A 55641-nucleotide genomic window follows, 5' to 3' on the forward strand; every position below is an offset into this window, starting at 1 on the left:
CGAGCCGTTGGGGTTCACGTCCAGGTAGCGGAAGGCCACCCGCCCCTCGGCCTCCAGCTCGTCGAGGACGCGCTCGTCGGCGACGTACCGGCCGTCCATGTTCTTGAGCGGGACCTCGATCTCCTGACCCTCGACGTAGTCGTTGGTCCAGGCGGTCTCCGCGTTCTCCACCCGCAGCTTCTGGTCGCGGCAGATGAAGTGGAGGTGGTTGTTGCGCAGCATCGCGCCCGGCAGCAGGTGGGCCTCGGTGAGGATCTGGAAGCCGTTGCAGATGCCGAGGACCGGCATGCCGGCCCTCGCCTGCTCGATGATGGTCTCCATCACCGGCGAGAAGCGGGAGATGGCGCCCGCGCGCAGGTAGTCGCCGTAGGAGAAACCGCCGGCGAGGACCACGGCGTCGACCTGCTTGAGGTCCTTGTCGCGGTGCCACAGCGAGACAGGCTCGGCGCCCGCGAGGCGGGCGGCGCGCAGCGCGTCCTGGTCGTCGAGCGTGCCGGGGAAGGTGACGACGCCGATGCGAGCGGTCACGACTCGACCTTCACGACGAAGTCTTCGATCACGGTGTTGGCGAGGAAGGTTTCGGCCATCTCATGGATGCGGGCGAGGGCGGCGTCGTCGACCGGTCCCTCCACCTCCAGCTCGAAGCGCTTCCCCTGACGGACGTCGGCGATTCCGGCGAACCCGAGGCGGGGCAGTGCACGCTGCACCGCCTGTCCCTGCGGGTCGAGGATCTCCGGCTTGAGCATGACGTCGACTACGACGCGTGCCACTGGCACTCCCGGTGGTGTGTTGCGTGGGCGGTTCCCTCAGCGTACCTGCCTCCAAATTCTACGCGGGTAGAGATCTGAAGGATCCTACAAATGCCCAGGCCGGAAGCAGCCCCGCGAGTGATCCACTCCAAACCCCCCGGCACCCCGCCGCACATGAAATGCGAGTGAAATATTGCGGCCCGGATTGCCCCGGGACACGCTGAGACAATTGACAGGGCTTCACAATGCGACGCCCATCGCTGTACAAAGGAATCCGATAGAGAACAACATTGTCCCCGGGCAGCCGGCGGCCTGGTGTCACCGCACGTCAGAGGCACACCCACAGCCCTGGACAGGTGGCGGGCCACAGGAAAGGACCGATATCCGTGGCGCAGCGAGTGGTGGTCACCCTCTCCGACGACATCGACGGCGGAGAAGCGGCGGAAACGGTCGCGTTCGGTCTCGACGGGAAGATGTACGAGATCGACCTGAATGCTGCCAATGCAAAGAAACTCCGCAAGGCCCTCGCGCCCTACCTCGCGGCCGGACGCAAGCAGACGGGCAAGGCGGCGGCCGGAGTGACCGGAACCACCGCGGCGTTCAAGCACACCGCCCTCGCCCCCGACCCGGCGGCGGTCCGCGCCTGGGCCCAGTCCAACAAGATGGACGTGCCGGCCAGGGGCCGCATCCCCAAGCGGGTCTACGAGGCCTTCCGCGAGGCGAGCTGACGGCCTTCGGCGAGCCGGCGGCGCGACGGGCGACGGGCGCCGGGAGACGACCTCCGGCGGCGGGCGGCGCGACGGGCGCCGGGAGCGGATTTGCATTCCACCCCCCATGATCCGCTAGAGTCTGGAACACGCCGAGGGGCAAGGCCGCAAAGCCGAACCTCACGCAGCGTGCGGGTGTAGTTCAGTAGTAGAACGTCCCCCTTCCAGGGGGAAGGCGCAGTGTGCGATCCCTGTCACCCGCTCTGCATCACGGTTACCGACCACTCCGGTGGATCAGGTACAGTGGTGCTCGCACCGCCCGGTGAAAGCCGGTCGGCAGCAATGCGGACGTGGCTCAGTTGGTAGAGCATCACCTTGCCAAGGTGAGGGTCGCGAGTTCGAATCTCGTCGTCCGCTCAGGGTTGAAGGCCCCGGTTCATCGAACCGGGGCCTTCGTCGTTATCCCTCTTTCCGCCCCGCCGCCCATGACATTTGTCAGGCGGAGGCGCTGACAGCACGCACTGTCCTTCCCCCTCCACGGGCGGGAGGCTGGAGCCATGACAGCTGAAGCACCCACCCCGGCCATCGAGGCGACCGACTTGAGCCGCACCTACGACGGCGGCTTCCAGGCGGTGCGCGGCATCTCCCTCACCGTGCCCCGGGGCGAGATCTTCGCCCTCCTCGGCACCAACGGCGCCGGGAAGACCTCCACCGTCGAACTCCTGGAGGGCCTCGCCGCCCCGACCGGCGGCACCGCCCGCGTCCTCGGCCACGACCCGTACCGGGAACGCTCCGCCGTCCGACCGCGCATCGGCGTCATGCTCCAGGAGGGCGGCTTCCCCTCCGACCTCACCGTCGCCGAGACCGTCCGCATGTGGGCCGGCGTCACCAGCGGCGCCCGGCCCGCCGGCGAGGCCCTCGCCGCCGTCGGCCTCACCGGCCGCGAGAAGGTGCGGATCAAGCAGCTGTCCGGCGGCGAGCGCCGCCGCCTCGACCTCGCCTGCGCCCTCCTCGGGCGCCCCGAGGTCCTCTTCCTCGACGAGCCCACCACCGGCCTCGACGCCGAGGGTCGCCGCGACACCTGGGAGCTCGTCCGCTCCCTGCGCGCCGAGGGCACCACCGTCCTCCTCACCACGCACTACCTGGAGGAGGCCGAGTCGCTCGCCGACCGGCTCGCGATCATGCACGCCGGCCGGATCGTCCTCTCCGGCACCCCCGCCGAGGTCACCGCCGCCCAGCCCGCCCGGATCCGCTTCACGCTCCCCGCCGACGTGCCCGCCGGCCGGCTGCCGCTCGGACTGAAGGCCGCCGCCGACGGCGACCGGATCGAGATCCGCACCCACTCGCTCCAGGACGACCTCACCGAACTCCTCGGCTGGGCCCGCGACCAGGGCGTCCGGCTCGACGGGCTCGACGCCCGCTCCGCCTCCCTCGAAGAGGCCTTCCTCGACATCGCCTCCCGCACGGAGGACACCCCCGCCGGCCCGAAGGAGACCGTGACCCGATGAGCGCCACCACCCCCACCACCGGGCGGCCGACCACCACCCTCACTCGGCTCGCCGCCCTCGGCCGCGCCGAACTCACCCTCCTCGGCCGCAACCGCAACAACCTCTTCATCGCCGCCGCCATGCCGCTGCTGATGATCTTCCTGCTGCGGTCCTCGCTCAAGGGCGTCGACGAAGCCACCCTCGGCATCTCGCTCGGCGCCGCCACCCTCATCGGCGGCACCGGCATGGTCCTGCTGCTCGTCGTCTACATGAGCCTCACGTCCAGCCTCGTCGCCCGCCGCGAGGAACTCGTCCTCAAGCGGCTGCGGACCGGCGAAGCCACCGACACCGAGATCCTCACCGGCGCCGCGCTGCCCGCCACCGCCATCGCGCTCCTCCAGTGCGCGATCCTCACCGTCGGCGGCTTCACCCTCCTCGACGCCGCCGCGCCCGCCCGCCCCGACCTGCTCGTCCTCGGCCTCGCCGCCATGATCGCGCTGCTCGGCGGGCTCGCCGCCCTCACCACCACCATCACCCGCACCGTCGAGAGCGCCGGCCTCACCACCCTGCCGCTCTTCCTCGTCTCCTCCTTCGGCTCCGGACTCTTCGTCCCCCGCGACGCCCTCCCCGGCATGGCCGCCGACCTCGCCCAGCTCCTCCCGCTCAGCGGCGTCATGGAGTTCGTCCGGGCCGGCTGGCTCGGCACGGCCCACTCGGGCAGCCTGCTCACCGCCGCGCTCAATACAGTGGCGTGGGGCGTCCTGACGGCATGGGCGGTCCGCCGCTGGTTCCGCTGGGAGCCCCGGCGTTAGCGGGACCGGAGGGAGACGGATCGGATGCCCACGATGACGGGATGGTGGTCACGGCGCAGCGTCGCCGGGAAGGTCGAGCTGTACACCCGCTGGACCTTCCACCTCATGGCTCCGGTCGAACTCGTCGCGCTCGGCGGCCTCCCGCTCAGCCGCGACGAGGACAGCGGGCTCGGCACGGCCGGAGTGATCGGGCTCCTGCTGTGGATCCTGGTCCACTGCGGACTCTGCGTGACGCTCGCCTCCCGGGCCTTCGACCACACCAGCGGCACCCGGCCGCGGCCGGTCCGGCTCGCCGTCGTCCTCGCCGCCGCCACCGTCGTCGCCGACTTCGCGATCATCGGGTTGTGGACGGCCGGCACGCTGCCCGACGCCTCGGTGAACGCCGGCGTCATCGTCGTCACCTCGATCTTCACCGCCGGCGCGCTCGTCCTCTGCCTGGACCGGGTACGGGAGATGGCGGGCGCGGTCCTCGCCACCGCCGTCGCCGCCGCGCTGCCCGTCGCCGTCTTCGGCCACGGCCTGCCCGTCGCCCTGGCCACCCTCCTCGGCATCCTCGTCGGCGGCGGGGGCTACGCCGCCGCCTGCGGCTTCTCCTCCTGGCTGCTCGGCGTCGTCCAGGAGCTGGAGCGCTCCCGCGACCTCAAGGCCCGGCTCGCCGTCGCCGAGGAACGCCTCCGCTTCGGCCGTGACCTGCACGACGTCATGGGCCGCAACCTCTCGGTGATCGCGCTCAAGAGCGAGCTCGCCGTCCAGCTCGCCCGGCGCGGCCGGCCCGAGAGCGTCGACCAGATGGTCGAGGTCCAGCGGATCGCCCAGGAGTCCCAGCGGGAGGTCCGGGAGGTCGTCCGCGGCTACCGGGAGGCCGACCTCCGGGTCGAGCTGGAGGGCGCCCGCGGTGTCCTCGACGCCGCCGGCATCGAGTGCGCCGTCGACGCCCCCGCCCTCGACCTGCCCGCCCGGGTGCAGTCCGCGCTCGGCTGGGTCGTCCGCGAGACCACCACCAACGTGCTGCGCCACGGCGACGCCCGCCGCTGCGCGATCACCCTGCGGCGGACACCGGACGCGGTGCTGCTGACCGTCGAGAACGACGGGGCGGCGGTACGGGACGGGGCCGGCGCCCCCGGACGTACCGGCTCCGGCCTCACCGGACTGCGCGAGCGGCTCGGAGCGGTGGGCGGCACCCTGGAGGCCGGCTTCGCGGATCCGGAGTCCTTCCGCGTCACCGCCCGGGTGCCCCTGGCCGTGCCGGAGCCCGCCGGCACCCGACAGCAGAAGGAGACGGTCGCGTGACCGAGCCCGTACGCGTCCTGCTCGCCGACGACGAGCACCTGATCCGGGGCGCGCTCGCCGCGCTGCTCGCCCTGGAGGACGATCTGATCGTCGTCGCCGAGGCAGCGACCGGACCCGAGGCGCTCGCCATGGCCCGCGCCCACCGGCCCGACGTCGCCGTCCTCGACCTCCAGATGCCGGGGGCGGACGGTGTGACGGTGGCCACATCGATTCGGGACGAACTCCCGGACTGCCGCACGATGATCGTGACCAGCCACGGCCGCCCCGGCCACCTCAAGCGGGCCCTCGCGGCGGGCGTGCGCGGCTTCGCGCCGAAGACCGTGAGCGCCCAGAGGCTGGCCGAGCTGATCCGTACCGTGCACGCGGGAAACCGTTATGTGGACCCGGAGTTGGCGGCCGACGCGATCGCCGCGGGGGACTCCCCGCTGACCGCGCGCGAGGCCGAGGTGCTCGAACTCGCCGCCGACGGCGCCCCCGTCGCGGAGATCGCCCGGCGGGCCGCGCTCTCCCCCGGCACGGTCCGCAACTACCTCTCCTCCGCCGCGGCGAAGCTCGGTGCGGAGAACCGTCACGCGGCCGTGCGTCTCGCCCGGTCGAAAGGTTGGGTATAGTTAGCAGCGCGCTACGGCGCATGCGGACGTGGCTCAGTTGGTAGAGCATCACCTTGCCAAGGTGAGGGTCGCGAGTTCGAATCTCGTCGTCCGCTCAGAAGTCGAAGGCCCCGGTTCATCGAACCGGGGCCTTCGTCGTGTTCCGGGGAGGCGATTTACCGGAGACGGTCGGCGCCGCCGTACGGGCCCCGGTCGGGGGACCCGTACGGGAGGGAGCCGCGCGGCTAGAAGCTGTCGGACCAGGACATGCCGGTCAGCAGCTCGTACGCCTCCAGGTACTTGGCGCGGGTGGCGTCCACGATCTCCCGCGGGAGCGCCGGCGGCGGCTGCTCGCTCCTGCGGTCCCAGCCCGAGGCCGGGGAGGTCAGCCAGTCCCGGACGAACTGCTTGTCGTACGAGGGCTGGGCGCGGCCCGGCTGCCACTGGTCCGCCGGCCAGAAGCGGGAGGAGTCCGGGGTCAGCACCTCGTCGGCGAGGACCAGCGTCCCGCCCTCGAAGCCGAACTCGAACTTGGTGTCGGCGAGGATGATGCCCCGCTCGCGGGCGATGTCCCGGGCCCGGGCGTAGACGGCGAGGGTGGCCTGACGCAGCTGGGCGGCGGTCTCGGCGCCGACCTGGCGGGCCACCTCCTCGTACGAGACGTTCTCGTCGTGGTCGCCGACGGCGGCCTTCGTCGCCGGGGTGAAGATCGGCGCGGGCAGCTCGGAGCCGTCGGTGAGCCCCTCGGGGAGCGCGAGGCCGCAGACCGTGCGGGACGCGTCGTACTCGACCAGGCCGGAGCCGGTGAGGTAGCCGCGGGCCACGCACTCGACCGGGACCATGTCGAGGGACTTGCAGATCAGGGTGCGGCCGGCCCAGTCGGCGGGGGCGCCGGCCGGCAGCTCGGTGGAGAGGACGTGGTTCGGGGCCAGGTCGGAGAGCTGGTCGAACCACCACAGGGAGAGCTGGGTGAGGACGCGGCCCTTGTCCGGGATCTCGGTGGGCAGGACCCAGTCGTACGCGGACATGCGGTCGCTCGCCACCATCACGAGCTCCCCGGCCCCGTTCCGGTACAGGTCGCGCACCTTGCCCGTGTGCAGGTGGGTCAGGCCCGGGACCTCGACGGGCTCGGGCTTTTCTACGAATCCGGACACGGTTCCTCCGCGTAGGTTGATCCAGGAACGGTCCGATTCTCTCGCACGCGCGACCGGGCCCGCCGACCGGGGCGGCGCGCCCGGTCAGTCCCTCTTACAGATGCGGTCGAGGAGGTTCGCGGTGGCGCGCTGCACACGGGAGTCGACATGGCCCGGCCGGTCCAGCGCCGGCGACCAGGCGAAGGTGCCGGAGGCGAAGACCCAGGCCCCCGAGGGCGCCCGGTAGAGGCTGGTCTCCTGATGGCGCAGCACGCCGTCGCCGTCCCGGTAGGGCGAGTGGGTGAGCAGGATGCGGCTCTCGTGCTCGGGGAGCGCGGTGCGGGGGAAGTAACGGTCCGCCTCGCCGGCGACGAGGCCGGGGAGTTCGTCGCCGTCGCCGGCGCCGGTCGCCTCCCAGAGCCAGTGCTCGGCGTTCCGCACGACCAGCGGATGCGGTTCGGGCACCCGGCCCGCGTACTGGATGCCGAGGAGCTGCTGCTCGGGACGGTCCACCTCGCGCCAGAGCGCGGGCCGGCCGGGTCCGCGGCGCTTGCGGCAGGTGAGCAGCCGGTCCGGCACGCCGGACGGCGAGGGGCCCAGGTCCACGTGCCAGTACATGGTGTTGGCGGAGAGGAAGACGAGCGAGGTGCCCTGGTCGCGGGCGCGCTCGGCGGCCTTGCGCATCGGGGCCGACCAGTACTCGTCGTGGCCGGGGAAGACCAGGCCCCGGTAGCGGGTCGGGTCGATCCGGCCGGCGTGCAGGTCGCGGGTCTCGGCGTAGGCGAGGTCGTAGCCGTACCGCTCCGCCCAGCGGATGAAGTCGTAGGCGTGGCCGACGTGCAGGGGCAGCCCCGCGCCCGCGTACGGCCGGTCGAAGGAGACGGTGAGGGCCGCGTCCTCCTCGCCGAGCAGCCGGCCCTCCTCATCCCAGGCGTGGTAGAGGCTGGCGCCGGTGCGGCCGTCCTCCGGGTAGAGGTTGTACGCCTGCCAGGTCACGTCCGGGAGGACGAGGAGGAGGTCCGCCGGGTGGGAGTCGCGGACGGTGAAGGGGATGTGGGAGCGGTAGCCGTCGGCGGTCGTGAGGACGGCGACGTACGCGCCGATCGACCAGTAGCTCGGCACCTGGAGCCGCCAGGACTGCCACCAGTGGTGGCAGGAGACCGTGCGGTCGGCGGTGAGCGGGGGCGGCTGGACGATCCCGGAGAGCCGGGGGCTCGTGGTGATCTTCGCGGCGCCGTCGCCGCCGTAGTGGCCGATCCGGTAGACGTCGACCGAGAACGGCTGCGGAGGGTCCACGGTGATGTGGAAGTCGATCGACTCGCCGGGCGCCACCGCGCCGCCGGAGGCGAAGCCCTTGATCTGCCGGCGCACGTCGTCGGCGGTGCGGGGACCGCCGGCGCCGCCGCGGGCCAGGGTCTCGTCGGCGTACCAGGGGACCATCTGCCCCGTGTCGTCGAAGTAGTTCTCCGAACCGCGCAGCCAGGGCAGCGGGCCCTGGCCGAAGGGATCGGAGACCGCGTGCGCGAGCGCGCCCGACTCCCAGCGCCTGATCTGTTCCGCCCCCATGACGCGCCCCTCCTCGACTCCCCCGGTCAGTACCGCCGGCGCCTGCCCGCGGATGGTGCCCCTGTGCGGTGCCGCCGCGCGGTGCCGGTGTGCGGTGCCCCGGTGCGGTGCCTCCGCCCGGTGCCCGTGTGCGGTGCCTCCGCCCGGTGCCCTTGCGCGGTGCTTCTGTCAGTGCCGGTCTCCAGCACATCACATAACGCACGCGCTCCGTCACCGTTCGTCGTGAAATCGATGAAGGTGGAACACGACCCTCCGGTAGCGGTGGCACGGTGCCCCGTCGGCCGGAGGGCGTCAGACGAGACGCACGGGCTTCTCGGGGCGTACGCCGGTGGCGCTGAGCCAGGCGCGCAGGGGGGCCGGGTCGCCCTCCTCGACCAGGGCGGACACGCGCGGCCCGAGGTCGGCCGCCCGCTCCCCGTCGACGAGCAGCGCGGGCCCGTCGAGCCAGTCCAGGCCGGGCGCGGCACCGGTGGTGTCGACGGCGGCGCAGCAGACCAGCGCGGTCACGTGGTCGGCGAGCAGGTCCCGGCCGGTACGCGGCGGAAGCAGCGGAGCGAGCGGCCAGGGTCCGTCGGGGCCGGTGAACCCGGCGAGTGCGCCGCCGGCCGGGGTGAGGGCGGCGACGCGGGCCTCCCGCTCGGCCTCCTCGCGCGCCACCTGGGCGCTGAGCGCGGCGGCGAGCACGTCGGCGGCGGGATTGCCGGTCTCGTACCCGTCCTCGTCCTCGCCCTCCGCCGGGTGTCCGGCCTCCTCCAGGCCGGGCGGTACGACGGGCCGGTCGTCGTCCTCCCACGGGTCGCCGGGCTCCGGCGGGCGGCCGGGGAGCGACGCGGCCGTGAGGTGGCCGAGGAGGCGGGTCAGGGTCGGGCCCTCGGGGGTCCGGGGGGCGGTACGCGCCGCCAGCCGGTCGAGGACGTCGTGGAGGCGGGCCGCGTCCGCGCGCCACTTCCGGTCGACGACCTCCTCCGGGTACCGGCTCCACTCGACCGGGGCCCAGTCCTGGCCGGGCTCGGCGGGGGCGCCGTGGAAGAGCCGGGCGGCGAGCAGCGAGGCGGCCTCGTCGACGACGCCCGGCTCCTCCAGCAGGTCGCATGCCGGGCGCTCGCCGAGCCGGGACGAGAAGCCCTCGGCGAGGCGGTCGCGGTTCGACAGCTCGGTCAGGGCGGAGACCACACCCGCGTCGAGGCGGGACGGCCAGCGGCCCATCCGCCAGGCGGGCAGCGCGACCCGGGTGAGGAGCCGGTCCCAGCCCGCGTAGGCGAGGCCGACCTGCTCCTGGGCGACGATCCGGGCCCCGTGGTCCACGGCCTGGGCCCGCTCGGATCCGGCGGCGGCGACCCCGCGCTCCATCTCGGCCGCGTGGGTGCCGCAGGCCCTCAGCAGCAGCCGGGCGACGTGGGCGACGCCCCGCGCGCCCCACCGGCGCACCGGGCCGAGGCCGGGCTCTCCGGGGACGGCGACGGCCGCGTCGAGCCCGCGGACGAAGCGGCGGGCGGCGGCTATGTCGGGGTCGGCGGCCGGGCCCGTGCCGGCGACGACCGGGGCGAGGACCGCGCGCAGCTCGCCGACGCGCATCCACCACAGGAAGGGGGAGCCTATGACGAGGACGGGGGCACCGCTCGCGCCTGTGCCCCGGCCCGCTCCGGGCGACCGGCCGGCCCCGGTCGCCGCCGACGCCCCGGCCCGGGCGTGGGCCGGGTGGGAGCGGTCCTCCAGCCAGCTGTCGCAGTCCGGGGTGAGGGCTATCGCGGAGGGCGCGGGCACGCCGAGCCGCTCGGCCAGGTCCCGTACGAGGCGGTGCAGGTCGGGGGCGGCGGTCTCGGTGAGCTCCACCGTCGGCGTGACGGCCGGGCGGGCGCGGGCGACGACGAGGGCGACGGCCGCGGCGGCGAGGAGGACGAGGACCGCGAGGACGGTGACGATCCAGCGGGCGGTGGTCCAGCCCGTGCCCGTGAAGTGGTCGGTGGCCTCGCCCGCGTACAGCACGACGGCGACGGCCGCGGGGAGGATGGCGGCGCCGAGCGCACGCCCCCGGACGCGGAGGACGGCGAGGGCGCGGGAGCGCGCGGCCCGCACGCCCCACTCCTCGCCGAGGCCGCTCTCGCTGCCGCCGTTTCCGAAGCCGCTGCCGGACACGCCGTACCTCACCCCCTCTGCCTGTCCTCGACGGGACTACCCGTGGTGGTGTTGCTCACTCCCCCACTGTGGCACCCGGCACCGACACCGCAATGCCGGTGGGCCAAGTGCCGGAACGCCTGCGCCGCACCCTAGTTGGGGCGTCGGCGGCAGTCATCCAGATGGGCGAGTCGTCACCCGAACGAATGGCTTTGGGTAAAGGTGGCGCCGATGGCGCGGCCGTGCGCTTGACTGCGCGGCCGCGCCCGTACTCCCGCTCCGGGTCAGGCCCCGGCGGCCTTGAGCGCGATGTCCTTGCGGTGCTGGGACCCGTCAAGGCGGATGCGGCCGACTGCCGCGTAGGCGCGCTCGCGGGCCTGGGCCAGGTCCGAACCGGTGGCGGTGACGGAGAGCACCCGGCCGCCGGCGCTGACGACCGCGTCGCCGTCCCGCTTCGTGCCCGCGTGGAGCACGTACGCGTGCGGGGCGTCCTGCTCCGCGACCTCGGCGAGGCCCTCGATCGGGTCGCCGGTGCGCGGGGTGTCCGGGTAGTTGTGCGAGGCGACGACCACGGTGACGGCGGCGTCGTCGCGCCAGGCCAGCGGGGCCTGGTCGGCGAGGGTGCCTTCGGCCGAGTGCAGCAGGACGCCCGCGAGCGGGGTCTTCAGGCGGGCCAGGACGACCTGCGTCTCGGGGTCGCCGAAGCGGGCGTTGAACTCGATCACCCGCACTCCGCGGCCGGTGATCGCCAGACCGGCGTACAGCAGGCCGGAGAAGGGGGTGCCGCGGCGGCGCAGCTCGTCGACGGTCGGCTGGAGGACGGTCTCCAGGACCTCGACGACCAGCTTCGGGTCGGCCCACGGCAGCGGCGAGTAGGCGCCCATGCCGCCGGTGTTGGGGCCCTCGTCGCCGTCGAGCGCGCGCTTGAAGTCCTGCGCGGGCTGGAGGGGGAGGACGGTGGTGCCGTCGGTGATCGCGAAGAGGGAGACCTCGGGGCCGTCCAGGTACTCCTCGATGACCACGCGGTCGCAGGCGAGCGCGTGGGCGCGGGCCGCCTCGACGTCGTCGGTGACGACGACGCCCTTGCCGGCCGCCAGACCGTCGTCCTTCACGACGTACGGGGCGCCGAAGGCGTCGAGGGCCTCGTCGATCTCGGCGGGGGTGGTGCAGACGTAGCTGCGGGCGGTGGGCACCCCGGCGCCGGCCATCACGTCCTTGGCGAAGGCCTTGGAGCCTTCGAGCTGCGCCGCCTCCCGGGAGGGGCCGAAGACCGGGATCCCGGCCGCGCGGACGGCGTCGGCGACACCGGCGACCAGCGGGGCCTCCGGGCCGACGACGACCAGATCGGCGCCGAGGCCGGTGGCGAGCGCGGTGACCGCGCCGCCGTCCAGCTGGTCGACGGGGTGCACCTCCGCCACCTCCGCGATTCCGGCGTTGCCGGGCGCGCAGTGCAGAGCGGTGACGTCGGGATCGAGGGAGAGAGAGCGGCACAGGGCGTGTTCGCGGGCGCCGCCGCCGATGACGAGGACCTTCACGCCAGCCAGGGTAGCCCGCCGGCCGGGAGCGGCCTTGTGCGGGCCACCGAGCGAGACGGCCCTAGTCGTTCGTGTATTCCTCCACAACGGTCGCGCCGAGCTCGCGCACGATCAGCTCCCGCCCGGAGAGCGCCGACTCCACGAGGTCCGGGTCGTCCTCCTCCGGCACGTCGTCCTCGGGCGCCACCGGCTGCGGCCGCGGCTGTGCCTGCGGTACGGGGGCGGGCGCCGGGGCCGGCGCGGGCGCGGCGGCCTGCGGGGCGGGCGCGGAAGGCGCGGAGGCGGGCGCGGGCGCCGCCGGGGAGGGGGCGGGCGGGGGCGTGGACGGACGGCCGAAGCCGCCTCCGCCGCCGCTTCCGCTTCCGCCGGAGAAGCCTCCGCCTCCGGAGAAGCCCCCCGCGCCACCGCCTCCCCCGCCGGAGAAGCCCCCGGCGCCGGGCGGGGGCGCGGAGCCGCCCGACGGGTCGACGATCGCCTCGACCTTCCAGTGCACGTTGAACTGCTCGGCGAGCGCGGCCTTGAGGACGTCCTCGCTCCCGCTGCTCGCGAAGTTGTCCCGCGCGCCGGCGTTGAGGAAGCCGAGCTGGAGAGTGGTGCCGTCGAAGCCGGCCACCTGCGCGTTCTGGCTCAGCAGGATCCAGGTGAAACGGCGCCGGTTCTTGACCGCTTCGAGGATGGACGGCCACATGTTCCGCACCTGGGCGGCACCGGCGGCCATGTCCCCGGAGGGCGCGCCGGCCTGCGGCTGCTGCGGCTGGGCCTGCGCCTGTACGGGAGCGGGCGCGGGCGCGGCGGGCTGGGGCGCGGCGGTCGGCCAGCCGCCGGGCCGCGCGGCCCCGGGCCAGGCCCCCGGGCGCGCGGCGTCGGACGGCGCCTGCGCGGGCGCCGGGGCGGGCGCGGCAGCCGGAGTGGGCGCGGGGGCGGACTGCTGCGGGGGCGGCGGCGGGGCCATCGGCGTATGGGCGTCGGGCCCGGGGACGTACCCGAGCGGCGGTCCCGCGGGCGGGGCCGGCGTGAAGACGGGCGCGGCGGCCGGCGGCGCGGCGGCGGCCCCGCGCTCCAGCCGGTCGAGGCGGGCGAGCAGCGACCGCTCGTCGTCGAAGGCGGCGGGCAGCAGCACGCGCGCGCAGATCAGCTCCAGCTGGAGGCGCGGCGAGGTGGCTCCGCGCATCTCGGTCAGCCCGTCGTTCACGAGGTCGGCGGCGCGGCTGAGCTCGGCGGCGCCGAACACGGACGCCTGGGCCTGCATCCGCTCCACCACGTCGGCGGGCGCGTCGATGAGCCCCTTCTCCCCGGCGTCGGGCACGGCGGCCAGGATGACGAGGTCCCGCAGCCGCTCCAGCAGGTCGGCGACGAACCTCCGGGGGTCGTTCCCGCCCTCGATGACCCGGTCGACGACCTCGAAGGCCGCCGCGCCGTCACCCGAGGCGAAGGCGTCCACGACGGAGTCGAGCAGCGACCCGTCCGTATAACCGAGCAGCGAGGTCGCCATGGCATACGTCACACCCTCCTCGCCGGCACCGGCGAGGAGCTGGTCCATCACGGACATCGAGTCACGCACGGACCCGGCACCGGCGCGCACGACGAGCGGCAGCACCCCGTCCTCGACGGGGATCCCCTCCCGCCCGCACACCTCGCCGAGGTACTCGCGGAGCGTCCCCGGCGGCACCAGCCGGAAGGGATAGTGGTGGGTCCGCGACCGGATGGTCCCGATGACCTTCTCGGGCTCGGTCGTGGCGAAGATGAACTTGAGGTGCTCCGGCGGCTCCTCGACCACCTTCAGCAGGGCGTTGAACCCCGCCGAGGTGACCATGTGGGCCTCGTCGATGATGTAGATCTTGTACCGGCTGGACGCGGGCCCGAAGAACGCCTTCTCCCGCAGGTCACGAGCGTCGTCCACACCACCGTGCGACGCGGCGTCGATCTCGATGACGTCGATCGACCCCGGCCCGTTGCGCGCGAGGTCCCGACAGGACTGGCACTCCCCGCAGGGCGTCGGCGTGGGCCCCTGCTCACAGTTCAGACACCGCGCCAGGATCCGCGCGCTGGTCGTCTTGCCACACCCGCGCGGCCCGCTGAACAGGTACGCGTGATTGACCCGGTTGTTCCGCAGGGCCTGCTGCAACGGGTCGGTGACATGCTCCTGCCCGATGACCTCGGCGAAGGACTCGGGGCGGTAGCGGCGGTACAGCGCGAGAGACGACACGTATACGAGGTTATAGGCGCCCGCCGACAACCCGGGAAAGGCGGGAGGGGGCGGGGCGGGAGCGGTGCGGCGCGGGCGGGGCGGAGTGCGGTCGCCGTGCGGGCGGGGGCGGCGTACGGCGGCGGGGGCCATGGCAGGGGCGGCTCCGCATCCCCCGCGCTCCGGGAACGCAAGCGCCCCCCACGCACCCGCCAGAGCCGACCTACCCTTGCTGCCTTCCGGCCCTGGGGGAGTTCAGTCAGATAGCGCCGCGTGAGGGGCTCCGCCCAGCGTACCCGATCCGCGCCCCTCTCCCGACCCCCTCCCCCGCACTCCTCCCCGGCCCCTCCCCACCTCACCGATCACGCGTCGACCGCTCGGCGATCACGTTCGCGAGCACCCTCCGCGGTCATGTAATGTTCTCCACGGAGGATTCGCCTAGAGGCCTAGGGCGCACGCTTGGAAAGCGTGTTGGGGGCAACCCCTCACGAGTTCGAATCTCGTATCCTCCGCCAGTGCCTCACCGGGCACGTTGTCGATGGGCCCCACCGTTCGCGGTGGGGCCCTTCGACGTTCCCCAGCCTCCGTTGTCCTGGTCTTTGTCCACAACGGTCTTTTCCTGGGCCCCAGATCGCCGCACCGATCTTCCGGGCCACTTCCTTCAGGAGATGGCCGGGGACGTGAAGGTACCGCGCGCGCATCCTTGCCCGGTCGAGCGGCTCGCCTTCAGGGGTGAACCCTCACGTACGCCACCTGCGGCGGCCAGGATTGCACCATCCTTGATCCGCGCACGGGCCGAATCCGGTCCGCTCGTGCGATCCCGATCTCGCGAGGTGTTCCCTGTGACGTCCCGGTCCGCGCTGACGGCCTGGTTGGCCGGCCTCGAGGCCCCGCAGCTGGTGCGTGCGCTCACCCTGCGGAAAGACGCCTCGGCTCCCCCCGAGCCGCGCTCGCTGGACGAACTGGCGGAACGTCTTCTGCGGCCGGGCTCGGTGGCACTCGCCCTGCCACAGCTCCCACTGCCGTGCCTCCAGGTGGCCGAGACCCTGGCCGCCTTGGGGACGCCCATGTCGCGCGGCGCTCTGGCGAAGGCGCTGGGAGCGACGGCACCCACCGCCGCTCGGGAACTCGACGCCGTGCTGGAAACTCTGGCCGATCATGCGCTGGTCTGGCCCGATGGCGACGGAAGGCTCCGCATGGCCACGCCCTTGCGACAAGCCTGGGAAGCGCCCTTGGGTCTTGACGCTCCGTTGGAGGAGCTCCTGGAGGGTCTGATCTCCGAGGAGCTGCGCGGCATGCTCGTCGCGCTGGGCGTCAAGCCGCCCGGCACCAGGCAGCAGCGCACAGCCGCCGTCCTGCACCACCATGGCGATCCGGAACGCATCGCCTCCGTGGTCGCGAAGGCTCCTTCCTCCGCCCGCAAGCTGCTCGAACACCGAGCGAGGTCCGCACCGCGGCACACGGAGTTCATCGTGTTCGGGGCTCCCGAGCCCGATTCCCGGCCGGGCGAGCGATGGGCCCTCGACCGGGGCCTGCTGATCCGGAACCGCCACGGATACGGGCCCGCCCGCATGCCCGTCGAAGTGGCGCTCGCACTCCGCGGCCCCGACTGGCATGCCCCGTTCGAGCCTGTACCGCCTGCCGCAGAGATGGTGTCCGTAGCCGCGGCCGAGGTGGAACGGGAGTCAGCGGCAGCGGCTACGGGCTTCGCGGCCCACGCCGCCGCGGTCCTGTCGGTCTGCTCGTCGACTCCCCCGGCCCGGCTGAAGTCCGGTGGAGTAGGGGCACGTGAACTGGGCCGGATCAGCAAGGCCGCACAGGCCGATGACGCCGTGGTGCGCATCGTCCTGGAGGCCGCGTACTCGGTCGGGCTCATGGCCGCGGACGGCCCCCGCGTCGCGCCCACCGAGAAGTACGACGCCTGGGCGGCGCAGGAACCCGCGACGCAGTTCGCCGTACTGCTTCAGGCATGGTGGAACCTGGCGCTCACGCCATCCCAGTCCCGCGATGAGGACGACAGGGCACTCCCCGCCCTGGCCGGAGCGCCTCCCTGCGACGGCTGCCTGCAGGCACGCAGGGGACTCCTCACCGCTGCGGCACGGCTCCCGGAGGGGCTGGGCGCGCGGGTCGCCACGGATCTGGGCCCGCTCGTGGCCTGGCATCGTCCGCTCGCTCACCTGTCATTCCAGGATGAGGCGCCCTTCACCACCGCGGTCCGCGAGGCCGAGCTGCTGGGTGTCATCGCCCGGGGCTCCCTCTCCCCGCTCGGTGCGGCTCTGCCGGCCGGCAACGCCGAGGTTCTGGCCACCGAGTGCCGACGGCTGCTGCCGAAGGCCACCGGCACAGCCCGGCTCGGCAGCGATCTCACGGCCGTCGTCAGCGGCACGCCCGCGGCGAGCCTCGCCGAGCTCCTGGACGCGACCGCGGACCGGGAGACCCGCGGGACGGCCTCGGTATGGCGGTTCAGCGCCGGCAGCATCCGACGGGCCCTGGACGCCGGCCGCGCTCCGGACGAGGTCTCCGCCGAGCTGGCCGTCATCGCCGAGGGGCCTCTGCCACAGCCCCTGTCCTACCTCATCGCCGATGCCGCACGCCGTCACGGCCGTGTGCGCGTCGCCCCCGCCGCCTGCGTCATCCACGGCGACGAGCCGTCCCTCCTGGCCGAACTCGCCGCCCACCGAGGGCTCTCGCCACTCGGGCTGCGGCAGCTCGCCCCGACGGTGCTCGTCGGCACCGGCACACCTGACCAGACCCTCGCCGCGCTCCGGGACCAGGGTTATGCCCCCGTCGCCGAGGCCCCGGACGGGACCGTACGCGTCGAGAGGGTCCCGCCCCGGCGGGCCACCGCCGTTCCGGCCCCACGGAAGCCGTCCGTGAAGACCGGCGGCCGACTCGCGACGCACAAGGCAGCGGAGGTGTCGGGGGGCATCGACTCACACGCTGTGGCATCCCGACTGCTGGCGGCCCCGCCCTCCCTCCCGGACCCCGATCCCTTCGGCGCCGGAGGCCCCTTCGGAACGGACACCGAGGAGATCGTCGCCTGGTACGCGAAGCAGCTGACGTACGCCGACGTACGCCAGCTCGGCCACGCCCTCGACGCCGGCACCGCCATCGCGATCGCATACGTCTCCGCCTCGGGCAGCCGCACCGTGCGCACCCTCAGCCGCCTCGAACTCGACCCGCCCTACCTCGAAGCCTGGTGCCACCTGCGTGAAGCCGAACGAGTCTTCACTCTGTCCCGCGTCCACAGCGTCATGCCGACGGACATGCCTGAGGCACGGAGCGAGTGGTGACCGGTGGGAGCGTCACTGTTCGCGCGAGGTGCTGGAGAACCGGCCGGAGGCTGCGTGCGGGCACGTCGGTGACCATGCGGAAGAACCCGGCCCCGTTGACCCCCGACCCTCGCCCGCACGCCACTGACCTGGGCTTTTACCTCGTCGCACGCCCCGAGACCGTCTCCGAGGAGATGCATTCTCGACGTTCCGTTCACCGGATCGGGCGGTCATCCGATGGAGGCACGTTCCTGCGTCCCGCCCCCGTAGTGGAGCCGATACTTTCTGTGACGACCAGTCGGCTCTGTACGCAATCAGGGGCAACTCATGGGGAAGTTGCGGAAGTCGGTCACCGCGGCGGTCGTCGCCGGGCTGTTCTTCGGTGGGGCGGGGGTGGCGGTGGCGGACTCGTGGAGGGGGCTGCACATGACCTCGCGGGGCGTCGCGTTCGCCGGCGAGTACACGTGGGAGGCGAAGTTCGTGCACCGGGGTGGTTTCCATGTCAGGGGCGACCTGAACGACACCGACCACGGCGACGGCCACAACGTCTGCCTGCGGGCGAAGGTGGAGGCGTACGACTGGACGCGGGTCAAGGGCGTCCAGAAGAAGTCGGTGCACGTCGACCACGTCTTCTTCGACGGTGCGGTGCTCGAGACCCAGGACGCGCAGATCCAGGCATGCCGCGACCGCGGCTCTTTGCGACCGGACAACCGCTCACACCTTCGGGAGTTCCGCCGCCGCTGATCGTCCGACGCCTTGGGGGGCCGCGGGCGCGGCCCCCTTCCTTGCGGGAAGGAACCCTGACGATGGATGTCATCCTCCGTGCCGAAGGCGTGGAGTTCTTCTACGGCGAGCAGCGCGCCCTGTGCGGTGTCGACTTCGCGCTCGCCCGCGGTGAAGTGGCTGCGATCACGGGCAGCAGCGGATCAGGGAAGTCGTCGCTGCTGTACTGCCTCGCCGGCGTCCTGCCTCCTGCCGGCGGCTCGGTGGTCTTCGACGGAATCACGCTCTCCTCGCTTCCCGACGCCGAGCTGAGCGCCTTACGCAGGGAACGGATCGGGTTCGTCTTCCAGTACGGCGAGTTGCTCGCCGAGCTGACCGCCGAGGAGAACGCCGCGCTCCCCCTTCGCCTGGCCGGAGTCCCCAAGGACCGGGCGCACGCCGCCGGCGCACGGGTCCTGGGGCGTCTGGGCATGGGCGACTTCCTGCGGCGGAGGGCATCCGGCCTGTCGGGCGGCCAGGCACAGCGGGTGGCCGTGGCACGGGCCCTCGTCCATCAGCCGGACGTGGTCTTCGCGGACGAACCGACCGGGGCGCTCGACAGTGCCAACTCCTCCGCCGTACTGGAAGAGTTCCTGGTCCTGGCACGAAGCCAGCAGACGGCCGTCGTCATCGTCACGCACGACCCAGGGGTCGCCGCCCGCGCCGACACCCGGTACACGATGACGGACGGAGCCATCACTCAGCGGGTGGCTGTGTGAACCCGTTCCTGCTCGGCCTGCGCCTCGTATGGCGTGGCGGGCGCCGAGGACGGGCCCGCTTCCTCCTCATGACCTGCGGATCCGCAGTGGGGGTGGTCTGCCTCGCCGCCGTCCTGACGACTCCCACGTGGCTCGCCGAGTCGAGCTATCTGATCACCGGGGGCGGGGCCGTGCACTAAGACTGGGAGGGGTTGCCGCTGCTGGTGGGGAGTGCGGTCGGGGTCCTCGTCGTCGCCGGCGTCGCCTCCGTACCGATGGTTCGGCGGCATGTGGATCCCGAGCACATCCGGCGCGATTAGTTTGGGCGGGCGGCGCAGTCTTGTCTGTCGTCGATGTCGTCGTGCTGCTTTTCGGAGGTCGTCGTGTCCGTTTCCCCCAAGGGTCCTGCCAGCTACTTCCCCTCGATCGAGGAGAAGTACGGGCGGCCCGTGTCCGAGTGGTTCGAGGTCATCCGGTCCTCGCCGCTCACCAAGCACATGGAGCTCGTGGGCTGGCTGAAGAGCGAGTACGGGCTCGGGCACGGGCACGCCAACGCGCTCGTGGCCGCCGTGCGGGCGGAGCAGAAGTAGCGCGTCAGGCGAACTGGCCCGGGACGTAGTCGCCGGCCGGCTGCTGGGTCATGACGTTGATGCGGTTGAAGGCGTTGATCAGGGCGATCAGGGAGACCAGGGCGGCGAGCTGCTCCTCGTCGTAGTGCTTCGCCGCGTTCTCCCAGGCCGCGTCGGTGACGCCGGTGTGCTGGTCGGCGAGGCGGGTGCCCTGCTCGGTCAGTTCGAGGGCCGCGCGCTCGGCCTCCGTGTACACCTTGGCCTCGCGCCAGGCGGCGACCATGTGCAGGCGGAGGGCGGTCTCGCCGGCCGCGGCGGCGTCCTTGGTGTGCATGTCGAGGCAGAAGCCGCAGCCGTTGATCTGGCTCGCGCGGATCTTCACGAGTTCCTGGGTGCTGTGCGGGAGCACGGCGTCCGGGATGCCGAAGCCGGCCGAGGCGAGGTGCTTGACGACCTTGGCGGCGATCGGGCTGGCGAAGAGGTTGAGGCGGGCGTCCATGGGGTTCCTCCGTGGGGTGGGGTGTTCGTTTCTCCGTGGGCCTTCACAGGAATGACGGAGCGGGTCGCGCGGATGTGACAGGGAGAGGCCGAGGTGGAAGTGAGCTACGTCACTCGGGAGTTCGTGCGTGGGGGTGCGCGGCTGTCGCTGCGCGACTGGGGCGGGGACGGGGATGGGGACGGGGACGGGGGCGGAAAGGGTGAGGGGGAGGGGGGCCGGAGTGGGGGCGGGGTCGTGGTGCTGCTGCACGGGCTCGCCGGGCACTGCGGGGAGTGGGACGGGCTCGCGGCGCGGCTGAGCGCCGACGGGTACCGGGTCGTCGCGCTGGACCAGCGCGGGCACGGGGCCGGCGAGCGGCGGCCCGGCGACGTCTCCCGCGCCGCCTACGCGGAGGACGTACTGGGGGTCGTCGAGGAGTACGGCGCCGGCGGGCGGCGTCCGGCCGTGCTCGTCGGGCAGTCGTACGGCGGCCTGGCCGCGCTGCTCGCCGCCGCGCGTCGGCATCCCGGCGTCGCCGGGGCCGTACTGATCGAGGCCGGGCCCGACCGGTCGTCGCCCGAGGCGGTGGCCGGGGTCGTCGAGTGGCTGGAGGGGTGGCCGGTGCCGTTCCCCGGCCGGGAGGCGGCCGTCGCGTACTTCGGGGGCGGGGGAGTCGGGGAGGGGTGGGCCGGAGGGCTGGAGGAGCGGGACGGCGGGTGGTGGCCCCGGTTCGACGCCGACGTCCTGGCCGCCTCGCTCCGCGAGAACGCCGTCCGCGCCTGGTGGGAGGAGTGGGACGCCATCGACGTGCCCCTGCTCGGCGTCCTCGGGGAGAAGGGGATCATCCGCGCGGAACTGTGGGACGGGATGGCGCGGCGGCAGTCCGGGCTGCGCGGGGTGTCCCTGCCGGGCGCCGGGCACGACGTGCACCTGGAGCGGCCGGAGGAGGTGTACGGGGCGGTGGCGGCGTTCCTCCGGGAGGTCCTCGGCCGGGACGCGCGGCCAACACACGGGGGTTGCCCTGGAGTTGACTCCAGGGCCTAGGGTGCGGCGCATGCGCTATCGGGTACTTGGTGGGACCGGGTTCGAGGTCAGTGCTTACTGCCTGGGGACCATGATGTTCGGGTCGGTCGGGAATCCCGACCACGGGGATGCCGTACGGATCATCCATTCCGCCCTCGACAGGGGGATCAACTTCGTCGACACCGCTGACATGTACTCGGCGGGCGAGTCCGAGGAGATCGTCGGGAAGGCGCTGCGCGATCCGCGGCGGCGGGACGAGACCGTGCTCGCTACCAAGGTGTACTTCCCCGTCGGCGGGGACGGACCCGGGCGGGGCGGGCTGTCGCGACGGTGGATCGTACGGGCCGTGGAGGCCAGCCTGGCGCGGCTCGGGACGGACCGCATCGACCTGTACCAGGTGCACCGGCCCGATCACCGGACCGACGTCGAGGAGACCCTGGACGTCCTGGGGGACCTGGTCTCGCAGGGCAAGATCCGGGCCTTCGGGTGCTCGACCTTCCCGGCCGAGCGGATCGTGGAGGCGCACGCGGTCGCCGAGCGGCGCGGGCTGCGGCGGTTCCGGACCGAGCAGCCGCCGTACTCGCTGCTCGCGCGCGGGGTGGAGACCGCGGTGCTGCCGCTGGCGCAGCGGTACGGGATGGGCGTGCTGACCTGGGCGCCGCTCGCCTCCGGGTATCTGTCGGGGGCGTACCGGAAGGGGCGGGGGGTCGATCTCTCGCGCGGACGGGCGGCGATCACCCCGCACCGCTTCGACCCCGCCCTCCCGGAGAACGTGGCGAAGCTCGACGCCGTCGAGCAACTGGCTTTGCTCGCCGAGGAGATCGGCTGCTCGCTGCCCGAGCTCGCGGTCGCCTTCGCCGCCGCGCACCCGGCCGTGACCTCGGTGATCCTCGGGCCGCGGACCGGGGAGCAGCTCGACGGGCTGCTGAAGGGCGCCGCGCTCGTCCTCGACGACGACGTGCTCGACCGGATCGACGCGATCGTGCCGCCCGGGACCGACCTCTACCGGGCCGACGGCGTCTGGCGGCCCCCCTCGCTCACCGAACCGGGCCTGCGGCGGCGGCCTTTGGGGGAGCGGGCCGCGTCCGACGCGTGAGAGGGGCGGGAGGGATCGAGGAAGGAAGCGGGTGGCCCGGCGGTACAGGTGGCCGTCGTACAGATGGCCGTCGGCGCAGTCGGACCGGGCGGGGTCGGTCCCGGGTGTCCGAGCGGGTGGGCGTCACGGTGTGAACTGGTCCGTGCCCACCACCGCGAGCAGCGCCAGCCGGTCGGCCGTGTCCGTGCCCGGGGGCGGGGTGAAGAAGACCAGGCGCTGCTCGCCCTCCGGGGCGAGCAGGACCTGGCAGTCCAGGTCGACCTGGCCGACCAGCGGGTGCGCGACGCGCATCCGGCTGTGCCGGCGGACCGCCACCTCGTGTTCGGCCCAGAGGGTCGCGAACTCCTCGCTGGCGGCGCGGAGTCGTTCCACCAGGCGGGTCGAGGCCGGGTCGCCGCCGCGCCGGCCGTACGCGGCGCGCAGGTCGGCGACGTGGAGCCGGCTGTAGTACGCGTGCTCCTCCGGCGGGTACGCCGTACGGGCGAGGGGGTCGGCGAACCAGCGCCAGACGACGTTCCGGCCGTGTTCCGACACCGTGCAGACGCCGCCCAGGAGGGCGCGGGCGGGGGCGTTCTGGGCGAGGACGTCACCGAGGTCGCCGAGGATCTGCGCGGGGATCGTCGGGAGCTGGTCCAGAAGGTGCAGGAGGCCGGGGGCGACGTGGTCGCCTGCGACCGGACCGGCCGGGGGGCGGTGGCCGGCGAGGAGGTGGAGGTGGTCGCGCTCGTCCGCGTCCAGCCGCAGCGCGCGGGCGAGCGCGGCGAGCATCGGAGGCGAGGGCTGTGGGCCGCGGGCCTGTTCCAGGCGGATGTAGTAGTCGGCCGACATGCCCGCGAGCTGGGCGACCTCCTCGCGGCGCAGGCCCGGGGTGCGGCGGCGCGGGCCGGCCGGCAGGCCCACGTCCTTGGGGGTGACCCGCTCTCGGCGGCGGCGCAGGAAGTCGGCGAGTTCGCGCCGGTCGATCGTCGTGGCCATGACGATCATCCTGCCGGAGCGGCGGAGGCCGAACCAGGGACCGGGGATCCCAGGGTGAGGAGGGCTCTCCCGGGGGCTTCCGTTCGGCGGCATCGTCCTCGGTGTCAGCCACCCGCCGCCCCCGAGGAGTACGTGTCACCATGGCCACCGTCACCGTCGGCACCGCCCGCGTCCACTACGACGTCCACGCTTCCGAGCGCGCTACGACCGTGGAGAATCCCGCGGTCACCGCGGCCACCGCGGTCACCGCTCACCCCCCGCACCTCGCGCACCCCGAAGCCACCACGCACCCCGTGGCCATCACGCACCCGGCGGTCACCGCGCACCCCGCGAACTCCGTGCCCGCCCTGCTGCTCGTGCACGGGACCGGGTCGGGTGGGGCCGTCGTCAACTGGGGGCGGACCGCGCCCCTTCTCACCTCCTCCCGGACCGTCATCACCCCCGACCTCTCCGGTGCGGACCGGACCGTCGACGACGGCGGCGAACTGAGCGTCGAGGGGCTGGCGGCGCAGGTGATCGCCGTCATCGAGGACGCCGGGCGCGGACCGGTGGACCTGCTCGGGTTCTCGATGGGCGCCCCGGTGTCGGCGGCCGTGGCCGCGCTCCGCCCGGACCTCGTCAACCGGCTGATCCTGGTGGCCGGGTGGGCGTACACCGATGCCGACGAGTACCTGCGGAACCTGTTCACGCTGTGGGAGCGGCTGGGCGAGCACGACCCGGCGGGGTTCGGGCGGAGCGTGACCATGACGGGGTTCAGCCGGGGCTTCCTCAACGAGGTGGGGCGCGAGGGCGTCGAGGCGCTGATCCCCAACATGCCGCCCACACCGGGCACCCTGCGGCACGTCGCTCTCGACCTGGGCGTGGACGTCCGGGCGCTGCTGCCCCGGATCTCCGCGCCGACCCTGGTGGTCGGCTGCACCCGGGACGCGACCGTCCCGGTGGAGAACAGCCGGGAGCTGGCGGCGGCGATCGGCGGCAGCGCGTACGCCGAGATCGACGCGGGGCACGTGGTCTTCTTCGAGAAGGAGGAGGAGTTCGTGCGGACGGTGACCGGCTTCCTGGACGCGTGAGGCCGCGTGGAGCTGGAACAGGTTGTGGCTCTCCTCGCCCTCCGCGCTCTCCCCGCCCTCCCGACACACCTGGCCTCCCACCGCCTCCTGGCCCCCTCCCCTCCCCTCGCCGGCTCTCAGTGGCGGTCGAGGCCCGGGACGCCCAGTTCCGAGAGGCCGTCGAGGAAGAGGTCCACGCCGACCGCGGCGAGCAGCAGGCCCAGGAGGCGGCCGAAGAGCTCGATGGTGGCGTGGTGGGTGCGGCGCAGCAGCGCCGTGAGGGACAGGACGCAGACGAGGTCGAGGGCGATGACCGCCACGTACGCGCCGACCACGGTCGACCGCCAGCCGACGCCGTCGCGGGCCGCGGCCTCGATGAGCACCGCGGTCATCGCGAGCGGGCTGACGACGTACGGCATCAGCAGTTCGCGGACGCCGCTGACGACGTCGGGCGAGTCCTGGTGGGGCCCGTCGGAGCCGAGGTGCAGGCCGAGGACGAGTCCGACGGCGTAGAGGAAGAAGATGACCCCGCCGGCGAGCTGGAGGGCGGGGGTGCTGATGTGGAAGACGTCGAGCAGCCACGGGGCCGTGATGCCCGCGACGATGCCGACGGCGACGGCCGCGCCGGAGGCGATGAGGGCGATGGTGCGGAGCTGCCTGACCGGGTGCGACTGGGCGAGGCCGCCGAAGGCGAGGAGCACCTTCGGCGGTCCTACGACGGAGAAGAACGTGATGAACGCGGCGGAGAAGGTGAAGGGGTTCACAGCCGACATCATGGGGCGGTCGGGTGATTCGGCACGGATTTCGGGATGTCGTCCGCGCGGTGTCGAGATCCGGGAGCCGGTTCCGACTCTCCTTCGGAAGGGCCGTGAAGAGGGCCCGTGAAGAGGAAGAGTGGGAGGACACCATGAAGTACCTGGTGATGGTGCAGGGCTCGCACGCCGACTACGAGGCGATGTCCGGCCGCGGCTCGGCGCAGAGCCCGTCCTGGGACAAGGAGTCCCTGAACGCGATGTTCGACTTCATGAACACGCTCAACAAGGAGCTGCTGGAGAGCGGCGAGATGCTCGACGGGCAGGGCCTGGCCGACCCGGGCGAGACCCGGTTCGTGTCGGTGGACGCGCAGGGCCGACCGGTGGTGACGGACGGCCCGTACGCGGAGACCAAGGAGGTCCTGGCCGGCTACTGGGTGCTGGAGTGCGCGAGCCTGGAGCGGGTCACGGAGATCGCCGCCCGGGTGGCGCGCTGCCCCCAGCCGGCCGGAGCCCCGGAGTACCCGGTGGTGATCCGCCGCATCGACGAGGCGGGGCCTACGCAGGACTGAGCGCCGGGAGCGTTCGGCGGCAGGTGTCATCCTTGGAAGTCGACGGGTCCCCGCGGTGGGGGTCGGACTGCCCCCCGGGGTATCTGCTGAGGAGTGGTTGTGGATCTCGATCTCGCGGGCGCGGAGCTCAAGTCCGTGCTGAACCGGCTGCGCCGGGCGCAGGGGCAGATCTCCGGTGTGATCCGGATGATCGAGGAGGGGCGCGACTGCGAGGAGGTCGTGACGCAGCTGGCCGCCGCCTCGCGGGCGCTTGACCGGGCCGGGTTCGCGATCATCGCGACGGGGCTCCAGCAGTGCCTGACGGAGATGGAGAACGGGAAGCGGGACGGCGAGGACCCGGAGAAGATGCGGGCCCGGCTGGAGAAGCTGTTCCTGTCGCTGGCCTGATCGGGGATTCCGGTCGTCGTACGGAGGAAGCGCCCTCGGCCTCGTAGCCGGGGGCGCTTCGGCGTGTCCGGGCTCGGGGCCGGGACGGGGCGCTTCGGTGCGTCGGCCTCGGGGGCGGGGCCGCCTCCGGGGCGGCGCGGGTCAGTCGGTGGCGAGGCCGTTGAGGCGCTTGGCGATGGTGGTGAGGCGGGCGCCCTGGTAGCGGGCGGCGGCCAGGACCTCCTCGGCGGGGGCGCCGTTGGCGGCGGGGTGGGCGGTGCCGTAGGGGTTGCCGCCGGCCGCGTAGACGGCGGGGTCGGTGAAGCCGGGGGAGACGATGACCGAGCCCCAGTGGTGGAAGGTGTTGTAGAGGGCGAGCAGCGTGGACTCGTTGCCGCCGTGGAGGTTGTGGGCGCTGGTGAAGGCGGTGGCGGGCTTGTCCGCCATGACGCCGCGCTGCCACAGGCCGCCGGTGGTGTCGACGAACTGCTTGAGCTGGGCCGCCACGTTGCCGAAGCGGGTCGGCGAGCCGAGGGCGTAGGCGTCCGCCCACTCCAGGTCGTCGAGGGTGGCGAGCTCGATGTCGGCGGTGGCGTCGGCGTGGGCGCGCCAGGCCGGGTTGGCGTCGATCGCGGCGTCCGGGGCCAGCTCGGGGACACGACGGAGGCGGACCTCGGCGCCGGCCTTCTCGGCGCCCTCGGCGACGGCCTGGGCGAGCTGGTGCACGGCACCGGTGGACGAGTAGTAGACGACGGCGACCTTCACGGACATGGCTTGCTCCTCGCTGGGCACGGCGGCGACACATAAGCGGATTAATTTCCGCTTAACTGCTTCCGAGTTAAGCGGATAGAAATCCGGATGGCAAGGGCGGCAGGTATGCTCGGAGGAACGGGACACCGACGACGGGGGCGCGACGAAGGGCAGGGACGGGCCGATGAGCACGAGAACACCGGGCGCACCGGGCACACCGGGGGCCGACGAGGGCTCGGCGCCCCTGCTCCTCCCCGTGCTGCCGACCGTGCCCGGGCCGGGTACCGGAGCCGGCTCGGGAACCGGACCCGCCCCCGAGCGCGCCGACGCCGCCCGCAACCGGCGCCGGATCCTCGACGCCACCGCCCGGATCGTCGCCGAGAAGGGCCCCGACGCGGTCACCATGAACCAGGTCGCCCATGCAAGCGGCATCGGCGTCGGCACCGTCTACCGCCGCTTCGGCGACGTCTCCCAGCTGCTGTGGGCCCTCCTCGACGACCGCGAGCGCCGGTTCCAGGAGGCGTACATGAGCGGCCCGCCGCCGCTCGGCCCCGGCGCCCCCGCCGACGAACGGCTCGACGCCTTCCTCGACGCGCTCGTCGACCGGGTCGCCGAGCAGCGCGCGATCCTGCTCGCCGCGCACTCCGCCGCGCCCCGCGCCCGCTACCACAGCGGCGCCTACCAGGTCATGCACACGCACGCGGCGATGCTGGTCTCCCGGCTCCGGCCCGGCGCCGACTCCGCCCTCCTCGCCCACCTGCTGCTCGCGCCCTTCTCACCGGACCTGATGCACCACCTCTCCGTGGAGCAGGCGCTCCCCGCCGAGCGGGTCAAGGCGGGGGTACGGGAACTGCTCGCGCTCCGGCCCGGCCCGTGAGACCCGTGCGCCTCACGGAGCGGGCCGTGAGACCCGTGCGCCTCGCGGAGCAAGCGGCAAAACCCGTGCGCCTCGCGGAACGGGCGGTGAGACCGGTCCGCCTCACGGAGCGGGCCGTGAGACCGGTCCGCCTCACGGAGCGGCCCGCGGGACCCGTGCGCCTCGCGGGACGGGCCGCGTGGCACGTCCGCTCCTCGGAACGGCCTGGACCCCCGCTGCGTCCGCGCCCCACCATCGGGCCATGACCGCGCCCAAGACCTTCCTGATCCTCCACGGCTTCCAGAACCACCGGCCCGCCGGCCACTGGCAGCACTGGCTCGCCGGCGAGTTGCGCGCCCGCGGCCACGAGGTCCGCTACCCGCAGCTGCCCGCGCCGGACGCGCCCGTCCTCGACGACTGGCTGGCGGCTCTGGAGGAGCACGGGAAGCGGCCGTCCGAGGGCGAGTTCGTCGTCCTCGCGCACAGCCTGTCCGTGCTGCTCTGGCTGCGGGCGGGCGCGCGCCGGCCGGAGGCCGACCGGGTGCTGCTCGTCGCCCCGCCCTCCCCCGCCGTCACCGCCTCCATCCCCGAGATCGCCGCCTTCGCCGACGGTCTCGACCTCACCGAGAAGGGCGTCCGGGCCCGGCTCGTGCACGGCGACGGGGACCCGTACTGCCCCGACGGCGCCGCCCTCGTCTACGGCACCCCGCTCGGCCTGGACACCGACCTCGTCCCGGGCGGCGGCCACCTCACCCCCGACAGCGGCTTCGGGCCGTGGCCGACCGTGCTCCGCTGGTGCGAGAACCCGGAGACCCGCGTCACCAGCAACAGCAACAGCAACAGCGCCAGCAACACCACCGGCACCGAGTAGCGTCGGGCGGATGCGTACCGTGAGCTCCCCCCACGAAAGCGGCCTGCTCGACGTCGGCGACGGCAACCGCGTCCAATACGAGGTCCACGGGAACCCGGCGGGCACGCCCGCGCTCGTCGTGCACGGCGGGCCGGGCTCGGGGTCGTCCCCGAGCGCGCCCCGGCTCTTCGACCCGGAGAAGTACCGGGTCGTGCAGTTCGACCAGCGCGGCTGCGGACGCTCCCTCCCGCACGCGAGCGATCCCGCCACCGACCTCTCCGTGAACACCACCGCCCACCTCGTCTCCGACATGGAGCGGCTCCGTGTCCACCTGGGGATCGACCGCTGGCTGCTGTTCGGCGGCTCCTGGGGCTCGACGCTGATCCTGGCGTACGCGCAGGCCCATCCGGAGCGGGTGAGCGGGATCGTCATCGCCGCCGTCACCACCACCCGCCGTTCCGAGACGGCCTGGCTGTACGAGGGCGCCGGCCGCTTCTTCCCCGAGGCGCACGAGCGGTTCCGGGCCGGCGCGGACCACGCGGAGGACCTGGTGGGGGCGTACGCGGCCCTGATGAACCACCCCGACCGGGCCGTCCGGGAGCGGGCGGCGGCCGACTGGTGCGCCTGGGAGGACGCCGTCCTGTCGATGGAGGGCATGGGGACCCCGTACACCGACCGGGTCGACGACAGCAGGCTCGGCTTCGTCCGGATCTGCTCGCACTACTTCGCGCACGGTGCCTTCCTGGAGGAAGGCGCCCTGATCAGGGACGCGCACCGGCTCGCCGGCATCCCCGGCGTGCTGATCCACGGGAGGCTCGACATGGGCGGACCGCCCACGACCGCCTGGGAGCTCGCCCGGGCCTGGCCCGGCGCTGAGCTGCACGTGGTGGAGCGGTCCGGGCACCTCGGCGGGGACGAGACCCGGCGCCTGATCGTCGCCGCCCTGGAACGCTTCGCGGACGCCTGAGCGCAAGGTTCGGAGCGCACCACGGACCCCCGACCGCGCGCCCCGCACCACCCCACCGCCACCTGACCGCCCACCCCGCACCACCGCCCGGACCCCTGACCACCCACCCCACCGCCACCTGACCACCCACCCCACCGCCACCTGACCACCCACCCCGCACCACCGCCCGGACGCCTGACCACCCACCCCCGCACCACCCCACGGACCCCCGACCACCCGTCCCGGAACGGACCTCCCGCCGGGCGGCGCCGCCCGCCCGGCGGGATCATCGGAACATGAGCCCCGAGATCCACCTCGCCCAGCAGCCCGAGGCCGACGCGCTCCTCGGCCGCTCCCCGCTCGCCGCGCTCGTCGGCATGCTGCTCGACCAGCAGGTCCCGATGGAATGGGCCTTCTCCGGCCCGTACACCGTCGCGGCCCGGCTGGGCCGCGACGATCTGGACGCGCACGAGATCGCCGCGGCGGACCCCGAGGCCTTCGCGGCGCTCCTCTCGGAGAAACCGGCGGTGCACCGCTACCCGGGGTCGATGGCCCAGCGGATCCAGCAGCTGTGCCAGTACCTGGTGGAGGAGTACGACGGGGACGCCGAGGCCGTCTGGCGGACGGCCGCCACCGGCAAGGACCTGCTCTCCCGGCTCCAGGCCCTGCCCGGCTTCGGGAAGCAGAAGGCGCAGATCTTCCTCGCCCTCCTCGGCAAGCAGTACGGCGTCCGGCCCGAGGGCTGGCGGGAGGCGGCGGGGCCGTACGGCGAGGAGGGCGCCCACCGCTCGGCCGCCGACATCACCGGGCCGGAGTCGCTCGCCCTGGTCCGCGCCCACAAACAGGAGATGAAAGCCGCCGCCAAAGCGGCGAAAGCCGCGAAGGGCAGCAGGGACACCAAAGACAGCAAAGGCACCAAAGACGCCAAGGACACCAAGAACGGCGAATCGGCCGGGAATTGAGAATTCCAGATGTCAATCCTGTTCAAGGTGACATGAATTGCGCCGAACGTGTTCACAGAAAGCCCTCCCGGTGGCTAACTTCCCCTCAACCTCGTCCCCATCGGGAAGGACTTCTGTGAACGCATCGCAGCGTCGCGCCGCGGCCATCCTCGCCGCAGCCGCCCTCGCCACCCCCCTGGTCCTCGCATCCCCGGCCACCGCCGTGAAGGACCCCGCCGCCGCGCCCGCCCGGGACGCCGCGAAGCTGGCGAAGAAGCTGGTCCGGGAGACCACCGGCCAGGACGCCTTCAAGCACCTGCAGAAGTTCCAGGCGATAGCCGACTCGGCCGGCGGCCACCGCGCGGCCGGCTCGCTGGGCCACGACGCCTCGGCCGCGTACGTGTACACGCAGCTCAAGAAGGCCGGCTACAACGTCTCATACGAGAGGTTCGACTTCGTCTACACCGAGACCCTCGCCGAGAAGGCGTCCGTCGTCGGTGCCTCCCCCCGCGCGCTCGACATCCGCGCGATGACCTACACCAAGTCCACCCCGGTCGGCGGCATCACCGCCGGTCTGGCGGCCGCCCCGGTCGACGCCGACGGCACCAGCGGCTGCGAGCCGGGCGACTTCGCCTCCGGCACCTTCACCGGCAAGATCGCCCTGGTCAAGCGCGGCGGCTGCGCCTTCGCCATCAAGCAGGAGAACGCAGCGGCGGCCGGCGCCGTCGGCGCGATCATCTACAACAACACCGCGGGCGTGCTCTCCGGCACCCTCGGCGCCGCCGACGCCGGCAAGATCCCGACGGCCGGTCTCTCCCAGGCCGAGGGCGAGCAGCTCGCCGCCGACCTCGCCAAGGGCGCCGTGAACCTCTCCTTCGAGGTCCGCCAGCTCAACCAGAACCGCTCCACCAACAACGTCATCGCGGAGACCAAGGGCGGCAACGCCGCCAACACCGTGATGCTCGGCTCGCACCTCGACTCCGTCACCGCGGGGCCCGGCATCAACGACAACGGCTCCGGCTCCGCCGGCCTCCTCCAGACCGCCCTGGAGCTCGCCGAGTCGAAGGAGAAGGTCCGCAACAAGGTCCGCTTCGCCTGGTGGTCCGCGGAGGAGAACGGCCTCCTCGGCTCCGAGCACTACGTCGCCAACCTGACGGAGCTCGACAAGAAGGAGATCAAGCTCTACCTCAACTTCGACATGATCGCCTCGCCGAACTACGGTCTGTTCGTGTACGACGGCGACAACTCGGACAACGTCGGCGCGGGCGCCGGGCCGGAGGGCTCCGCGCAGCTGGAGCGCGACATCAACGAGTTCCTCGACAAGAACGGGCAGCCGCACGAGGGCACCGACTTCACCGGCCGCTCCGACTACGGCCCGTTCATCGAGGTCGGCATCCCGTCCGGCGGCACCTTCACCGGCGCCGAGGGCATCAAGACCCCTGAGCAGGCCGTCAAGTTCGGCGGTGAGGCCGGTGTCGCCTACGACGTGAACTACCACGCCGTGGGCGACGACATCAAGAACGTCAACCGCAAGGCGTTCGACATCAACATCGACGTCATCGCCAACGCCGTGGGCACCTACGCCCACGACATCTCCTCGCTGCGCAAGCCGGTCGTCACCGTCCCGACCGAGGGCGACGCGGGCAGCGGCGGCGGCCTGCACGACGACCACCACGAGGTCACCGAGTAGCCACGGAAGGGCCGCCCGCCCGGTGATCCGCCGGGCGGCCGGCCACCGAGCCGGTCACCGAGCCGGTCACCGCCTGCGGCGGGCCGTCCCGAAGACCGAGCGGCTGATCTCCCGGCCCAGCTGGGTGCCGATCGACCGGGCGAGGGACTTGAACATCCCGCTGCCCACGACCTGTTCGACGAGCGAGGGCTCCTCCTGAGGGGCCCTCGCCCGGGTCGTCCCGGCCGACTTCGCCGCGGCCTTCTCCTCCCGGACCCGCGCCGCCTCCTCCTCCCGGACCCGCGCTGTCTCCTCCCGGACCCGCGCCTCCTCCGCCGTACGCGCCTCCTCCTCCGCCGTACGCGCCCGCTCGTCCGCCGTCAGGCGCTCGTACGCCGACTCCCGGTCCACCGCCCGCGCGTACCGCCCGTGGAGCGGCGAGGCCTTCACCGCCGCGTCCAGCACGGCCGCGTCGACCGGTCCCATCAGCGACTCGGGCGCCCGCAGCCGGGTCGCCGCCACCGGGGTCGGCGCGCCGCGCTCGCTCAGTACGGTGACCACCGCCTCGCCCGTACCGAGCGAGGTCAGCACCTCCTCCAGGTCGTACGCCGACTCCGGGAAGGTCCGCACCGTCGCCTTCAGGGCCTTGGCGTCGTCCGGGGTGAAGGCGCGCAGCGCGTGCTGCACCCGGTTGCCGAGCTGGGCGAGGACGTCCGCGGGCACGTCCTTCGGGGTCTGGGTCACGAAGAAGACGCCGACGCCCTTGGAGCGGATCAGCCGGACCGTCTGCGTGATCGACTCCAGGAACGCCTTCGACGCGTCCTTGAAGAGGAGGTGGGCCTCGTCGAAGAAGAAGACCAGCTTCGGCTTCTCCAGGTCGCCGACCTCCGGCAGGTCGTGGAAGAGGTCCGCGAGCATCCACATCAGGAAGGTCGAGAAGAGCTGCGGCCGCTCCTGCACCGACGGCAGCTCCAGGACCGAGACGATCCCCCGGCCGTCCTGGGCCGTCCGCAGGAACTCCGAGGTGTCGAACTCCGGCTCCCCGAAGAAACCGCCCGCGCCCTGCTGTTCGAAGGCGGTCAGGGCGCGCAGGATCACTCCGGCGGTCACCGTCGACAGACCGCCGATCCCCTTCAGCTCGGGCTTGCCGACGTCCGACACGAGGAAGGCGACCACCGCCCGCAGGTCCTTCAGGTCCACCAGCTCCAGGCCCTTGGAGTCGGCGTAGTGGAAGATCAGGCCGAGCGACTGCTCCTGGGTCCGGTTCAGCTGGAGGACCTTGGAGAGCAGCACGGGACCGAAGCTGGTGACCGTGGCACGGACGGGAATGCCGGGGCCGATGCCGCCGAGGCCGTAGAACGCGCAGGGGAAACCGGTGGGGGTCCACGCCTGGCCGACCTGCGCCGCCCGCTCCCGGACCCTCTCGCCGTCCTCGCCCGGGGCGGAGACGCCGGAGACGTCGCCCTTGATGTCGGCGAGGAAGACCGGGACGCCCTGGGCGGAGAGCTGCTCGGCGATCAGCTGGAGCGTCTTGGTCTTGCCGGTGCCGGTGGCCCCGGCGACGAGACCGTGCCGGTTGAGGACCGGGAGCGGGATGCGTACGGGCGCCTCCGGGTGGCAGACGCCGTCCCACAGCACGGCGCCCAGATCGAGCGCGGGCCCCTGGAAGGCGTACCCGGCGGCGATCTCCGCGACGGGGGCGGGAAGCCCGGCGGGCGGGGTCGGGGTCGGATCGGCGGGAGGCGCGTCGGCGGCGGGGGGCGCGTGGACGGCGGGGGGCGCGTGGACGGCGGGGGGCGCGTGGACGGCGGGAGCGTCGGCAGCGGGAGCCTCGGCGGCTGCGGGAGCCTCGGCGGCGCCGGGCGGGTCCGGGGTCGCCGGCGGCTGCTCCGGGGGCTTCGGCAGCGGCTCCGGGGTCGTCGGCGGCTGCTCCGTCTCGCTCATGGCGGCACCCCAATGTCTGCTATGTCATGGTCTGCACCAGCATCCCACCGGTACCGCGTGGCTGCGCCGGGAGCCGCTCGCCCGGTAGGCTTTCCGTGTGATCTTCAAGCGCATCGGAAACGGCAGGCCGTATCCCGACCACGGCCGGGAAAGCACCCGGCAGTGGGCGGACGTCGCCCCGCGCCCGGTCCGCCTCGACCAGCTCGTCACCACCAAGGGGCAGCTGGACCTGGAGACCCTGCTCGCCGAGGACTCGACCTTCTACGGCGACCTCTTCGCGCACGTCGTGAAGTGGCAGGGCGACCTCTACCTCGAGGACGGACTCCACCGAGCCGTCCGCGCGGCCCTCCAGCAGCGCCAGGTGCTCCACGCCCGCGTGCTGGAACTGGACTGACCCCGGGCCCACCGGACGGCGTCCCGCACTGATCCTTTCGGGCGCAGTTCACGCCCATCCGGCCGCGATCACATGATCATCAAGTAGGCATCGCGCACGGGCGGCATTACGCTGCGCCCATGAGCATGCTCACTCCCCCCGGCATGGGCGGAAAGTACCGCATCACGGGGGATGTCTACCCGCGCATGCGTCGCCCCCACCGCCGGCGCAGGATCGTCCTGGCCTCCGCCGCCGCCGTGGTCGTGCTCGGCGCGGCCGGCTGGGGCACGCTCCAGCTCGTCGACGTCTTCTCCGGCGACGACAACCCGAAGACCGTCGCCGGGAAGCAGGCGGACTGCAAGCCCGCGCCCACCCCGAGCACCGCGGCCGCCGCCACGCTGCCCAAGCCCGCCCAGCTCACGGTGAACGTCTACAACGCGACCCCGCGCAGCGGACTCGCCAAGGCGACCGCCGACGAGCTGAAGAAGCGCGGCTTCGCCATCGGCAAGGTCGGGAACGCGCCCGCGGCGTACGACAAGAAGGTCAAGGGGACCGGGCTGCTGCTCGGCGCCGGCGCGGCGGGCAAGGGCGCCTTCTCCGTCCTCGGCACGCAGCTCGCCGGCACCACGACGAAGGTCGACGCCCGCACCACGGCGGACGTCGACCTGATCATCGGTACGGCCTTCAAGGCCCTGTCGCCCAAGGCGACGGCGGACGCGGCTCTCGTGGCCCTGAACAAGCCCAAGCCCGCGCCGGCCCGCTGCTGAGCGGAGCCGCCGGCGGGCGGCGGCGCCCCTCACGCATCGGGGCCGCCGCTCCGCGGCCCCGTCCGTCCGGTGCCGCTACTCCGCGGCGCCGTACATCCGGTCACCCGCGTCGCCCAGGCCCGGGACGATGTAACCGGCCTCGTTGAGCCGCTCGTCCACCGAGGCCGTCACGACCGTCACCGGCGTGCCCGCCAGCTCGCGCTCCATGATCTCGACGCCCTCCGGGGCGGCCAGCAGCACCACGGCCGTCACGTCGTCCGCGCCGCGCCGGATCAGCTCCTGGATCGCCGCGACCAGCGTGCCGCCGGTCGCCAGCATCGGGTCGAGCACGTACACCTGACGGCCCGAGAGGTCCTCCGGCATCCGGGTGGCGTAGGTCGACGCCTCCAGCGTCTCCTCGTTGCGGATCATGCCCAGGAAGCCGACCTCGGCCGTCGGGAGCAGCCGCACCATGCCGTCGAGCATGCCGAGCCCGGCGCGCAGGATCGGGACGACCAGCGGACGCGGGTACGACAGCTTCACGCCGGTCGTCCGCGTGACGGGGGTCTCGATGTCGACCTGCTCGGTCCGCACGTCCCTGGTCGCCTCGTAGGCGAGCAGGGTGACCAGCTCGTCGGCGAGCCGGCGGAAGGTCGGGGAGTCCGTGCGCTTGTCGCGCAGGGTGGTGAGCTTGTGGGCGACCAGCGGGTGATCGACGACGTGGAGACGCATGACCCCACAGTAGCCCGCCCCACCACTGGCACCCGCCCACCACTGGCACCGACCCGTGTGGCTGCGGCAAGGTGGGGGCACAGGGACCCAGTGATGGGGGTGGTGTGGCCGATGCCCGACCCGAAGAACACATCCGGCCAGGTCCGGGGCGACACGGAGCCCCGGCGGCCGGAGACACAACCGGAGACCGACGCGGAGCGCCGCAGGCGCCGCGCCCAGTTCCTCCGTGAGCTCGGCGAGGCCAAGGCGCTGCGCGACCGCGTGCAGCCGCGGCGCGCCCGGGCGGCCCGGATGAGACAGGCCATGCGCATGCGGACCTTCCGGTGGTGACGGCCGCCCGGACGCCTCCCGGAGACGCCCGGACGCCTCCCGGACGACTCCCCGAGACGCCCGGACGGCTCCCGGTGACGCCCGTGCGGCGGCACGGTGACGGGCCGGCGGCGCCCCGGCGGCGCCCTGGTCGCGGCTCCGTCGGCGGCGGGGAACGTGCCCCCTCCGCGCGCCGGGGTCGCACGCCCACCCGAACGCGGGGTGGTTCAGACTGATGCACGACGCAAGAGCCGAAGACCTCTCCTGAGGCCGTCGTTTCTGTCACGATGCCGATTGGGCGGGGCTCAGGAGCGCGCCGCCGGATCATCACACCTCTGATCAGTGGGAGAGTCAGGTGTACTTCGCCGCACTGCTCGCGCGCACCGAAGACGGGTGGGAAGCGAGCGATACGGAGCTCGATGACGTGGAGACGCTGGCGGACCTGGTCGAGCTGGCCCGCGAGGCGGCGGCCGACGAGGGGGAGACCGTCCTCGTCTTCATCGAGCAGGAGGACGCGTGGTTCGGCATCGTCCGCGTCGACGGGGAGGACGACCCCCGGGTCTACGTCTCCAACGCGGCGGCCGCGGCCCGCTCCTCGTACGGGGAGATCCTCACCTCGGAACTGCTCGGTGACGACGACCCGGACAGCGAGCTCGACAGGCTCACCGCCCTGGACGGCACCGAGGACGGCGAGCCGGAGCCCGCGCCCGGCGAGGACGATGACGACGCGTCCGCGGGCAGCTCCGGCATCGCGCCGGCCGGTCCGCTCGGCGAGGGCCGGATCCTCGCCGACCTCGGCCTGTCCGAGCGGGGACTGCTCGACGTGACCGAGGACGCCCTCGGGGAGATCGCCGACGCCATCGGCGCCTCCGACATCCTGGAGGCCGTGCGCTAGTGCCGCCCGCAGTGCCCGGCCCCGTGCCGGACCTCTGGCGGGACGCCATGCGTCTCGCCCTCGCCGAGGCGGCCGCGGCCGTGCCGGCCGGTGACGTACCGGTCGGCGCGGTCGTGCTCTCCCCCTCCGGCGAACTCCTCTCCCGCGGCCGCAACGAGCGGGAGGCGACCGGCGACCCGACCGCCCACGCGGAGGTCCTGGCGCTGCGCCGGGCCGCCGCCGCCACCGGCGAGTGGCGGCTGACCGGCTGCACCCTCGTGGTGACCCTGGAGCCCTGCGTGATGTGCGCGGGGGCGCTGGTCCAGTCCCGGGTCGAGCGGGTCGTCTACGGCGCCGACGACGAGAAGGCGGGCGCCGCCGGCTCCCTCTGGGACCTGGTCCGCGACCGCCGCCTCAACCACCGCCCGGAGGTGGTCCGGGGCGTCCTGGGCGAGGAGTGCGCCGAGCAGCTCACCGCCTTCTTCCGCGCCCGCTGACCTGCGGGGCAGCCAGGGGCGGAGACGGATTTCATGGCTGGGCGACTTTGGGCTAAGCTCTCTCTCGGTAGCGTGTCCGAGCGGCCGAAGGAGCTCGCCTCGAAAGCGAGTGTGGGGAAACTCACCGAGGGTTCAAATCCCTCCGCTACCGCCAGATCGAAGGGCCCGACGCGAGAGCGTCGGGCCCTTCGGCGTTCCTCCGGCAGGCGCCGGACAAGGCCCCGACAGGCTCCTGGGCGGACCGGGGGACGACGAAGGGCCCCGGCGACACCGCCGGGGCCCTTCACGCGTCCTGCCCGCGTCCGCCCTGAGTGAGGGACGGGGGGAGCGGCATCGGGGGGACAAGCCGCTCCCCCCGACGAGAACCGGGCCGACAAGTCCTGCGCCGCAGTCAGGGGGGAAGCTCGCGGCGCGGACCCCGCAGTGCGGTCCGGTTCCATGAGCCCCGCGGATTCCTGCCAGATCCGCCGGGCTCGACATCCATCCTGCTCTCTCCGCACCCGTTCGGGGGACGGCGAAAGACCCCGAAGCCCGGGCCCTTGGTCCATAAAGGCTCGGTTAGAGTGGGCCACCGCCGGGGCGGGGTCCCGGCAGCGGAGGGGGAGGACGGATGTCCCAGGCGAGGAAAGTCGCGGTCTACGCGTTCGGGGTCTTCGTGCTGTACGCGATCATCACGTCCCCGGACCGGTCCGCCGACCTGGTCCAGATAGGCTTCGAGGGCCTTTCCAGCGCCGCCAAGGGTGTCGGAGAGTTCATGACCGAACTCATCAACTAGGAGCCCTCCGTGATCCGCCATCTGGTCCTCTTCAAGCTCGACGAGGGCGTCACGCGCGACGACCCGCGGGTCGTCGCCGGCGTCGAGGCGTTCCGCGCGCTCGGCGGCCAGGTGCCCGAGCTGCGGTTCTGGGAGTGCGACTGGAACGTGTCGGACCGCCCGATCGCCTACGACTTCGCCATCAACTCGGCGGTCGAGGACCTGGACGCGCTGAAGCGCTACCTGGACCATCCGGCCCATCAGGCCGGCGTCGCACTCTGGCGCGAGTTCTCCACCTGGGTGATCGCGGACTACCCCTTCTAGGGGTAGTCCCCCCTCGTACGTCTCCGAGACCCCCCGCCGTCCGGGCGGGGGGTCTCGCGCGTTGCCGCCTCACGCACGCCTGGCCTCCGGTTCTTCGTCCACCATGCCTTCAACACGTGGTTATGCGGTGCTTGCACACAGTGGACATGTCTTGTGATGCTATGACCGCTTTTGACGGATGAGTTGGACATTTGACCGTAGTTGTCCCAGTCGACCAGCTACACCAGCCAAAGGGGTGGCGTGAACGTGCCGGCCAGTACAGCGCCACAGGTCCCGCCCCAGCACGAGGCGGGCGGGACCCCGGACACCCCGCGCCCCCGGGAACGGAGCAGCCGGGGCGCCGACACCCGGGCGCTCACCCAGGTGCTCTTCGGGCAGCTCAAGAACCTGGAGCCCGGCACCCCCGAGCACGACCGGGTGCGCGGGGCGCTCATCGAGGCCAACCTGCCGCTGGTGCGGTACGCGGCGGCCCGCTTCCGCTCACGCAACGAGCCGATGGAGGACGTCGTCCAGGTCGGCACCATCGGCCTGATCAACGCGATCGACCGCTTCGACCCCGACCGGGGCGTGCAGTTCCCCACCTTCGCCATGCCCACCGTCGTCGGCGAGATCAAGCGGTACTTCCGCGACAACGTCCGCACCGTGCACGTGCCGCGCCGGCTGCACGAGCTGTGGGTGCAGGTGAACGGCGCCACCGAGGACCTGACGACCGCCCACGGGCGCTCCCCCACCACCGCCGAGATCGCCGAGCGGCTGCGGATCGGCGAGGACGAGGTGCTCGCCTGCATCGAGGCCGGGCGGTCGTACCACGCGACCTCCCTGGAGGCGGCGCAGGAGGGCGACGGGCTGCCCGGGCTGCTCGACCGGCTCGGCTACGAGGACCCGGCCCTCGCCGGCGTCGAGCACCGCGACCTGGTCCGGCACCTCCTCGTGCAGCTGCCCGAGCGGGAGCAGCGGATCCTGATGCTGCGCTACTACAGCAATTTGACGCAGTCTCAGATCAGCCAGGAGCTCGGGGTCTCGCAGATGCACGTGTCAAGGCTCCTCGCCCGCAGCTTCGCCCGGTTGAGATCCGCAAACAGGATCGAGGCGTAACCGGAACGGGTAGACCGGTTCGGAGCGGTTCCACGGCGTCCCAATTGCCGTACACCCCTTGTTTCCTGCGGATATGCGCCCTCTCCTTGTCGACAAGTCACTACAGCGTGTTGCCGACATGTGACATTCTGCTGGGGACGCGTTTGCCGCAGCCCCACGGCCGGTATTCAGGTGGAAGCTGCGTTCCTCCGATGGTCGCGGCCCACCGCGACCGTCCGCGACCTCCAGGGGGTGGCATGTCCGCAGATCAGGGCAGCTCGAAGGTGCTCACGCTCACGCCCGTTCCGGTCCTCGTGCCTGAGCCCGTACCCATGCAGACGACGGCTCCGACCGCGGCCGAGAGCGGGGCACTGCCGTCCCCGGCCCCGGCCGTCGCCCCGGAAGCCCTCGACACCCGCACCCTCTCCCGCTCCCTGTTCCTGCGGCTGCGCGCCCTGGACGACGTGGGCGCGGCCTCGGACAGCCCGGAGCGGACCTACGTCCGCGACACCCTCATCGAGCTGAACCTCCCGCTCGTGCGGTACGCGGCGGCCCGCTTCCGCTCGCGCAACGAGCCGATGGAGGACATCGTCCAGGTCGGCACCATCGGCCTGATCAAGGCGATCGACCGCTTCGACTGCGAGCGGGGCGTGGAGTTCCCGACCTTCGCGATGCCCACGGTCGTCGGCGAGATCAAGCGCTTCTTCCGCGACACCTCGTGGTCGGTGCGGGTGCCGCGCCGGCTGCAGGAGCTGCGGCTCGCCCTCACCAAGGCCAGCGACGAGCTCGCGCAGAAGCTCGACCGCTCGCCGACCGTGCCCGAACTCGCCGCCGTGCTCGGGGTGTCGGAGGAGGACGTCGTCGACGGCCTCGCGGTGGGCAACGCCTACACTGCCTCCTCGCTCGACTCCCCCTCCCCGGAGGACGACGGCGGCGAGGGCTCCCTCGCGGACCGCCTCGGCTACGAGGACGCGGCCCTGGAGGGCGTCGAGTACCGCGAGTCGCTGAAGCCGCTGCTCGCCAAACTCCCGCCCCGGGAGCGGCAGATCATCATGCTCCGCTTCTTCGCGAACATGACCCAGTCGCAGATCGGCGAGGAGGTCGGCATCTCGCAGATGCACGTCTCCCGGCTGCTCACCCGCACGCTCGCACAGCTCCGCGAGGGCCTGATCTCGGACTGACTTCCGCGAACCCGCCTCTTGTTGACGCGCCGTCAGCCACACTGGGGCGCATGAGGCGCAGGAAGCAGCAGCCGGTACTCGTGGCGGTGGCGCTCTGCCTCGGCGGAGCGCTCACCGCGTGCGGAGGCGGAGGAGACGGCGAGGGGTTCGCGGCGGTCGGCGCCGGACCCTCGCCCGGCGGCGCGGTCGCCCCCTCGGGCGCGGTCACGCTGGTCCCGCTGGACAGCCCCACGGCGAGCGGTACCACCTCCAGCACCTCCTCCCCTCCCCCGGCACCGCCATCGCCACCGGGCGCCTCGCCGTCCCCCGACCCCGGGAGGAGCACGGGGTCCGGCGCCGGTGCCGGTGCCGGCGCAGACCCGGGCTCGGGCTCGGAGCCTGGTGCGGGATCAGGGTCCGGTCCGGGTGCGGGATCGGGGTCCGGTGCGGGTCCCGGTTCGGGTCCCGGTTCCGGTACGGGGCAGGGCGGCGGTTCCGGAGGGCGTACGGAGTCGGCGGCGACGCCCGGAAGTTCCCCGGGCGGCGGCACCGCGCCCGGCGGCGGCTCCTCGCCGCGCCCGTCCACGACCCCGCCCCGCACCCCCGCGCCGACGCCCGCGCCCACCACCCCCACGCCCCGGCCGACCACCACGGCGCCGCCGGCCCGCCCCGCCGTGCTCACCGTCTCCGCGCCGGTCACCGCCGACGGCGAGAAGCGCTGGTGCGAGCGGGTCACGGTGACCTTCCGGAACACCGGCGGCTCCCCCGCCACCGGCGGCACCGCCACCTTCGCCACCCACGTCATCGGCGCGCTCGGCGTGGACTGGGGCACGGTCACCACCTCCCAGCCGCTGCCCGCCCCGATCGCCGCCGGAGCGGCGCGGACGGAGACGTACACGGTCTGCGTGGAGTCCTGGCGGGTGCCGCTCGGCATGCGGATCGACACCCGCGCGGTGACCGCTACCTGGCGGTGAGCCCGTACCGGACCCCGGTCAGCTCCTCGGAGAGGTGCAGAGGCGGCGGCCGGCCTCCGGGTCGGAAAGCTGCGGAGTTCGCCGACGCCCGTCCGGGCAGATGAACGCGCCGCCCGCCGCGTCCGGCACCGGCACCGGCACCGGCACGACGGAAGTGGGGTCGACTCCGGAAGCAGGGACCCGCGCGACGTCAGGAGGGGCCGGTTCCGTGTGTACGGAACCGGCCCCTCCTCCGTCGTGCGGGTCAGGAGACGGCGAGCCAGACGACCCCCGCCACGATCACGATCGCGGCGATCACGCCGGCGATCACGCCGACGCGCGGGCCGCCCGAGGTGGCCGCGACCTGCTGCGGCTGGTGGGGCGGGGTGCCCTCGTCGACGAAGGCGCGGAACATCTGGGTGCTGCCGGCGGGGTCGTAGCCCTCGGGGCCCTGGGCGCCCTGGCCGTACGGTGCTTGCGGGTTGTGTGCCATGTGCCAGGACCCTAGCGAAAGCGGGGTGAGGGGCCCAAGCCCCGGTCCCCGCCCTTCCCCTCTCCTCCCCCTGTCCCCCTCTCGACCCTCCCCCGATCCGCCCCCGAGCTCCCCCGCGCCTCCCCTTTGCCGATTCTTTAGCGCCGTTTGACCGAATTAGTTTGCCTGGAGCAACCATCCATCTCTATGGTTGCCCTAAGCAACAAGTTGGAAGGGGTCTCCGTGGAGCCGAGCAGCCGCTACGAGGACCTCGCGCGCGCCATCAGCGCGATCGGCGCCGTGAAGCGCGGTGTCGCCCGCGTCCTGCCGGGCGACTGCCAGGGCGGCGCGGCCGCCGTGCTCGCCATGCTCAAGCACCACGGCGACATGCGGACGAGCCGGCTGTCCGAGCTCATGGCCGTGGACATGTCGGTGTGCAGCCGCCACGTGGCGCACACCGTCTCCCGCGGCTGGGTCGAGCGCCTGCCCGACCCCGACGACGGCCGCTCCCGCATCCTGCGGCTGAGCCCCGAGGGCTTCGCGATGCTCACCGAGCTCGACCGGCGGGTGACCGAAGCCTTCACCCACTACCTCGCGGAGTGGTCCGACGACGACGTCGCACTGCTCACCACCCTGCTCGCCCGACTCCGCGACTCCTTCGGGGACTGCCGGGCCACCCACGCCTGACCGGCGCGTGACGCACGCCCGTCCCACGCCGGGCAGCGCGCGCACGCTTCCGCTCGCTCGAACACGCTGGAAACCAGAGGAACTTCATGGCTACGACCACACCCGAAACCGGTGTGCGGGGCGCCCCGGCCGGAACCGGAGACGCCGCCCCTCCGATGACGCACCGTCAGATCATGGAGGCGCTCTCCGGGCTGCTGCTCGGCATGTTCGTCGCCATCCTGTCCTCGACGATCGTCTCCAACGCCCTCCCCCAGATCATCACCGACCTGGAGGGCGGCCAGTCCGCCTACACCTGGGTCGTCACCGCGACCCTGCTCGCGATGACCGCCACCACCCCGCTCTGGGGCAAGCTGGCCGACCTCTTCTCCAAGAAGCTGCTCATCCAGATAGCCCTGACCATCTACGTCGCGGGCTCGATCGTCGCCGGCCTCTCGCAGTCCACCGGCATGCTCATCGCCTGCCGCGTGGTCCAGGGCATCGGCGTCGGCGGCCTCACCGCCCTCTCCCAGATCATCCTCGCCGCGATGATCGCCCCCCGCGAGCGCGGCCGCTACAGCGGCTACCTCGGCGCGGTCTTCGCCGTCGCCACCGTCGGCGGCCCGCTGCTCGGCGGCGTCATCACCGACACCGAGTGGCTCGGCTGGCGCTGGTGCTTCTACGTCGGCGTGCCCTTCGCGATCATCGCCCTGGTCGTCCTCCAGAAGACCCTCAAGCTCCCCGTCGTGAAGCGCGAGGTCAAGGTCGACTGGGCCGGCGCCTTCTTCATCAGCGCCGCCGTCTCCCTGCTCCTCGTCTGGGTCACCTTCGCCGGTGACAAGTACGACTGGATGTCCTGGCAGACCGCCGCCATGCTGGCCGGTTCGGTGCTGCTCGGCGCGCTCTTCGTGTTCGTCGAGTCGCGGGCGTCCGAGCCGATCATCCCGCTGCGCCTCTTCCGCAACCGGACCATCACCCTCGCCTCGCTCGCCTCGCTCTTCGTCGGCGTCGCGATGTTCGCGGGCACGGTCTTCTTCAGCCAGTACTTCCAGCTGGCCCGCAACGAGTCGCCGACCATGTCCGGCGTCCTCACCATCCCGATGATCGCCGGCCTCTTCGTCTCCTCGACGGCCTCCGGCATGATCATCACCAAGACCGGCCGGTGGAAGGCGTGGCTGGTCAGCGGAGGCGCCCTGGCCGCCGGCGGCCTCGGGATGCTCGGCACCATCCGGTACGACACGACCTACTGGCACATCGCGATCTTCATGGCGGTCCTCGGCCTCGGCCTCGGCATGATGATGCAGAACCTGGTGCTCTGCACCCAGAACCAGGTGGACCCCGCCGACCTCGGCGCCGCCTCCTCCGTCGTCACCTTCTTCCGCTCCCTCGGCGGCGCGATCGGCGTCTCGGCGCTCGGCGCGGTCATGGCCCACCGGGTCACCGACTACGTCAAGGAGGGCATGGCCGAACTCGGCCCGAAGGCCGCGGCGGCGATGGGCCAGGGCGGCGGCAGCGGCGCCATCCCCGACATGGACAAGCTGCCCGCCCCGATCCGCACGGTGATGGAGAGCGCGTACGGGCACGGCGTCGGCGACGTCTTCCTGTACTCGGCGCCCTTCGCTCTGCTCGCCTTCCTGGTGACGCTCTTCATCAAGGAGGTCGCGCTGAAGAGCAGCACCACCAAGGCGGCGGACGCCGGGTAACGCACAGGCTCCCGGGCGCGCTTCGAGCGGAGGCGCGACCGGGTGAGTGGGAGCGGCGGGCAGGGGACGGCCCGCCGCTCCGTCATGTCACGGCCCGGCCGCTTCTTCGCTTCACGGCCGGCCGCTTCTTCGCGTCACGGCCGGAACGCTCGCGTTCCACCGCTCTTTCACTTCACGGCCCGCCGCTTCGTCACGCCCCTCAGGCCCTCAGGCCCCCAGGCCGCCCAGGCCCCTCAGGCCTCGCCGGCCACCTTCGCCTCGATGCCGGCCACCAGGATGTCCAGGCCGTAGGCGAAGTCCCGCTCCCAGATGGCGCTGACGCCGCCGTGCGAGGCCCGCTCGTCGAGGATGTCCGTCATCGGCTCCAGCGCCTCGCGGAACTGCGGGTCGTCGCGGAAGGCGGCGACGGCGCCGTTGTAGAAGTCGTCCTGCGACATGCCCGCCTCGGCGGCCCGCCGCGCGAACTGCGACTCGATCGTCCCGTAGCCGTACACGTACTGGAAGACCGCCTGTGTCGCACCCGGCTGCCCGCCGAGCGGCAGCCCCGTCTCCCGGATCGTCTCCTGGATCTTGGATCCGACCGCGATCGCGTACGGGCCGATGTTCAGGTACTGGCCCGCGCACGGCGACATCCACGGGTGGCGGACCAGCATCCTGCGGTAGTGCAGCGCGAGCGTCCGGAGGCGCTCGCGCCAGTCGGCCCCGGCGGCCACCGCGTCCAGGTCGATCTCCGCGTACACGGTGTCGATCGCGTACTCGATGATGTCGTCCTTGGTGTCCACGTACCAGTACAGGGACATCGCGGTCACCCCGAGCTCGGCCGCGAGCCGTCGCATCGACAGCTTGGCGAGCCCGTCCCGGTCGAGCATCCGGACGGAGGCGGCCACGATCCGGTCCCGGTCGAGCCCGGCGGGGCCGCCGCCGGCGCGGGGGGCCCGTTGCTCCAGCCAGACGCTGGAGCCCGTCGGGTTCTTGGCCCGGTCCGCGGCCTTGACCATGCGGTTTCTCCGTCCGTCAGCACTCGTGGTCAACCGTGGTGACCATGCGTCGGGACCATGCTAGGCAGCGGAGACCGGCTCGGCCGCCACGGACTGCTCCGCCTGCTCCGCCCGCTCCGCCCGCTTCAGCAGGAAGGCGGCGAGCAGACCGCCGACGAGGACCGCGACCGCGCCGACCAGCTGGCTGGTCTGGAGCCCGGAGGCGAAGGCGTCGGAGATCCGGGCCCGCTCGGCCTCGTCGCCGGCCGCCGCCAGGGCCGCCGGGAGGGAGGCCGCGGTGACGGTGACGAGGGCGGCGAAGCGGGCGTTGAGGACGGCGCCGAGGACCGCGACGCCGAGGCCGTTGCCGAACTCGGCGAGGGTGCCGTTGACGCCCGCGCCGACGCCCGCCTTCTCCGGCGGGATCGCGCTCATGATCGCGTTGGCCATCGCCGGGTTGGAGACCGCGAGGCCGGTGCCCATGAGGACCAGGCCGAGCAGCATGCCCCAGTAGGTTCCTTCCGTGCCGCCGCCGACCAGGGCGATCGAGGCGAGACCGGCCGCGACGAGCGTCATGCCGACCGTCACGGTGAGCGGGGTGCCGAGCCTCATCACGATCCGCGGGCCGATGCCGCTGAGGTTGAGGACGACCACGGTCAGCGCCAGCGGCGCCATCCGCAGTCCGGCCTCCAGCGGCTCGTACCCGAGCACGAACTGGAGGTGCTGGGTGAGCAGGAACAGCGAGCCGCCCATCCCGAACATCACCAGGATGGCGCCCGCGACCGCGCCCACGAACTTCTGGTTACGGAAGAAGTGCATGTCGAGCATCGGGTACGGGGTCCGCAGCTCCCACAGCGCGAACGCGGCGAGGACGACGACCCCGACCGCGGCCGGGACCAGCACCTCCGCGGAGGTCCAGCCGTGCTCCGGTCCGGTGATGATCGCGTAGACGGCGGCGGTCATGCCGATCGTGGAGAGCAGCGCGCCCAGGAGGTCGGGGCGGTCGCCCTGGGGGTTCTTCGACTCGGGGACCAGCTTGAGGACGGCGACCAGGCCGATCACGGCCACCGGGATGTTGATCAGGAAGATCATCCCCCACCAGAAGTGGTTGAGGATCACGCCGCCGATGAGCGGTCCCCCGGCGAAGCCGAGGGAGCTGACGGTGGCCCAGAGGGCGATGGCCTTCACGCGCTCGGAGTCGTCGAAGATCTGCATGACGACGGCGAGGGTGGTGGTCATGAGCAGCGCCCCGCCGACACCCATGCCCGCGCGGGCGGCGATCAGCTGGCCGGTGGAGTCGGCCAGGCCGGCGGTGAGCGAGCCGATGCCGAAGAGCGCGAGGCCGACGGCGAGCAGCTTCTTGCGGCCGTAGCGGTCGGCGGCGTTCCCCGCGGTGAGCAGCAGGCCGGACTGGACGAGCGAGTAGGCGTTGATCATCCACTGGATGTCGCTGGTGGAGGCGTGCAGTTCCGTGGTCAGCGAGGGGATGGCGACACTGAGGATGGTGTTGTCGAGGAGCACGGTGAGCTGGGCGAGACAGATGACGCCGAGGATCAGCCAGCGCTGGGGGTGGCCGGCGGTGGCCGGGGGTGTGGCCGTGGCCGTCATGAAGACTCCTTATACGGTGTACGAGACCGAAGCTCGTACACCGTACAAGGGCTCTCGTACGCTGTATAGCGATTTCTATTCCGGGCTGGTGAGGTCGTAGAAGGTCGTGCCGCCGACGGTGCTGGAGGTGAAGTTCTCCTGGACCCAGTCGCTGATCCCGGAGGCTCCGCCCAGGCCTCCGCCCGTGCCGCCGCCCCTTCCCTCGCCCATGCCGGCGCCCATGCCGCCTCCGCCCGTGCCGCCTCCGCCGATGAAGTAGTGGATCCTGCCCTCGGCGACGTACTCCTTGAACTGGGCGAGGGTCGGGGACGGGTCGCTGCCGTTGAAGCCGCCGATCGCCATCACGGGCTTCTCGGTGGCGAGCTGGTAGCCGGCCGCGTTCTGGGCGCCGATCGCGGCGGCGGCCCAGGTGTACGCGTCGGCGTCCTGGAGCAGCTTCGCCTTCGCCTCCGTGCTCACGACGGTCCCGTTGAGGAGACCGCCCATGCCGCCGCCTCCGCCCACGCCGGCCCGCTCGCCCGCGCCGGGAATCTGGCCGGTGGGCATCTGACCGGTGCCCTGGCCGGTGGGCATCTGGCCGGTGCCCTGGCCGGTGGGGGGCTGCATCCGGCCCTGACCGCCGGGGGCCTGGCCGTTCTGGCCCTGGCCGTTCTGGCCCTGGCCGTTCGAGTCCTGGCCGTTCTGGCCCTGACCGCCGGGCGTCTGGCCGCCGCCCGGGAAGCCGTTCGGGGGCTGCGCGCCGTCGGGTGGCTGCATGCCGCCGTCGCGGCCCCCGTCCGTACCCCGGCCCCCGTCGCCGTCCATACGCTGGCCGCCCTCGCGGCCGCCTCCCGGGAAGCCGCCGCCGCCCGGTCCCCGGCCGCCGAAGCCTGCGCCCGCCGGGCCCGCCGTGACGATGGAGCCCTGATGGCCGGTGGAGAGCGTCTCCAGGGTGTACGCGAACGGCCCCGCGAGCCCCGCCGCCAGGCCGAGGCCCGCCGCGGCGAGGCCGAGGCGCCGGTCCACCCGGCCCGCCGCGAGCAGCCCGAGCGCGGCCACCGCGCCCGCGCCGAGCACGGCCCAGCGCAGCCACGGCAGGTGGTCCGGCGTACGGCCGAGCAGCACCCAGCCCCACCAGGCCGTCGCGCCCACCGCGACCGCGAGGGCCGCCGAGGCGAGGAGCCGGGTCCGCTCCTCCCACAGCACCGCCGCACCCATGCCGATCAGGGCGGCGAGGTACGGCGCCAGGGCCACCGTGTAGTACTCGTGGAAGATGCCGGCCATGAAGCTGAAGACGCCCAGCGTCATCAACAGCGCCCCGCCCCACGCCAGGAACGCGGCCCGGGCGGTGTCGGTGCGCGGTGCCTTCCAGGTGACGACGAGTCCGGCGGCGAGCAGGATCAGCGCGGCCGGCAGCAGCCAGGAGATCTGGCCGCCGACGGAGTCGTTGAACATGCGCAGCAGCCCGGTCTCGCCCCAGCGGCCACCGCCACCGCCACCCGGGCCGCCACCGCCGCCGACGCTGCCGACCTCGTCGCCGTTGATGCGGCCGAGGCCGTTGTAGCCGAAGGTCAGCTCCAGGAAGCTGTTGTTCTGCGAACCTCCGACGTACGGGCGCGAGCCCGCCGGCCAGAGCTCGACGAGCGCCACCCACCAGCCGCCGGAGACGATCAGCGCGAGCCCGGCGAGGGCCAGCCGGCCGAACCTCCGCAGCGGCCGGACCGGGGCGCACACCGCGTACACGAGCGCGAGCGGCGGCAGGATCAGGAACGCCTGGAGCGTCTTCGTCAGGAACGCGAACCCGAACGCGACTCCCGCCCCGACCAGCCACCTCGTCCCGCCCTCGGCCGACTCCAGGGCCCGCAGCACGGCGTACACGGCCACGGTCATGAGCAGCGCGAGCAGCGCGTCCGGGTTGTTGAAGCGGAACATCAGCGCGGCGACCGGGGTGAGCGCCAGCACCGCGCCCGCGATCAGCCCCGCGCCCGCGCCGAAGCGGCGGCGGACGGCCGCGTGGAGCACGGCGACCGTGCCCACGCCCATCAGCACCTCGGGCACCAGGATCTGCCAGGAGCCGAGGCCGAAGAGGCGGACGGAGAGCGCCATCGGCCAGAGCGCGGCCGGCGGCTTGTCGACCGTGATGGCGTTGGCCGCGTCGAGCGAGCCGAAGAAGAACGCCTTCCAGCTCTCGCCGCCGGCCTGGACGGCCGCCGAGTAGAAGGAGTTGGCGTAGCCGGAGGCGCTCAGGTTCCACAGGTAGAGCGCGGTGGTGACGGCGAGCAGGCCGAGGAGGGCGGGGCGCGCCCAGGGGGCGTCCTCGGGCCGGCCGCGCCACAGCCGGGCGAGCCGGCCGACGGCCGTGGGGGCCGCGTGGGCGGCCGGGATCACGGCCGGGGTCGGCGCCGGCGTCGGCGCCGGGGTCGGTGCGGTCATCGGGGGTCCCCCGTGGGGTGTCGGCGCTCCGGGAAGACCCAGAGCCGGAAGAGCAGGAAGCGGAGCACGGTCGCGGCGAGGTTGGCGACGACGAGCACGGCGAGCTCGGTGGAGTGCGCCGGGTCGCCGGTCGCCGCGCCGAGGGCGGCGAGCGAGCCGCTGGTCAGGGCGAGGCCGATGGCGAAGACCACGAGCCCCTGCGCCTGGTGGCGGACCGCCCGGTCGCGGCCTCGGACGCCGAAGGTGAGCCGGCGGTTGGCGGCGGTGTTGGCGACGGCGGAGACGAGGAGGGCGGCGGCGTTGGCGATCTGGGCGCCCGAGCCGAGCCGGAAGAGGGAGTAGAGCGCGAGGTAGAAGAGGGTGGAGAGCACGCCGACCACGCAGAAGCCGACGAGCTGGCGGGCGAGCCCGCCGGGGACGCCGGACAGGTCGCGGTCGCGCGGGTCGTCGCCGAAGGGCCGGGCGAGCCGGTCGAGCGGCAGCGAGCCGGTCGCCAGCGCCCGCCCCACCCGCCACACGCCCTTCAGGTCGTCGGTGGCCGTCCTCACGATGTGCACGGTCGAGTCGGGGTCGTCGACCCAGTCGACCGGCACCTCGTGGATCCGCAGCCCGGCCCGCTCGGCGAGCACCAGCATCTCGGTGTCGAAGAACCAGCCGGTGTCCTCGACCATCGGCAGCAGCCGCTCGGCGACATCCCGCCGGATCGCCTTGAAGCCGCACTGGGCGTCGGAGAAGCGGGCGGCGAGCGAGCCGCGCAGGATCAGGTTGTAGGCGCGGGAGACGAACTCCCGCTTCGGCCCGCGCACCACCCGCGAGGAGCGGGCGAGCCGGGAGCCTATGGCCAGGTCGGAGTGGCCGGAGATGAGCGGCGCGACGAGCGGGAGCAGCGCGTTGAGGTCGGTGGACAGGTCCACGTCCATGTAGGCGAGGACGGGGGCGTCGGAGGCCGACCACACGGTCCGCAGCGCCCGGCCGCGCCCCTTCTGTTCGAGCCGTACGGACCGCACCCCGGGCAGCTCGGCGGCGAGGGCGGCGGCGAGAACGGGGGTGGCGTCGGTGGAGGCGTTGTCGGCGACGGTGACGCGGAAGCCGTACGGGAAGGTGCGCTTCAGGTGCGCGTGCAGCCGGCGGACGCACGGCTCCAGGTCCTTCTCCTCGTTGTAGACGGGGATCACCACGTCGAGAACGGGCCGTCCCGCTTCGCTCACCGGCAGGTGCTCCCGGGCGGGGAGGGCGCCGGGGGCCTGCGTCGCGGGCCCCGTGAGGGTGTGGGTTCGCATGCCCACGACCCTCGCCGGGCCCGCTGTCACGGCTGTGTGATGAGCCTGTGGTCCGCCTGTGAGTCCGCGACAGCCGCCGCTTCCGCCTCTGCCGCCGCCTCCGCGCCTCGACCGTCGGACGCGCAGCCGTCAGGCGCTTTCCCGGCGCCTCCTGTCGACCGGCGAGCGGCGTCCCACGCCTTCTGTCGACCGCCGAGCGGCGTACCGGCGCTTCCTGTCGACCGTCGAGCGGCGTACCGCGCCTCCTGCCGGGCCGGGACCGGCGTACCGCGCTCCGCTCAGACCGCGACCGTCGTCCCCGCCGTCTCCCGGGGGGCCGCGGTCGCCGCCGGGAACCGCACCCGGAAGACGGTCCGGCCGGGCTCGGAGTCGACGGTCACCTCGCCGCCGTGGGCGACGACGACGGCCCGCACGATGGCGAGGCCCAGCCCGGTGGAGCCCGCCTGCCGGGAGCGGGAGGCGTCACCGCGCGCGAACCGTTCGAAGACCGCGGGCAGCAGCTCGGGCGGGATGCCGGGCCCGTCGTCCTCGACCTCGACGACGACCGCCGCGCCCTCGCCCCGCACCCGGGCGGTGACGGTGGTGCCGGGCGGGGTGTGGGTCCGGGCGTTGGCGAGCAGGTTGAGCAGCACCTGCTGGAGCCGGGCCGGGTCGGCGCGCACGGCCGGCGGTCCGTCCTCGCCGGGCAGTTCGAGACGCCAGTGGTGACCGGGCCCGGCGGCGCCGGCGTCCCCGACGGCGTCCACGACCAGCGGGACGAGGTCGGTGGTCCCGTACGAGAGAGGGCGTCCGGCGTCGAGCCGGGCGAGCAGCAGCAGGTCCTCGACCAGCCCCGTCATCCGGGTGGCCTCGGACTCGATGCGGCCGAGGGCGTGCCGGGTGTCGGGCCCGCATTCCTCCTGTCCGCGCCGGGTGAGTTCGGCGTAGCCGCGGATGGAGGCGAGCGGGGTGCGGAGTTCGTGGCTGGCGTCCGCGACGAACTGCCGGACCCGGGTCTCGCTCTGCTGCCGCGCGTCGAGCGCCGCGTGCACGTGGTCGAGCATCCGGTTGAGCGCGGCACCGACCTGCCCGACCTCGGTCCGGGGATCGGCCTCGGCCTCCGGGACCCGCTGGTGGAGCGCCACCTCGCCGCTCTCCAGCGGCAGTCGGGCGACCTGGGCGGCGATGGTGGCGACCCTGCGCAGCGGCCGCAGCGCGATCCGTACCAGCACCGTCCCGGCGAGGGAGGCGGCGGCGAGGGAGGCGCCGGTGAGGCTGAGCTCGACGAGGACGAGGGTGGAGAGGGCGTTCTCGACCTCGGCGAGCGGGGTGCCGGTGAGGAAGGAGCCGTTGGCTCCCTCGGCATGGAGCACCCGGTACGAACCGAGCCCGGGCAGGTCCACGCTGTGCGCGCGGCCGTCGCGGGGGACGGCCGCGAGCACGGCCACCTGCCCGGCGTCCAGCGCCTTGGCCCGGAAGGGAGGCCTGTCGGCCGTGCCGCCGTCGGCCACCTCGGTCGAGTACCCCGCCTCGGTGATCTCCCCGCCCTTCACGACGGCGCCGACGGTTCCTATCGGGGAGCCCGGGGAGTCGAGGAAGGCGGACAGCTCCCGCTCGCGGCCGGGGTCGGGCCCGGGCATCGCGACCGGCGGTCCCGCCGCGCGCCGGGCCAGCCCGGTCAGCTGCTCGTCGGCCCGGTCGTAGAGGTAGGAGCGGTACGCGATGGTGGTGACCGTGCCGATGACGGTCGCGACGACGGCGATCAGCCCGACGGCGGCGACCACGAGCCGCGTCCGCAGCGACCACGGGCGCCGGACGCGGCCCCGGAGCGGGAGGCGCACGGCGGTTACTCGCCCGGCTTGATGAGGTAACCGGCCCCCCGCCGGGTGTGGATCATCGGCGAACGCCCGGCGTCGAGCTTCCGGCGCAGGTAGGAGATGTAGAGCTCGACCACGTTGGCCTGGCCGCCGAAGTCGTACGACCAGACGCGGTCGAGGATCTGCGCCTTGCTGAGCACCCGGCGCGGGTTGCGCATGAGGTAGCGCAGCAGCTCGAACTCGGTCGCGGTGAGGTGGATCGAGGTGCCGCCCCGGGTGACCTCGTGGCTGTCCTCGTCGAGGGTGAGGTCGCCGACGGTCAGCAGGGACTCGCTGCGGGCCTGCGCCGCGCCGGAGCGCCGGATGAGGCCGCGCAGCCGAGCGACGACCTCCTCCAGGCTGAACGGCTTGGTGACGTAGTCGTCGCCGCCGGCCGTGAGCCCGGCGATCCGGTCCTCGACGGCGTCCTTCGCCGTGAGGAAGAGCACCGGCACCTCGGGCAGCTCGCGCCGGATCGAGCCGAGCAGGCTGAGCCCGTCGACGTCCGGGAGCATGATGTCCAGGATGACGACGTCGGGGCGGAACTCCCGCACCGCCCGCAGCGCACCGGCGCCGTCGCCCGCACTGCGGACCTGCCAGCCCTCGTAGCGCAGGGCCATGGAGAGCAGTTCGGAGAGGGACGCCTCGTCGTCGACGACGAGGACGCGGACGGCGGTGCCGTCGGCACGGAGCAGATCGGCGCGGGTGCCGCGGCGGGCTGAAGTGCTGCGAGTGGTGACGGTCATGGACCCACGCTCGTCGCCGCCGCTGAGAGCCCTCTTGCCCTTTCCTGTGAATTCCCTGAGAAACGGCACGGCCTCGGGCCACCCCCGCTCAGCGGTTTCACGTGAAACGAGGCGGTCGGCTCACGGCTTCACAGGGGACGGGAGGCGGCTCTCGTTCTGGGTTTCACGTGAAACAAAGCGGCGCCGTTGTCGTGGAGCACCGCCCGCAGCCAGTCGTCGCCGAGCCCGAGCCGCTCCAGGGCGTGGAGCTGGTGGAGGTACGGGTACGGGATGTTCGGGAAGTCGGAGCCGAGCAGGATCCGGTCCCGGAGGCCGGCCAGCCGCCCCAGCGCTTCGCGCGGGAAGGGCGCGAACCGCTCGCTGAAATCCGTGAAGGCCATCGTGGTGTCCAGGTGCACGCCCTCGTACCGCTCCGCGAGCCCGAGGAAGTCCTCGTACTCCGGCATGCCCATGTGCGCGACGACCAGCCGCAGCCTCGGATGCCGGGCGAGCAGCGCCCCGACCGGTCCCGGCCCGGTGAAGGCGCCGGGCGCGGGCCCGGAGCCGCAGTGGATGACGATCGGTGTCCCGCTCCCGGCGAGCAGCCCCCACACCTCGTCGAGCAGCGGGTCGTTCGGGTCGAAGCCGCCGACCTGGAGGTGCACCTTGAAGACCTGGGCCCCGGCGTCGAGGGCCTGCCGCACGTACCCGGCGGCCCCGGGCTCGGGGAAGAAGGTCGCGGTGTGCAGGCAGTCGGGCGTCCGCGCGGCGAAGTCCGCCGCCCAGGAGTTGAGCCAGGCGCCCATCCCGGGTTTGTGCGGGTAGAGCATCGAGGTGAAGGCGAGCACGCCGAAGCCGCGCAGCAGCGCGACCCGCCGGCTCTCCTCCTCCCGGTAGGTGATGGGCCAGGGCTGCCCGGTCATCGGCCCGACGGCGTCGAAGTACGCCCACACCTTGTCGAGGACGTTCTTCGGCATGAAGTGGGTGTGCACGTCCACGAGCCCCGGCAGTCCGAACCGGGCCGTCAGCTCCCGGACGGCCACGGCCTCCGGGGTCCCGGCGGCCTCACTCCCGCTCAAAGCCGTAGCTCCTCTCGACCTTGCCGATGTGGACGCTGTACGCGTCGTACCAGTGCTCGCGCCCGTGCTTCTTCGCCGCCGCGTGCACGGAGTCGAGGCGCCAGGCGTCGAGAGCCTCCAGGTCGCGGAAGTAGGCCACGGTGATGCCGATGCCACCGGGTGTGCGGGCGGCCTCGTAGCCGAGGAACCCGGGAACCTTGGCGACGCGCTCCTTCAGTGCGGCGGCGGTGTCGGCGTACCCCTCGGGGGCGTCGGGCCGGACGGAGGTGAACACGGCGGTGTAGTAGGGCGGTTCGAGCCCGGAGATCAGCTGCTGGGTCATGTGATCACCCTCGCCGGGCCGCCCGCCCGGTGTCCACGGCCACCGGCCAAAGGGATCCAAGACTTTACGAACGCCACCCGGAACGCCCGGACCCCACTCCACACACGCCGTCGCATGGCCCGGACCCGCACTCCACACCCGCCCGCGAACGAACGGGACCCCACTCCCCCACACCCCTTCCAGCGGGCCCGGAGCCTTGACGCACGGCGTCGTCCGGACCGCCCGGAGCCGTGCCGCACGGCGTCGTCCTGACAGGTCAGAACAGTCCGTCCTGCCGCTCGCCCCTGACTTCCGGCGGCGCGCCGACCGGCACGCTCCACGCGTCGTCCGGTCCGCCCCGCTCCAGTCCCCAGCCGCCGAGCAGCCGCCCGTCGAGCACGAGGTGGCGTCCGTCGGGGGCGAGCAGGTGCAGATCGGGTCCGGCGGCGGCGCGCACCCGTCCGGTGACGACCCCGCCGTCGACCAGCTCGGTGACGGTCCCGTCGAGCGGCGGCAGCGCGCCGAGTCCGAAGACCTCGCCGTGGTCGTACGCCGTGAACGGCAGCACGTCCAGCGTCTCGCCCCAGCCGCCGACGTCCAGCGCCCGCCCGTACAGCTCCTCGATCTCCGCCGCCCTGGCGTCTGTTCCGGGCAGCCCGACCCGTAGCGCCCGCTTCCGCTCGTACGACACCCGGTCCGGCACGCCGAGCGCCTGCCGCAGTACTTCCTCGGTCCGCCGGGCGGCCATCAGCGGGCCGCGTCCGAGCCAGCAGTAGGCGACGGCCCCCTGTTCCCGCAGCCGCGCGTCCCCCCGGTGCTCCCCGGTGATGCCGGCCTTGACGGTGCCGGTCCCGAACCAGGCGAGGTAGACCCGATAGGGCCGGGGGTCGTCGGCGAAGGTGTCCGCGGCGACGGAGTGGGCCCGGTCGAGCCGCGCGCACTCGGGGCACAACCCGCCGGTCGACCGTCCGGGCACGGCGGCGGCGACGGGGCAGGCGTGCCCCCGGGCCCCGGCACAGAGCCGGCCGCCGACGGCCCGGAAGGCGAGCTCCT

Annotated in this window: 55 protein-coding genes, 5 tRNA genes and 1 other RNA gene (2 of these 61 running past the window's edge); 37 read left to right on the forward strand and 24 right to left on the reverse strand. The window is 73.1% G+C overall.

The features are described from left to right. Together purQ and purS are read right to left on the reverse strand one after the other, a co-directional pair. On the reverse strand, positions 1 to 528 hold the 5' portion of the coding sequence (gene purQ / locus ACF1BN_RS31455; protein ID WP_392334984.1) for a phosphoribosylformylglycinamidine synthase subunit PurQ. Its footprint begins 153 nt before the window's first position; only the first 528 of its 681 coding nucleotides appear in the window; it begins with the start codon at positions 526 to 528; its stop codon lies beyond the left edge, outside the window. Beyond that, a complete protein-coding gene (gene purS / locus ACF1BN_RS31460) occupies positions 525 to 770 on the reverse strand; it encodes a phosphoribosylformylglycinamidine synthase subunit PurS (RefSeq protein ID WP_015035032.1) in 246 nt (81 codons plus the stop codon). Before purS ends, purQ begins: the two co-directional genes overlap by 4 nt. Before the next feature lie 365 nt (positions 771 to 1135). Between purS and ACF1BN_RS31465 the strand changes: the two genes are divergently transcribed. The 8 genes from ACF1BN_RS31465 (at position 1136) to ACF1BN_RS31500 (ending at position 5751) form a co-directional block, all read left to right on the forward strand. Beyond that, positions 1136 to 1477, forward strand: coding sequence for an Lsr2 family protein (locus tag ACF1BN_RS31465; RefSeq protein ID WP_392334985.1), 342 nt, complete (start codon positions 1136 to 1138; stop codon positions 1475 to 1477). A 170-nt stretch (positions 1478 to 1647) separates the two neighbouring features. Continuing rightward, positions 1648 to 1719: transfer RNA gene (locus tag ACF1BN_RS31470), tRNA-Gly, on the forward strand. A gap of 81 nt (positions 1720 to 1800) precedes the next feature. Beyond that, positions 1801 to 1873, forward strand: a tRNA-Gly gene (locus ACF1BN_RS31475). A 140-nt stretch (positions 1874 to 2013) separates the two neighbouring features. Then, a complete protein-coding gene (locus ACF1BN_RS31480) occupies positions 2014 to 2964 on the forward strand; it encodes an ABC transporter ATP-binding protein (protein WP_392334986.1) in 951 nt (316 codons plus the stop codon). Beyond that, a complete protein-coding gene (locus tag ACF1BN_RS31485) occupies positions 2961 to 3755 on the forward strand; it encodes an ABC transporter permease (RefSeq protein WP_392334987.1) in 795 nt (264 codons plus the stop codon). Before ACF1BN_RS31480 ends, ACF1BN_RS31485 begins: the two co-directional genes overlap by 4 nt. Before the next feature lie 24 nt (positions 3756 to 3779). Next, entirely contained in the window at positions 3780 to 5045 is a 1266-nt protein-coding gene (locus tag ACF1BN_RS31490) for a sensor histidine kinase (RefSeq protein WP_392334988.1), read from the forward strand. Beyond that, positions 5042 to 5656, forward strand: a complete 615-nt coding sequence (locus ACF1BN_RS31495) for a response regulator transcription factor (RefSeq protein ID WP_351852383.1) — start codon at positions 5042 to 5044, stop codon at positions 5654 to 5656. The genes ACF1BN_RS31490 and ACF1BN_RS31495 overlap by 4 nt, the downstream gene beginning before the upstream one ends. 22 nt (positions 5657 to 5678) lie before the next feature. Continuing rightward, positions 5679 to 5751: transfer RNA gene (locus tag ACF1BN_RS31500), tRNA-Gly, on the forward strand. A gap of 129 nt (positions 5752 to 5880) precedes the next feature. Here the strand turns inward: ACF1BN_RS31500 and ACF1BN_RS31505 are convergent. From ACF1BN_RS31505 to ffs, 6 genes are all read right to left on the reverse strand, one after another. Then, positions 5881 to 6789 (reverse strand): phosphoribosylaminoimidazolesuccinocarboxamide synthase, encoded by a 909-nt coding sequence (locus ACF1BN_RS31505; protein ID WP_392334989.1) that lies wholly within the window; start codon positions 6787 to 6789, stop codon positions 5881 to 5883. 84 nt (positions 6790 to 6873) lie between these two features. Beyond that, entirely contained in the window at positions 6874 to 8334 is a 1461-nt protein-coding gene (locus ACF1BN_RS31510) for a N,N-dimethylformamidase beta subunit family domain-containing protein (protein ID WP_392334990.1), read from the reverse strand. A gap of 291 nt (positions 8335 to 8625) precedes the next feature. Beyond that, complete coding sequence (locus tag ACF1BN_RS31515) at positions 8626 to 10482, reverse strand: hypothetical protein (protein ID WP_392334991.1); 1857 nt, start codon at positions 10480 to 10482, stop codon at positions 8626 to 8628. A gap of 251 nt (positions 10483 to 10733) precedes the next feature. Further along, positions 10734 to 11984 carry a phosphoribosylamine--glycine ligase gene (purD, locus tag ACF1BN_RS31520; protein ID WP_392334992.1) on the reverse strand — a complete coding sequence of 417 codons (1251 nt, stop codon included), beginning with the start codon at positions 11982 to 11984 and terminating at the stop codon, positions 10734 to 10736. 61 nt (positions 11985 to 12045) lie between these two features. Next, the gene (locus ACF1BN_RS31525) at positions 12046 to 14190 is read right to left on the reverse strand and encodes a DNA polymerase III subunit gamma and tau (RefSeq protein WP_392334993.1); all 2145 of its coding nucleotides are present in this window, start codon (positions 14188 to 14190) and stop codon (positions 12046 to 12048) included. 166 nt (positions 14191 to 14356) lie between these two features. Further along, positions 14357 to 14455, reverse strand: an RNA gene (gene ffs, locus ACF1BN_RS31530) — signal recognition particle sRNA small type. Between the two features lie 141 nt (positions 14456 to 14596). On the opposite strand from ffs, the gene ACF1BN_RS31535 reads away from it, so the two are divergent. From ACF1BN_RS31535 to ACF1BN_RS31560, 6 genes are all read left to right on the forward strand, one after another. Continuing rightward, positions 14597 to 14684, forward strand: a tRNA-Ser gene (locus ACF1BN_RS31535). A 327-nt stretch (positions 14685 to 15011) separates the two neighbouring features. Then, on the forward strand, positions 15012 to 17462 hold the full coding sequence (locus tag ACF1BN_RS31540; protein WP_392334994.1) for a helicase-associated domain-containing protein: 2451 nt from the start codon (positions 15012 to 15014) through the stop codon (positions 17460 to 17462). A 306-nt stretch (positions 17463 to 17768) separates the two neighbouring features. Further along, entirely contained in the window at positions 17769 to 18185 is a 417-nt protein-coding gene (locus ACF1BN_RS31545; protein WP_392334995.1) for a hypothetical protein, read from the forward strand. Between the two features lie 62 nt (positions 18186 to 18247). After that, positions 18248 to 18922 carry an ABC transporter ATP-binding protein gene (locus tag ACF1BN_RS31550; RefSeq protein WP_392334996.1) on the forward strand — a complete coding sequence of 225 codons (675 nt, stop codon included), beginning with the start codon at positions 18248 to 18250 and terminating at the stop codon, positions 18920 to 18922. Beyond that, positions 18919 to 19101, forward strand: coding sequence for a hypothetical protein (locus tag ACF1BN_RS31555; RefSeq protein WP_392334997.1), 183 nt, complete (start codon positions 18919 to 18921; stop codon positions 19099 to 19101). Before ACF1BN_RS31550 ends, ACF1BN_RS31555 begins: the two co-directional genes overlap by 4 nt. A 183-nt stretch (positions 19102 to 19284) precedes the next feature. Beyond that, positions 19285 to 19491, forward strand: a complete 207-nt coding sequence (locus ACF1BN_RS31560) for a DUF4287 domain-containing protein (protein ID WP_392334998.1) — start codon at positions 19285 to 19287, stop codon at positions 19489 to 19491. A 4-nt stretch (positions 19492 to 19495) separates the two neighbouring features. On the opposite strand, the gene ACF1BN_RS31565 is transcribed toward ACF1BN_RS31560, so the two are convergent. Further along, positions 19496 to 19969 (reverse strand): carboxymuconolactone decarboxylase family protein, encoded by a 474-nt coding sequence (locus ACF1BN_RS31565; RefSeq protein ID WP_392334999.1) that lies wholly within the window; start codon positions 19967 to 19969, stop codon positions 19496 to 19498. 234 nt (positions 19970 to 20203) lie between these two features. Between ACF1BN_RS31565 and ACF1BN_RS31570 the strand changes: the two genes are divergently transcribed. Together ACF1BN_RS31570 and ACF1BN_RS31575 are read left to right on the forward strand one after the other, a co-directional pair. After that, entirely contained in the window at positions 20204 to 20992 is a 789-nt protein-coding gene (locus ACF1BN_RS31570) for an alpha/beta fold hydrolase (RefSeq protein WP_392335000.1), read from the forward strand. 10 nt (positions 20993 to 21002) lie between these two features. Continuing rightward, complete coding sequence (locus ACF1BN_RS31575; RefSeq protein ID WP_392335001.1) at positions 21003 to 22067, forward strand: aldo/keto reductase; 1065 nt, start codon at positions 21003 to 21005, stop codon at positions 22065 to 22067. Positions 22068 to 22190: 123 nt separating this feature from the next. On the opposite strand, the gene ACF1BN_RS31580 is transcribed toward ACF1BN_RS31575, so the two are convergent. Next, positions 22191 to 23042, reverse strand: a complete 852-nt coding sequence (locus ACF1BN_RS31580) for a helix-turn-helix transcriptional regulator (RefSeq protein ID WP_392335002.1) — start codon at positions 23040 to 23042, stop codon at positions 22191 to 22193. A 140-nt stretch (positions 23043 to 23182) separates the two neighbouring features. Between ACF1BN_RS31580 and ACF1BN_RS31585 the strand changes: the two genes are divergently transcribed. Further along, positions 23183 to 24112: an alpha/beta fold hydrolase gene (locus ACF1BN_RS31585; protein WP_392335003.1), complete on the forward strand. Its 930-nt coding sequence runs from the start codon at positions 23183 to 23185 to the stop codon at positions 24110 to 24112. A 116-nt stretch (positions 24113 to 24228) separates the two neighbouring features. On the opposite strand, the gene ACF1BN_RS31590 is transcribed toward ACF1BN_RS31585, so the two are convergent. Then, positions 24229 to 24855, reverse strand: coding sequence for a MarC family protein (locus tag ACF1BN_RS31590; RefSeq protein ID WP_392335004.1), 627 nt, complete (start codon positions 24853 to 24855; stop codon positions 24229 to 24231). A gap of 143 nt (positions 24856 to 24998) precedes the next feature. Between ACF1BN_RS31590 and ACF1BN_RS31595 the strand changes: the two genes are divergently transcribed. Beyond that, positions 24999 to 25415: a YciI family protein gene (locus tag ACF1BN_RS31595; protein ID WP_392335005.1), complete on the forward strand. Its 417-nt coding sequence runs from the start codon at positions 24999 to 25001 to the stop codon at positions 25413 to 25415. A 99-nt stretch (positions 25416 to 25514) separates the two neighbouring features. Further along, positions 25515 to 25802 (forward strand): metal-sensitive transcriptional regulator, encoded by a 288-nt coding sequence (locus tag ACF1BN_RS31600; protein ID WP_392335006.1) that lies wholly within the window; start codon positions 25515 to 25517, stop codon positions 25800 to 25802. A 141-nt stretch (positions 25803 to 25943) separates the two neighbouring features. Here the strand turns inward: ACF1BN_RS31600 and wrbA are convergent, their stop codons facing one another. Then, positions 25944 to 26552 carry an NAD(P)H:quinone oxidoreductase gene (gene wrbA / locus ACF1BN_RS31605; protein ID WP_392335007.1) on the reverse strand — a complete coding sequence of 203 codons (609 nt, stop codon included), beginning with the start codon at positions 26550 to 26552 and terminating at the stop codon, positions 25944 to 25946. 163 nt (positions 26553 to 26715) lie between these two features. On the opposite strand from wrbA, the gene ACF1BN_RS31610 reads away from it, so the two are divergent. The 5 genes from ACF1BN_RS31610 (at position 26716) to ACF1BN_RS31630 (ending at position 31814) form a co-directional block, all read left to right on the forward strand. Next, positions 26716 to 27408 (forward strand): TetR/AcrR family transcriptional regulator, encoded by a 693-nt coding sequence (locus ACF1BN_RS31610; protein ID WP_392335008.1) that lies wholly within the window; start codon positions 26716 to 26718, stop codon positions 27406 to 27408. 241 nt (positions 27409 to 27649) lie between these two features. Continuing rightward, the gene (locus ACF1BN_RS31615; protein WP_392335009.1) at positions 27650 to 28258 is read left to right on the forward strand and encodes an RBBP9/YdeN family alpha/beta hydrolase; all 609 of its coding nucleotides are present in this window, start codon (positions 27650 to 27652) and stop codon (positions 28256 to 28258) included. A 10-nt stretch (positions 28259 to 28268) separates the two neighbouring features. Next, positions 28269 to 29204 (forward strand): prolyl aminopeptidase, encoded by a 936-nt coding sequence (gene pip, locus ACF1BN_RS31620; RefSeq protein ID WP_392335010.1) that lies wholly within the window; start codon positions 28269 to 28271, stop codon positions 29202 to 29204. Positions 29205 to 29479: 275 nt separating this feature from the next. Continuing rightward, on the forward strand, positions 29480 to 30145 hold the full coding sequence (locus ACF1BN_RS31625; protein ID WP_392335011.1) for an HhH-GPD-type base excision DNA repair protein: 666 nt from the start codon (positions 29480 to 29482) through the stop codon (positions 30143 to 30145). 115 nt (positions 30146 to 30260) lie between these two features. Then, on the forward strand, positions 30261 to 31814 hold the full coding sequence (locus tag ACF1BN_RS31630; RefSeq protein ID WP_392335012.1) for a M28 family metallopeptidase: 1554 nt from the start codon (positions 30261 to 30263) through the stop codon (positions 31812 to 31814). Between the two features lie 66 nt (positions 31815 to 31880). On the opposite strand, the gene ACF1BN_RS31635 is transcribed toward ACF1BN_RS31630, so the two are convergent. Continuing rightward, a complete protein-coding gene (locus ACF1BN_RS31635) occupies positions 31881 to 33737 on the reverse strand; it encodes a helicase HerA-like domain-containing protein (RefSeq protein ID WP_392335013.1) in 1857 nt (618 codons plus the stop codon). A 97-nt stretch (positions 33738 to 33834) separates the two neighbouring features. On the opposite strand from ACF1BN_RS31635, the gene ACF1BN_RS31640 reads away from it, so the two are divergent. Both ACF1BN_RS31640 and ACF1BN_RS31645 read left to right on the forward strand, forming a co-directional pair. Next, positions 33835 to 34131 (forward strand): type II toxin-antitoxin system VapB family antitoxin, encoded by a 297-nt coding sequence (locus tag ACF1BN_RS31640; protein WP_003999914.1) that lies wholly within the window; start codon positions 33835 to 33837, stop codon positions 34129 to 34131. 119 nt (positions 34132 to 34250) lie between these two features. After that, a complete protein-coding gene (locus ACF1BN_RS31645) occupies positions 34251 to 34877 on the forward strand; it encodes a LytR C-terminal domain-containing protein (protein WP_392335014.1) in 627 nt (208 codons plus the stop codon). 75 nt (positions 34878 to 34952) lie between these two features. On the opposite strand, the gene upp is transcribed toward ACF1BN_RS31645, so the two are convergent. Then, entirely contained in the window at positions 34953 to 35588 is a 636-nt protein-coding gene (gene upp, locus ACF1BN_RS31650; RefSeq protein ID WP_392335015.1) for a uracil phosphoribosyltransferase, read from the reverse strand. Between the two features lie 111 nt (positions 35589 to 35699). Between upp and ACF1BN_RS31655 the strand changes: the two genes are divergently transcribed. From ACF1BN_RS31655 to ACF1BN_RS31695, 9 genes are all read left to right on the forward strand, one after another. Beyond that, a complete protein-coding gene (locus ACF1BN_RS31655) occupies positions 35700 to 35918 on the forward strand; it encodes a hypothetical protein (RefSeq protein ID WP_392335016.1) in 219 nt (72 codons plus the stop codon). Positions 35919 to 36252: 334 nt separating this feature from the next. Continuing rightward, positions 36253 to 36792, forward strand: a complete 540-nt coding sequence (locus tag ACF1BN_RS31660; RefSeq protein WP_392335017.1) for a hypothetical protein — start codon at positions 36253 to 36255, stop codon at positions 36790 to 36792. A gap of 47 nt (positions 36793 to 36839) precedes the next feature. After that, positions 36840 to 37268, forward strand: coding sequence for a tRNA adenosine(34) deaminase TadA (gene tadA / locus ACF1BN_RS31665; protein WP_392335039.1), 429 nt, complete (start codon positions 36840 to 36842; stop codon positions 37266 to 37268). Between the two features lie 66 nt (positions 37269 to 37334). Then, positions 37335 to 37422: transfer RNA gene (locus tag ACF1BN_RS31670), tRNA-Ser, on the forward strand. A 456-nt stretch (positions 37423 to 37878) separates the two neighbouring features. Then, positions 37879 to 38043, forward strand: a complete 165-nt coding sequence (locus ACF1BN_RS31675; RefSeq protein ID WP_199806607.1) for a hypothetical protein — start codon at positions 37879 to 37881, stop codon at positions 38041 to 38043. A 9-nt stretch (positions 38044 to 38052) separates the two neighbouring features. After that, positions 38053 to 38346 carry a Dabb family protein gene (locus ACF1BN_RS31680; RefSeq protein ID WP_392335018.1) on the forward strand — a complete coding sequence of 98 codons (294 nt, stop codon included), beginning with the start codon at positions 38053 to 38055 and terminating at the stop codon, positions 38344 to 38346. Positions 38347 to 38592: 246 nt separating this feature from the next. Beyond that, entirely contained in the window at positions 38593 to 39441 is an 849-nt protein-coding gene (locus tag ACF1BN_RS31685; RefSeq protein WP_392335019.1) for an RNA polymerase sigma factor SigF, read from the forward strand. 236 nt (positions 39442 to 39677) lie between these two features. Further along, positions 39678 to 40601 (forward strand): RNA polymerase sigma factor SigF, encoded by a 924-nt coding sequence (locus ACF1BN_RS31690; RefSeq protein WP_392335020.1) that lies wholly within the window; start codon positions 39678 to 39680, stop codon positions 40599 to 40601. A gap of 653 nt (positions 40602 to 41254) precedes the next feature. After that, a complete protein-coding gene (locus ACF1BN_RS31695) occupies positions 41255 to 41554 on the forward strand; it encodes a hypothetical protein (RefSeq protein WP_392335021.1) in 300 nt (99 codons plus the stop codon). A gap of 244 nt (positions 41555 to 41798) precedes the next feature. Here ACF1BN_RS31695 and ACF1BN_RS31700 read toward each other — a convergent pair whose 3' ends face one another. Then, positions 41799 to 42026, reverse strand: coding sequence for a hypothetical protein (locus ACF1BN_RS31700; RefSeq protein WP_392335022.1), 228 nt, complete (start codon positions 42024 to 42026; stop codon positions 41799 to 41801). A gap of 186 nt (positions 42027 to 42212) precedes the next feature. On the opposite strand from ACF1BN_RS31700, the gene ACF1BN_RS31705 reads away from it, so the two are divergent. Continuing rightward, entirely contained in the window at positions 42213 to 42692 is a 480-nt protein-coding gene (locus ACF1BN_RS31705) for a MarR family winged helix-turn-helix transcriptional regulator (protein ID WP_392335023.1), read from the forward strand. 86 nt (positions 42693 to 42778) lie between these two features. Beyond that, on the forward strand, positions 42779 to 44371 hold the full coding sequence (locus tag ACF1BN_RS31710; protein ID WP_392335024.1) for an MFS transporter: 1593 nt from the start codon (positions 42779 to 42781) through the stop codon (positions 44369 to 44371). A gap of 233 nt (positions 44372 to 44604) precedes the next feature. On the opposite strand, the gene ACF1BN_RS31715 is transcribed toward ACF1BN_RS31710, so the two are convergent. The 9 genes from ACF1BN_RS31715 to ACF1BN_RS31755 form a co-directional block, all read right to left on the reverse strand. Further along, a complete protein-coding gene (locus tag ACF1BN_RS31715) occupies positions 44605 to 45369 on the reverse strand; it encodes a TetR/AcrR family transcriptional regulator (protein ID WP_392335025.1) in 765 nt (254 codons plus the stop codon). A gap of 60 nt (positions 45370 to 45429) precedes the next feature. Beyond that, positions 45430 to 46956, reverse strand: a complete 1527-nt coding sequence (locus ACF1BN_RS31720) for an MFS transporter (protein WP_392335026.1) — start codon at positions 46954 to 46956, stop codon at positions 45430 to 45432. A 75-nt stretch (positions 46957 to 47031) separates the two neighbouring features. After that, entirely contained in the window at positions 47032 to 49368 is a 2337-nt protein-coding gene (locus tag ACF1BN_RS31725) for an ArnT family glycosyltransferase (RefSeq protein ID WP_392335027.1), read from the reverse strand. Further along, positions 49365 to 50648: a glycosyltransferase gene (locus ACF1BN_RS31730; RefSeq protein WP_392335028.1), complete on the reverse strand. Its 1284-nt coding sequence runs from the start codon at positions 50646 to 50648 to the stop codon at positions 49365 to 49367. The genes ACF1BN_RS31725 and ACF1BN_RS31730 overlap by 4 nt, the downstream gene beginning before the upstream one ends. A gap of 278 nt (positions 50649 to 50926) precedes the next feature. Further along, positions 50927 to 52468, reverse strand: coding sequence for a sensor histidine kinase (locus ACF1BN_RS31735; protein ID WP_392335029.1), 1542 nt, complete (start codon positions 52466 to 52468; stop codon positions 50927 to 50929). A 5-nt stretch (positions 52469 to 52473) separates the two neighbouring features. After that, positions 52474 to 53229, reverse strand: a complete 756-nt coding sequence (locus ACF1BN_RS31740; RefSeq protein WP_392335030.1) for a response regulator transcription factor — start codon at positions 53227 to 53229, stop codon at positions 52474 to 52476. A gap of 128 nt (positions 53230 to 53357) precedes the next feature. Continuing rightward, on the reverse strand, positions 53358 to 54287 hold the full coding sequence (locus ACF1BN_RS31745; protein ID WP_392335031.1) for an amidohydrolase family protein: 930 nt from the start codon (positions 54285 to 54287) through the stop codon (positions 53358 to 53360). Next, positions 54274 to 54609 carry an antibiotic biosynthesis monooxygenase family protein gene (locus ACF1BN_RS31750; RefSeq protein ID WP_392335032.1) on the reverse strand — a complete coding sequence of 112 codons (336 nt, stop codon included), beginning with the start codon at positions 54607 to 54609 and terminating at the stop codon, positions 54274 to 54276. Before ACF1BN_RS31750 ends, ACF1BN_RS31745 begins: the two co-directional genes overlap by 14 nt. A 256-nt stretch (positions 54610 to 54865) precedes the next feature. After that, on the reverse strand, positions 54866 to 55641 hold the 3' portion of the coding sequence (locus tag ACF1BN_RS31755) for a DUF2797 domain-containing protein (RefSeq protein ID WP_392335033.1). It continues 88 nt past the right edge of the window; 776 of the gene's 864 nt are visible here — the last part of the coding sequence; its start codon lies off the right edge, out of view; its stop codon occupies positions 54866 to 54868.

The organism is Streptomyces sp. NPDC014861 (assembly GCF_043081625.1).
Taxonomy (GTDB): Bacteria; Actinomycetota; Actinomycetes; order Streptomycetales; family Streptomycetaceae; genus Streptomyces.

Coding starts and splice junctions, on each gene's coding strand:
- ACF1BN_RS31480 (WP_392334986.1), top strand. CDS start 2,014: ATGACAGCTGAAGCACCCACCCCGGCCATCGAGGCGACCGACTTGAGC.
- ACF1BN_RS31485 (WP_392334987.1), top strand. CDS start 2,961: ATGAGCGCCACCACCCCCACCACCGGGCGGCCGACCACCACCCTCACT.
- ACF1BN_RS31490 (WP_392334988.1), top strand. CDS start 3,780: ATGCCCACGATGACGGGATGGTGGTCACGGCGCAGCGTCGCCGGGAAG.
- ACF1BN_RS31510 (WP_392334990.1), bottom strand. CDS start 8,334: ATGGGGGCGGAACAGATCAGGCGCTGGGAGTCGGGCGCGCTCGCGCAC.
- ACF1BN_RS31545 (WP_392334995.1), top strand. CDS start 17,769: ATGGGGAAGTTGCGGAAGTCGGTCACCGCGGCGGTCGTCGCCGGGCTG.
- ACF1BN_RS31550 (WP_392334996.1), top strand. CDS start 18,248: ATGGATGTCATCCTCCGTGCCGAAGGCGTGGAGTTCTTCTACGGCGAG.
- ACF1BN_RS31565 (WP_392334999.1), bottom strand. CDS start 19,969: ATGGACGCCCGCCTCAACCTCTTCGCCAGCCCGATCGCCGCCAAGGTC.
- ACF1BN_RS31575 (WP_392335001.1), top strand. CDS start 21,003: ATGCGCTATCGGGTACTTGGTGGGACCGGGTTCGAGGTCAGTGCTTAC.
- ACF1BN_RS31580 (WP_392335002.1), bottom strand. CDS start 23,042: ATGGCCACGACGATCGACCGGCGCGAACTCGCCGACTTCCTGCGCCGC.
- ACF1BN_RS31585 (WP_392335003.1), top strand. CDS start 23,183: ATGGCCACCGTCACCGTCGGCACCGCCCGCGTCCACTACGACGTCCAC.
- ACF1BN_RS31595 (WP_392335005.1), top strand. CDS start 24,999: ATGAAGTACCTGGTGATGGTGCAGGGCTCGCACGCCGACTACGAGGCG.
- wrbA (WP_392335007.1), bottom strand. CDS start 26,552: ATGTCCGTGAAGGTCGCCGTCGTCTACTACTCGTCCACCGGTGCCGTG.
- ACF1BN_RS31610 (WP_392335008.1), top strand. CDS start 26,716: ATGAGCACGAGAACACCGGGCGCACCGGGCACACCGGGGGCCGACGAG.
- ACF1BN_RS31615 (WP_392335009.1), top strand. CDS start 27,650: ATGACCGCGCCCAAGACCTTCCTGATCCTCCACGGCTTCCAGAACCAC.
- pip (WP_392335010.1), top strand. CDS start 28,269: ATGCGTACCGTGAGCTCCCCCCACGAAAGCGGCCTGCTCGACGTCGGC.
- ACF1BN_RS31625 (WP_392335011.1), top strand. CDS start 29,480: ATGAGCCCCGAGATCCACCTCGCCCAGCAGCCCGAGGCCGACGCGCTC.
- ACF1BN_RS31635 (WP_392335013.1), bottom strand. CDS start 33,737: ATGAGCGAGACGGAGCAGCCGCCGACGACCCCGGAGCCGCTGCCGAAG.
- ACF1BN_RS31645 (WP_392335014.1), top strand. CDS start 34,251: ATGAGCATGCTCACTCCCCCCGGCATGGGCGGAAAGTACCGCATCACG.
- upp (WP_392335015.1), bottom strand. CDS start 35,588: ATGCGTCTCCACGTCGTCGATCACCCGCTGGTCGCCCACAAGCTCACC.
- ACF1BN_RS31655 (WP_392335016.1), top strand. CDS start 35,700: ATGCCCGACCCGAAGAACACATCCGGCCAGGTCCGGGGCGACACGGAG.
- tadA (WP_392335039.1), top strand. CDS start 36,840: ATGCGTCTCGCCCTCGCCGAGGCGGCCGCGGCCGTGCCGGCCGGTGAC.
- ACF1BN_RS31675 (WP_199806607.1), top strand. CDS start 37,879: ATGTCCCAGGCGAGGAAAGTCGCGGTCTACGCGTTCGGGGTCTTCGTG.
- ACF1BN_RS31690 (WP_392335020.1), top strand. CDS start 39,678: ATGTCCGCAGATCAGGGCAGCTCGAAGGTGCTCACGCTCACGCCCGTT.
- ACF1BN_RS31700 (WP_392335022.1), bottom strand. CDS start 42,026: ATGGCACACAACCCGCAAGCACCGTACGGCCAGGGCGCCCAGGGCCCC.
- ACF1BN_RS31705 (WP_392335023.1), top strand. CDS start 42,213: ATGGTTGCCCTAAGCAACAAGTTGGAAGGGGTCTCCGTGGAGCCGAGC.
- ACF1BN_RS31710 (WP_392335024.1), top strand. CDS start 42,779: ATGGCTACGACCACACCCGAAACCGGTGTGCGGGGCGCCCCGGCCGGA.
- ACF1BN_RS31715 (WP_392335025.1), bottom strand. CDS start 45,369: ATGGTCAAGGCCGCGGACCGGGCCAAGAACCCGACGGGCTCCAGCGTC.
- ACF1BN_RS31720 (WP_392335026.1), bottom strand. CDS start 46,956: ATGACGGCCACGGCCACACCCCCGGCCACCGCCGGCCACCCCCAGCGC.
- ACF1BN_RS31725 (WP_392335027.1), bottom strand. CDS start 49,368: ATGACCGCACCGACCCCGGCGCCGACGCCGGCGCCGACCCCGGCCGTG.
- ACF1BN_RS31730 (WP_392335028.1), bottom strand. CDS start 50,648: ATGCGAACCCACACCCTCACGGGGCCCGCGACGCAGGCCCCCGGCGCC.
- ACF1BN_RS31740 (WP_392335030.1), bottom strand. CDS start 53,229: ATGACCGTCACCACTCGCAGCACTTCAGCCCGCCGCGGCACCCGCGCC.
- ACF1BN_RS31750 (WP_392335032.1), bottom strand. CDS start 54,609: ATGACCCAGCAGCTGATCTCCGGGCTCGAACCGCCCTACTACACCGCC.